The following is a 57,671-nucleotide window of genomic DNA, read 5'->3' as shown; positions in this document are numbered from 1 at the left end:
AAGGCCTGAAGAAAGCACGCATTTACTTTCTGCATGCCTTGAAAAACACCATGCTGCCGGTCATCACGGTCGGTGGTGTTCAGATCGGTACCATGGTCGCTTATACCATTCTGACGGAAACGGTTTTCCAGTGGCCTGGCATGGGCTTCCTGTTCCTGGAAGCGGTTAACCGTGTTGATACGCCGTTGATTGTCGCCTACCTGATTGTGGTCGGTGCGATCTTTGTCATCGTTAATACGCTGGTGGACCTGATCTACGGCCTGATTAACCCAACCGTCAAGCTGACAAGGAGCAGCCAATGAGTGATGCCATGATTGCCGGCCAAACGACAGCTGCACAGGTGTCGGCCCCATTGTCCAAGTGGCAGCGCTTTCGTCAGTCCACCTTCTGGTACAGCTTTACCCGTGACCGGGTGGCAATGGTCTGTGCCGCTATTTTTGTCCTGCTGGTGGCAGCGGCCCTGCTGGCGCCGGTGTTGGCACCGACCAACCCCTATGATATTTCCACCATCGATATTATGGATTCGGAAATTTCACCGCTCTGGGATGAAGCTGGTGATGAGCGTTTTCTTCTGGGTACTGATGCCCAGGGGCGAGACCTCTACAGTACGATTCTCTACGGTATGCGTATCTCCATAACCATCGGTCTGTGTGCAGTATTGCTGCAGGCGTTCTTGGGGGTGGTGATCGGTCTGACGGCAGGTTATGTCGGTGGACGGGTGGACAGCTTCCTGATGCGGGTTGCTGATATCCAGCTATCGTTTTCGACCATGATGGTCGCGATTATTGTGCTGGCCGTGTTCCAGGCTTCTTTCGGTACGGAACTGTACAGCAAGCTGGCCATGTTGATGTTGATTCTGGTGATAGGGATTGCCGAATGGCCACAGTATGCCCGTACCGTTAGGGCATCTGTACTCGCTGAAAAGAAAAAAGAGTACGTGGAAGCGGCGCGTGTTATGGGATTTGGTTCCGGACGCATTATGTTCCGCCATATTCTTCCTAATACTCTGTCGCCAATTCTGGTCATTTCCACGGTGCAGATTGCCAATGCGATTATCAGCGAAGCAGCGCTTTCGTTCCTGGGATTGGGGATGCCGGTATCTCAGCCATCTCTCGGTTCACTGATTTCCAGTGGGTTTGAGTACATTTTCTCCGGTTCCTGGTGGATTACCGTGATTCCCGGCCTGGTGTTGATCCTGCTGGTGATGGTCATCAACATTCTGGGGGACTGGCTACGGGATGTAATGAATCCGAAACTGTATAAAGGGTAATTGTTAAAAAGCCCGGTGTTCCAATCGACTCGGAACACCGGGCTTTTTCAGGTTTATTCGAAAAATCTGCTTGATGAGCGTTGGCTTTAATGACATCAGTTTTGTGATCGAAAGGCGGCCAGCCGTTCGCCCGGTAAGGGAGACTGGCTCAGCGATTTGTCGCTGCCCTGGTAAACCTGACCAAACCGGTTGTTAATGAAATCCTCAAAGTTGGTATCTTCCTGTCTGACCAGCCCTTTCTGGGGCAGACGGCCCTCGACCAGTAAATCCAGCATCGCACAGATGCTAGATGCCGTTGTCGTCTGGATCGCACTCCAGAAACGATCTCCGATCTTCTGGCCATAGAGTTTGCGGGTCCAGGTTTCCTGAACGAGGCGGTTATTAATCTCGCCGCTCACATTGACGAAAACGAGCACCACATCCTGCAGTGTGATGGGTAGGGCATCTTCCATAATTTCCTTGAGCAGATCCCGACGTTCTTTCAGGCGAAGGTCATTCAGCAATAACTTCATGGCATCCCGATGGCCGGGATAGCGAACGGTACGGTAATTGAGATTGCGGACTTTGCCGTGCAGGGTTTCGCAGAGGGTGCCGAGCCCGCCAGAGGTATTGAAGGCCTCGTAGTTAATGCCATCCAGGGAGAAGTGTTCCAGCTGTTCCAGGGGTTGCACTTCTTTCAGCTCGCCCTCGACAATGGCTTCGCAGGGTTGGCTGTACTCATTGAGCAGACCTTCAGTGGACCAGGTCAGGTTGTATTTGAGTCCGTTGGAGGGGTAGGTCGGCAAGGCGCCAACCCGCATATGGACATTGTCCAGGTGATCAAACATGCTGGCCAGGTGATGGGTAATGATCGAGATAAAACCCGGCGCAAGGCCGCATTGAGGAATGAAGGCAGTTTCTGCCTTTTCCGCCAGAGCCTTGACCAGGCGGGTGTTGGCAACATCTTCCGTCAGGTCAAGGTAGTGACAGCGATGTTTAAGGGCGGCTTCTGCGATAATGGCGCTGAGGTGGTAGGGGCCGGCAGAAATGACAGCGTATTTCCCTTTCAGCGCCTTGGATAAGGCGTCGTGGTCATAGACATCCAGTTGTAATGTACGGATGGCCGGATATTTGGGTAACTGGTCGAAGCCTGCCGTATGGCTGTCGGCGACAGTGACTTCATAACCACCCTGGCCCGCCAGGAGTTCGCTGATCATGGCGCCAATCTTCCCTGCGCCGACAAGAAGTATCTGTTTCATTACAGCATCCTACCTGTAGCTGGTGAACGGAAATCGTGAAATATAACCCTCAGTATAGGGAGGTTCTGGGGCCGGAATAGCTTATGGCTGGCAGGTTACAGGCGGATGGTTCTCTGTATGGATGATTTAGCCTGTCTATGTGCGTGATTGTTATAAGTAATTGTTTTATCGTAGCGGTTGGTTGCATACTGGCGCACAGAAAAGTGGCGGTTCCTGCCTGCGGGCTGGTCCCTGCCGTGATAACAGTTTTGAGGCATTCCATGAAACGGTTTACTATCTTCGGTCGTCCTGGTTGCGGTTACTGCGTCCGTGCCAAAGAGCTTTGTGAGCAGAAAGGGCTGCCTTTCAAGTATGTTGATATCTATGAAGAAGGTATCTCCAAGGAAGACCTTGAAAAAACCGTTGGCCGTCCGGTAGAAACGGTTCCCCAGATTTTCCACGGCCAGGATTACATCGGTGGCTTTACCGAACTGGACGCTTATGTGAAAGAACAGGGCCTCTGATCGGCGCTGTCAGGTAACAGACACTATTAGTGTGTCTGTTACCGATAGACAACCCATTGACACCCATTGTTTCTTTTTTTCGGGTGTCGATCTGTAACAATCGCCAGCTCAATAACATAATCCAGAAAAGCATGGCCACAGGTTCTTCTCTCGTCATCCGTGCCGGGTATGACGCACTTCAAAAAATTCAAAACGATGGTTTTTCCTTTCATGATGTCGATGTCATGGCGGGTGCTTCCGGCGGTCCCAAATGGTTTGTGCTGACGGGACTCGATAAAGCGATCATTTCGAATCTCCTGCCAACCCGGCAGTCCCCGCTTCATCTTTTGGGTACGTCTGCAGGATGCTGGCGGTTTTCCTGTTTTGCTCAGGCTGATCCGCTGTCTGCTCATCGACGTTTTGAACAGGGATACCTGCATCAGCGTTATTCCAAACAGGCGACGGCTGCGGAAATTACCGAAAAGTGTCGTGCGCTTATCAAAGATATGTTGGCAGACAACGGAGCCTGCGAGATTGTTGCGAACCCCACCGTTAAATTAAACCTGATTACGGCCCAGTGTCATGGACTGGCAGCTTGTGAACAAAAACACCTGCAGGCTGCAGGTCTGTTAATGAGTGCAGCAGGTAATGCCTTGTCCCGACGCCATTTGGGGCGTTTCTTTACACGGGTCTTGTTTCATCATCCGGACGAGCGCCCACCATTCTGGTCGCTGGATGATCTGCCGACACGGAATGTCCCGATCAGTACCGGGAATATTGAAGATGCCATCGTGGCTTCCGGCTCTATTCCGCTGGCTTTGTCAGGAGTGCGCGATATTCATGGTGCAGGCCCCGGCATGTACCGCGATGGCGGTGTCACGGATTACCATTTCGACCTGCCGTTTAACCAGGGCAATGGCTTGGTGTTTTATCCGCACTTTTATGACCGCGCGATACCGGGCTGGTTCGATAAATCACTGAAATGGCGCAAACCCTCCGCGGACAACTACCGGAATGTGGTTATGGTGGCGCCGTCACCGTCGTTTGTCAGTCAGTTGCCTTATGGCAAGATTCCTGACCGGAAAGATTTTGTCCGCATGGATGACCAGCAGCGCATCCGGTACTGGCAAATCGTGATTCGGGAAAGCCAGCGTTTGGGGGATGAGTTGCTTGAGCGACTGGAAAAGGGTGATCTTGCACAGCATGTGCAGCCATTCGCATGAGTGATTGGTTACAGGATACTGATCTCCCCGGGATTCAGCTGCAGTATCATCGCTGAGCCGTATTTTATACCAGGCAGAGGCCGGGTAATGATTTCCAGAATATCCGGTGACTGGAAATGGTCTGGCTTGGTTTCCGGATGCGGGTAGTAGACGTAGCCATCGGCCAGATGATCCATGTGAGTACCGACTTTGCATCGGAAAAAGGAGAAGTCTTCCATTGGCATGGCGTCACACCATTTAACACCGCGAAAACAACGATAGGGTGTGACAATCCGGTAGGTTGCAGGAGTAATAGAGAGATTCAGCGTGCCCCGGTAGAATCCTGAGAGATCAAGGCCGAGTGCCTCAAACAGCGGGAACTGCCAATTCAGGGAACCTTCTGGAAAGCGCGGGTCAGGGTGTTGCCCGGATGCTACACCATGGCCGGGTGTCACGGTTGCGGAGAGGGTTTGCCATTGCATGGAAGGTTTGCCTGTTAAGTCCTTGAATGCATACCTGTCACGGGGGGGAGAGAGTATGATTCGTGATTGTGTCCCGGCAGACGCTGCCCGTGTCTGCGCAATTTACAATCATTATATTGAAGAAAGTACCGCCACCTTTGAAGAGCAGGCGATCACTGAGAACGTCATGCTTGATCGAATTCTTTCCATACAGACACGGTTTCCCTGGCTGGTTATCGAAGACGCTGGTGTCGTCATGGGCTATGCCTATGCCAGTCCCTGGAAAGACCGTTCTGCGTACCGTTATACCTGTGAAACCAGTGTGTATCTTGCTAAAGAAGTGTCAGGCCGGGGGCTGGGTTCGCAGCTGTATGAGGCTTTGATCGAACGGTTGACGGCCATGTCCATGCATTCGGTCATCGGTATTGTGTCCCTGCCTAATGCGGCCAGTGTCCGGTTGCATGAGCGACACGGGTTTGTCCAGGTGGCGCACTTGCGTGAGGTTGGCGTCAAGTTCGGACGTAGGCTGGATGTAGGTTACTGGCAGCGCATTTTACCCGCGGTTGATCAGACGATGTAATTGTCTGTTCCCGTCGTACCGGGGATTAGTGATACAGATGGCATAATCAGCATGATTCTTTGCTGAAACGCAGCTTTTTCTTGCGGATGATAAAACCTTATGATCCCGTCATTTTACGATGATCAGGTAGGGTTTGTTTTGGCCGTTCTTCTGAGTGCATTGTTTCCCGTTTTTGCCCTGATGCTGTCGGGTGGTATTGCCGCACGTTTTTCATTGCTGCCATCCGGTAGCGATACGGCGCTGAATCGGTATGTTTACTTCTTCGCGGTACCGGCCTTGCTGGTCACGGGATTGGGTGAAGCGTCACTGGATCAGATTCTTCGCTGGGATTTCATGCTGGGGTATCTACTGGCGGCAATCGGCGTTTACATCGGTGTGTTTGTCATCGCTCACCGTCTGTTGAAGCGTTCACTGGCAGAAAGTGGGTTACAGTCGTATACCGCGTCTTTCGCCAATACCGGATATATTGGCATTCCCCTGTTGCTGGGGCTGTTCCCGAATTCTCCTGATGCCATTATTGCTGCGGTGATAACAACGGTATTGTCTAACGTCATGCTGGTGCTGGCCCTGATCAAGATTGAATTGCACTATGCCACCCAGGGTTACCGTATCCGCCAGTTGCTGGGGCGTATTATTGTCCGTGTTGTACTGAATCCTTTTATATTGGCGACGATCGTTGGTCTGTTGATCAGTTTGCTGCAGATTTCCCTACCTGCACCCATCAACCGTTTTCTGCATATGCTGGCGGATACCACCTGTCCTGTCGCCCTGTTTGCCATTGGTATGGTGCTGGCGGGGCGATCGTCGGAGCAGCCAGCGACTGTATCAGGTGGTTCGCGGGATGTGGTTAGCCTCATGGTCGTGAGTGGGGCCAAACTCTTGCTGCAGCCCCTGTTGACGCTGATCTGCCTTCGTTATCTCGGCGTCAGTGGTCAATGGTTACGCATGGGAACGCTGCTGGCGGCCTTGCCAACCGCAGCCAATGTGTACGTGATTGCTGAGCAATATGGTATCTACACCAAAGGTTCTGCAAGGGCCATTATGGTCGGCACGTTGCTGACACTTTTGACAGTACCTATGGTCCAAATGCTGCTAACTCGTATGGCCTGAGTGAGTCTCTCCCAGAACGGAGTGCAGACGTTCCTGCATAAAATCCATAAAAAGGCGCACGCGCTGCGGCAAGTGTTCACGACTGTGGTAAATCATGCTGAGCGTACGACACGCGCCTTCCCATTCCGGTAGCAGCGGTGTCAGGGGGACTTTGTCCTTATGCATGGCCACATAGGCATGGGGCAGGTTAACGATGCCGAGTCCTCGACCGGCTGCGATCACTGCGGTAAACATCTCGTTGACATTTATACGCGGCGATTTCTGAATGCGAATAAATTCTCCGCCGGGGTGAGTAAGGCGCCACTCCTTGAGTGGCCAGGTCATGATCAGGTCATGGTTGGCCAGCTGGTTGGGATGATCGGGCAGCTCCCGATCCCGGAGATAGTGATGACTGGCATACAGCCCGTAACGCAGCAGGCCGATGGGCCTGGCAATCAGGTCGGAGTCAGGCAGTTCTCCGCCGACAAAGGCGACATCAATCGACTGATCCAGAAAGGAAGGGAAATCATTGGTCAGGTCTATATCGAGACGGATCGCTGGCCATTCGACGCTGAAATCAGCAAAGTGCGGTGAAAGAAAACTACTGGCCAGATTGATAGGCGCTGTAATTCGCAACAGCCCTTCCGGTGTTTCCAGGGATTGCTGTAATTCCCGGTTGGCTTCTTCAATGGTATCAAGCCCGGTGGCACATCGGTGGAAATAGCGTTGACCGGTTTCCGTCAGCTGCAGGCGACGGGTAGAGCGTATTAACAAACGACAGCCAAGGCTTTTTTCCAACTGGCTGATTTTACGGCTGACAGTAGAGGCGGGAATCCCAAGGTAACGGGATGCTGAAGTGAAGCTACCTTCCCGGATAACCGTGACGAATACCTGTAACGCTTCCAGGTTAACTTCTGACATGGCAGGTAAAACGGATCCTTTCGATTGAACGGGCGCACCTTATCGTCAGGGAGCTGAAAAGGCAATTTGGTGTTCTCAGTAGTGAGGATGTTCCTTTGAATAATCACTCTTCTAGAAAATGATGAGTTGGTCGTTGTTAGGTTATTCCTGGAAGATCCAGAGAAACGGGTTTTCAGGCCGGCAACGAGGGACCGTCTGATGCAGTGATCAATGATCTCTGCCATTATGCCAAGGCTGGCGGTATGAACAATAAAAGCACCGTCACTGTCTTTTGACTTGCAGCGGAACATGACAATGCCAGAACAGCCCATTCTTATATTTGACCAGCAGGATCATATTGCCACTATCACGTTGAACAGGCCTGAGACGCGTCATGCTATTTCCGAGGCCGATATGGTGGAAGCGCTGGTGGCCGCGTGCCAGCGATTGAATGCTGACGACAGTATTCGTGTCGTGATCCTGACCGCTACAGGCAGTACCTTTTGTTCGGGAGGCAATATCAAGGATATGCGCGACAAGAAAGGCATGTTCGCTGGTGATGAGAAAGCATTGATGGAAAATTACCAGCAGGGCATTCAACGCATTCCCCTGGCGTTATCTCAGGTTGAAGTGCCGGTGATTGCCGCAGTCAATGGCGCGGCCGTCGGTGCGGGCTGTGACCTTGCCTGTATGTGCGATATCCGCATTGCATCAGACACCGCAATGTTTGCGGAAAGTTTCATCAAAATGGGGCTGATTCCGGGGGATGGCGGTGCCTGGTTCTTACCCCGTGTCATTGGTATCAGTCGTGCAACAGAGATGGCGTTGACCGGGCGATCCATTGATGCGGAAACGGCCTGTCGCTGGGGGCTGGTATCGGAAGTGGTAAGTGGGGATCAACTGATGTCTCGTGCCAATGCGATTGCACAGGAAATCGCTGCGAATCCTCCACAGGCCTTAAAAGCCACGAAACGACTCTTGAAGCAGGGGCAAACAATGGCATTGCCTGAACTGCTGGAAGCATCGGCCAGCATACAGGCAATGTTGCATGGCACGCGGGATCACAGCGAAGCGGTCAATGCCTTCCTTGAAAAACGGGAAGCCCGGTTTACCGGGCAATAATGCATCAGGGCGTTGCCGGGCTGGTCACACCGCATTGATGGGCATTTGCCATAAAGCCCGGCATACGAGCCGGTTTACCGGTGGAGATCGCGATGCAGGTGTAATCAATATCCGCGGTCACCAGTGTGGCGCCATCGCTGGTGCGGATAATCTGGAAATGGCGGCTGGCATGCAGGCGGTTAGCCTTCGTTAACCAGGTGCCAACTTTCATCAGACTGCCTGAGGTGGCGGCAGCGTGATAGTGAATATGGGTGTCAACGGTGGCCATGGCGCGATCCGCCTGTTGCCAGGTAATCCATGGGGCGCCGAGGTCGGTGATATGGAGCCAGGCGGCCTGTTCCATCCATTGCAGGTACACAGTGTTGTTCACGTGACCCAGTCGGTCAGTATGTTCGAATCCGGCCGACACCGTCATGATAAAGGGTGACGGCAAATCCCATGTCCATTGTGTCTTGCTCACGTGTACAACCCTGGCTTGTTATCAACGCTAACTGGCATGTTAGAGAGAGGTAACATTCTGTACAACCCCGGGGGGTGCGATTGCAGGTTGTGAGGGTATAATCGCACCCATTGTTTCATTGGTATTGATTGAGAGTTATGAGCCTGTCATTACGAGACCAGTTGCTGAAAGCCGGTGCGGTCAGCAAAAAGCAGCACCAGCAAGCCCGTACCCAGAAGAAAAAGGACCGCAAGGCCGGTAAGGAAGACGATTCTGCCGCCAACAAGGCCGCGGCCCAGAAGGCCCGTGAAGAGCAGGCGGCCCGTGATCGGGAACTGAACCGTCAGCGGGAAGAGGAGCGCACCCGCAAGGCGATCCAGGCACAGATCCGTCAGCTGGCGAGTGATCATCAGGTCGCGAAAGAAGAGGGTGAAACCGCTTACCGCTTCAATGATCGCGGTACGATCAAAAAGTGGTATATCTCTGACAAGCAACTGGATCGGATTGCCAATGGTCAGTTGGCAGTGATCGGCCTGGATGACCAGTATTACCTGGTGCCTTACCGTATTGCGGAAAAGATTGCAGAGCGTGACGAGGCGGCCATACTGGTGCTGAACACCCGCAAGGAAGTCGATGAAGATGATCCGTATGCGGATTACCAGATTCCGGATGACCTGATGTGGTAAGACGACGGTCTGAGATGAATAAAAAAACACCGGCAATTGCCGGTGTTTTTTTATTCGGGGCATGATTAAGCCAGCTATACCGTACTAGCTGTTCCATAAAGCATTCCAAGGTGACTGTGTCTTGGCTTTTCGTTTTCAGTGATTATGCAGCGAAATGGCTGTAATTTCTGAAACAGACGTTCTATGACATTCCACTCTTTGTCATATGCCCGTTCCACAAGCCTGCTTCGGCTTTGCGGAATAACGGGCTTCGCTCCCTTGTTTTTTATCTTCTGAGCTGAAACAGTTGAAACATAACCCTGTTCTGCCAAAAGCCGCTATCAACGTAAGGGCTTGATCGAACTCAGAAGCGCTTTCAGGCGTCAGGGTAAAACGAACAGGTTGTCCAACGCATCAACATTGGTATGGATTTTTGTGGTCAGTCCGTCACTGGACTTACTACCATCTTGCTTATACTGAGCCGATTCTTCAGGTTCGTGAAAAAGACTTCCATATTGTCGATGGTATAATCTTCAAGCATACGTCCAAGATTTGCTGGTTATGTAACACCAATCGTCGTTTGCATTTGGTAAGCAATCTTTCCCAGCTTTGTGCAGATCTTCAATAAATATCTAATATCGAATATAAAACGGAACGAACGTTTTAGAAAAAATTGCAAAAACCTCTTTAAAAAAAATGCTTATTTTTTGCCCTAGTGATTAAACAGGTTGAAGAGCATCATTGCATCAGGGTGCTAGCGTGGGGTGAGTACCCAAACACAAAGTGTACGAAAAAAAAAGACGTGCTTAGGCTTCGTTTGTCTGGATATTCGCTGCCAGGTGGAGGGAGTTTTTTGTGCTAGAGAGAATGCTTTTATGTGCAAATGGCGCGTGGATCTGCCTTGAAAAAGAGCGGGAAGATACGCTTACCAATGCACTGAGGTTCTCTTGTTCCACTCAGTCAATTGCCCTGGATGATGTTGGACAACCGCAGTTGTACGACTGGGCAGTTGGCTCCTCCTGCAAGGTTGTGATTGGCAGCGTGACCGGACATGGATTCCACATAAACATCATGGATGGCTATAGGTACTTCGTCCAAGATCATGCGGATGGTGATGACATATGCCTGCTTGGTTTTCGCCGGTGTGCTTATACCGTTCGATCTTTGTGTGGGTTAATAAACAAGGCTCTTAATGGGTTTCATCATGGTAAGCATGATGAAATGTAGAGGCTTACCATGGAATTTAAACAATCTCTCTTGCCAGCAGCGATATCTGCCATTATTGCTGCCAGCATTTACGCTCCTGTCACATTGGCGCTGGAAATCCCGCAGGGTGGTTATACTGTTGGCGCTGGCCAGGAAGTTACCCTGGATGAAGAAGATGCCTTCGCCTTCGGCGCTCTTGAAGGGGAAAACATTTCTGGCAATATTATTAACCAAGGAACCATTAACGGAAAAGACTGGTATGGCATTGATATTGAGGGCTTCATAGCTGGAGACATTATTAATAAAGAGAACGGAGTCATTAAAGGTGACGTCGCAATCGTTATAGAGGGCTCGGCAGGAAACATTATTAATGAAGGATTGATTAGTGGTGGTTGGATAGGAATTTTAGCAGATGATGTTGACGAAATTGTTAATTCATCTTCCGGTATAATTTCTGGAGGTGAGGTTGGCATTTCAATAGATGCGGCAGGTCTGATAAATAACAATGGTTCTATCAGTGGGGGGGAGTACGGTGTTGCAATTGATGGTGTTGGCCCTAATGACGAGACAGCGTCCATCGTTAACGGAGCTACTGGCACAATTTCGGGGGGCATTTCTGGTATCTTTGTTGATCTCAATTTTGGCACTATTCAAAATGACAATGTAATTACCGGTGGTGAGCATGGCATTCATATTGATGGTCATGCTGAACTGATTACCAACTCATCGACAGGCCTTATTGAAGGTGGGAAGAACGGTATTTTCATAGAAGATGGTTTCATGTCGGTGGTTGATGTCATTCAGAATGAAGGCACTATTAAAGGGGATCAAATAGGCATTAATGCTGATGGCGAGGTAGGAATCCTGTCAAATTTGGAAACAGGCGAAATTACAGGAGGTGATATTGGTATATCTGCAAATGATTCTATAGACATAATCAATAATTCTGGCTTGATTGCAGGTGGTTCCATTGGTGTAGAACTTAATGGGGACCTGAACGAACTTAATAACCTTGGGGTTATCACTGGAGGTGAAGTCGGAATAAATATTGGTGGCAGTGTTACAGCATTAAATAATGAGAATCTCATTCAAGGTGGCAGTAAAGGCCTTAGTGTCGAAGGATACGTGGGTCAGTTTCTCAATGAGGGTATTATTCGTGCCACTGCTGATGATGGAACGGCTGTCCATGTTAAAGGGGGCTATCTCGGATATTATGGAGAACCGGAAAGTGGCTTCATAAACACTGGTCTGATAGAAAGTCTTGGTAATAAGGGAATAGCCCTCCATATTGATGCAGATGAATATGGTGAGTACGGAGAGTTAGGTGACGTATTTCTGAATGAGGGCACTATACGAGGGGGCGATTTCGCCGTTAAATACGACAGTGATGTGGAAGATGTACTTGAGAATACCGGTCTGATTGACGGCAAGGTTTTTGGTGAAGCCCTCAGTCTTAATAATAGTGGCACATTCCGCACTGAGCAGGGATCATCTTTCGCAAGCTATCAGGGCAGTGGTGAAATTATTGCTGTTTTGAGCAATTCTACAGCAGCTGATCAGCCTGTTATCGATGTTGAGGGGAAGGCAACACTTGAGGCTGGCTCAGCGGTTTTGGTTGAAGGAAAGAAAAATGATTTCACAGCCACTATCCAGGGAAATGAATATATCATTCTCGAAGCGGGTGAACTGGATATCGTCGATGAAACCCTGAATATTGGAACTAATTCCTCTCTGCTTGAGGTGACGCTGGCTGGCACTGATAACAATCAGATCACTGTCGTGGTAAAAGCAAACAATGCCAGCGATATCATTGGTCAGGCCGGTGCAACAGCAGAAGAAAAAGCGTTTATTAACTCTTTCCAGCATGAAGTCATCGCCAATATGTCGGAGGATGATGCTGTTTACAAAATGTTTGAGGAAGCCCAGAAAGACGTTAATAATCTGAAAGATTTTGCAGGAGACCTTCAGCCGGACGCCTCCGGCTCTGACGCCGCGGCGGCAACTGCCACGCAATCAGTCACTTTCAGCAGCATAGCGTCACGCACTGACGCCCTTCGCTCCGGTGTTAGCTCAGGTGATATGTACCAGTCCGGTGGTGTCTGGACCCAACTGCTTCACAGCAAAGGGACTCAGGATGCGAGGGGGCAAAGCAATGGTTTTACCTCCCACATCACGGGTATCACTATTGGTGCAGACGCAGCGCTTGATGATTACTGGACGGTGGGCGCTGCCCTTACTGCTGCCGAGGGTACTACCAACATCAAGAATTCCAGTAACTCAACAGAAACCGACAGCATTATTGCGTCTCTCTATGGAAGCTGGCAGTCCAACGATTGGTTTGCGGATGTTATAGCCAGTGTTGGTCGTACAGGCAACGAGGGTGAAAGGCTCAATAAGCTTATTGAGTCCGACTACGATGCTGATCAATATGGCTTACGCCTGACCCTGGGCAGGGACGTTCTGTTTGGATTGGAGGATATCCTGATCCAGCCAACCGTTTCCTTCAATTATGGGCGGGTCGATATTGAAAGCTACGAGGAAAAAGGGTCAGCTGCAGCCCTTTCTGTGGAATCTCAGCGTTATGAAACCATTGAGCTTGGTGCGGGTGTGAAAGGTATCAAGTCTATTGATATGGACAGGGGTGTTTTAAACGCATCGGTGAGCCTGAACGGTTGGCATGACTTTGCAGCTGACCAGATACAGACCGAAAGTCGTTTTCTGATGGGGAGTACCATACTGACCACAACAGGTGAAAGCCCGGAGAAAACTACCTGGCAGGTTGGCATGGGTGTGGAGTATCTGGCTGATAATGACCTGACCTACTATGTCAGCTATGACCACACATGGAAGAGTAGCTTTAAGGCTGACACGATCAGTGCGAAAGTTCGTTATGACTTCTAAGAGCTGTCGCATTGCCTAAATCACCAGCGAGTAATAATTAACCATCTTTGATGGAATTATTACTCGCTGGTGATTTTGTTATTTTTCCCGTCAATATGACAAGCTATAAAGATCAATTAATGAACCTTGCTTTACCCGTCATGCGCTCCCACTGCTGATCCTGAAGCTGTGTCCGTGGCATAAGAAAAATGCCCCAAATGCTACACGATCACAGTTGGATGTTTTTGCGAACATCTGTTCAGGCTGCAGCCACTTTTTCCTGACGTAATTCATCAATGAATAAGCGGGTTTCTGCAATCACCACATGCCTGAGACCGATCAGGCCAATGAGGTTAGGCACAGCCATCAGACCATTCACGATATCCGCCAGTATCCAGATCATATCCAGTGTCAGGAAGGCACCGGCTCCCACAAGCAGGATATAGATCAGGCGGTAAATCCTGACACCACGAACACCAAACAGATAGGTAAAACATTTCTCACCGTAGTAGCTCCAGCCCAGGATAGTGGTGAACGCAAAGAACACCAGGCCGATGGTAACGACATACTGACCTGCAAAGGCTGACAGGCCGGTCGCAAAGGCTTCGCTGGTCATGGCGGCACCCGCCAGTTCCCCTTGCCAGGCACCCGTGATCACCAGGGTCAGTCCGGTCATGGTGCAGATCACCAAGGTGTCGAAAAAGGTGCCGGTCATGGCAACCATTCCCTGTTTCGCCGGTGAATGGGTTTTTGCGGCTGCGGCGGCAATCGGGGCGCTACCCAGACCGGCCTCATTGGAGAAAACCCCCCGGGCGATACCGGACTGGATGGCCAGCATGATCGTTGCACCCAGGAATCCCCCGGCGGCAGCCGTTGGTGTAAATGCACTGCGAATCACCAGTGCCACAGCATCCGGCAGGGCAGTGATATTGTTCCCCAATACCAGCAGGCAGGCGCCGATATAGAGCAGGGCCATGAACGGTACGATTCGGGTCGCAACGGCTGCAATGCTGGTGATACCACCCAGGATGACCATGGCGACCAGCAGCGTTAATACTGTCGCAGAGACACTGATTGGAATACCGAACGAAAGAGCCGCGGCATCGGTGATGGCATTTACCTGGGGGAAGGTGCCGATGCCGAAAAACGCCACAGCAATACCAAAGAACGCGAATAGTCGTGCCAGCCAACGCTGTCCGAGACCGTATTCCAGGTAATACATCGGGCCACCGGCCATCTGGCCTTTGGCATCGGTTCGGCGGTATTTTACGGCCAGCAGACATTCGGCGTATTTTGTCGCCATACCAAAGAAAGCTGCGAGCCACATCCAGAACAGGGCGCCTGGGCCACCGGTCTTGATGGCCGTGGCGACACCGACAATATTCCCGGTACCAATGGTCGCCGACAGCGCAGTGCATAGCGCGGCAAAGCTGGAAATATCGCCTTTCGCGCCAGTGTTATCGCGGGTGAACAGAAAGGCGAGCGCACGGTGCAGATAACGGATCTGCAACAGGCCCAGCCTGAAGGTGAAATAGACGCCGGTTCCCACCAGCAGAATGAGCAGGGGGGGGCCCCATACCCAGTCATCAATGGTTTCAAGCACCGGGTGTAACGCGTCGAGCATGGAAATCCTCCGTCAAAAACTGATACTGCAACGTTTTTTCAGAAGGAGAAGCAGGTTGTACTCCAGAAGGGCATAAGATTAGACGACACCACCAACCCTGGCGGTAAACGCATCGGTCCCGAAAACGGAATAAGCCTGTCCCCTGTCCTTTTGCCTGAGAGTTTCAAACGTTTTTCCAGCGATCTGAAAAAACATTTTTGCTCCTTCGGCGTCCGGTTTTGCACCGGATCTCTCCAGAGGCCCGTCCAGTAGCAGTCCACGTCATCCGGCGTACAGCAAGGGCTGTGCGACGGGGAGACACCTGAAAGATTCACTTCTTCGGTGGGTGATGGCTCTGAAAAACCGCTCACCGCTCTCCTGCTACCTTCATCCGGGTAAGGCTTCATGATGAAGCTGTGCCATTGTAACAATGGCCCCGGGAAATTACATCGGGAGGGACCATCAGGAATGTCCGTATTCCTGACAAGTCTGTCCGGGATTATGACCGCAGTTGCAGCTGGGCCATGGCATGACGGCAGCTTTCCTGCATGTTCCGTCCAAAGGCGATTTCACCCTTGCGTTTGCGGATGCCCGCCTTACGCAGTTTCAGGATGATGCGCGGTTCCAGGTTGTTCAGTACCAGGCCGATGTTGCGCTTCTGAAGATCGTTCAGGATATTTTCCATGGCGACGATGGCGGTCATGTCGACCATGTTGACGTCTCTCATATCCAGGATGACGACTCGGATATGGTCATCCATGCGCTGAATCATGCTGAGCGCGCGCTGTGCCGCACCGAAGAAGAGCGCGCCGTTGATATCGTAGATTTCGATTGGATCTGGCAGTGCAACTGTCTCTTCGTGAGCATGATGTTCAACGCGGTCGGCACGAGTCAGGTCACTGATCCGCTTGATCAGCAACAGACCAGCGAGCAGCATACCCACGGTGACTGCGATGACCATGTCAAAGGCTACGGTCAGACCAAAACAGGTCAACAGAACCGCGACATCCTGACGGGGGGCAACACGCACAACCCGGATAAAATGCGGCGCTTCACTCATGTTCCAGGCCACCATCATCAGCAGGGCAGCCAGTGATGCCATCGGCACGATGGAAAGCACAGGTGCCAACAGTAGGACAGACAGCAGCACAAAAATCGCATGCACCATGGCGGCGATGGGCGAAACAGAACCGCTGCGGATGCTGGTGGCCGTTCGGGCAATGGCGGCTGTAGCAGGAATCCCGCCAAAGAATGGCGCGACAATGTTACCGATACCCTGGCCAATCAGCTCGCTGTTGGGGTTGTGCCGGGTACGGGTCATGCCATCGGCTACCACGGCGCAGAGAAGTGATTCAATGGCGCCGAGCATAGCGATGGCAAACGCTGCAGTCATTAGATCCTTGATCAAGCCATAGGAAAGTCCCAAAGGTTGACCATCCGGTCCGGGCAGATTCCAGGGCAAGGCAAAATGGGGCAGCAGGGGAGGAATGCCCTGACCACTCATCCCTTCGATTGACCAGCTGAAGCGCGAGCCAATGGTAGCGATATCCGGATTTTGCACCAGCTGGGTGATGATCCACGCACACAGCGAACCCGCGATCAGTGCGGGGAGGTGCGGGGGAAGCTTGCGGCTGAACTTTCGCCAGAGCAGGAAGGTAGCCAGTGTCACGGAAGCCGTCAGGGTATCCCAGATATTGAGTGAGGGCATCGCCTGCACCAGGGCCTGTACTTTTGCGAGGTAAAACTCTGGCATTTCATGGATAGTCAGGCCAAAAAAGTCTTTCAGCTGCAATGTTGCGATGACCACAGCGATACCGGCCGTAAAACCCACGGTAACCGGGTAAGGGACATACTCAATCAACTTGCCGAGTTTCAGCAAACCCATGCACAGCAGGATCAAGCCCGCCATGATGGTTGCCACCATTAACCCGCCCAGGCCGTATTGCTGAGTAATCGGCAGCAGAATGACCACAAACGCTGCAGTTGGCCCCGTTATGTTGAATCGCGAGCCGCCGAACAGGGCGATCAGGAAACCCGCAATAATGGCCGTGTAAAGGCCGTTTTCCGGTGCAGCGCCACTGGCGATGGCGAGCGCCATCGAGAGCGGTACGGCGACAATGCCGACGGTTATGCCGGCAACACAATCCTTGCGCAAATCACGTGCGCGGTAGCCTTCTTGCAGGCTCTGTCTGATGGCAGTTGCGAACATCTCAGGAAACTTGATAGATAGGGTATATGAGAAAGGAGGGGATTATACGCTTTCTCATATAACGGAAAATAAGGATTTACAGGGAACCCATTGCCACTTCTACAGCGATTTTGCCATTACGCCATTGATGTGGAACTGACGCCCCATATCGTGAGTCTCAGCTACTAGACTTTCTGAATAAATACCCAAAGTAGTACATGGAGTGTTGTCATGGGGGGTAGTGAGAAAAAACTGACGATTTTGCCGCTAACGGTAATTGTGACCGGCAATATGATGGGATCAGGGATTTTTCTGCTGCCCTCGAGCCTCGCCGCACTGGGCTCAATCAGTCTGCTGGGCTGGCTGTTGACGGCGGGTGGCGCCATTATCATGGCCCTGGTGTTTGCCCGGTTGGGGTTCCTGATGCCCCGGGCAGGCGGTATGTATGCCTACACACGTGCCGGCATCGGCAATTTTGCCGGGTTCCAGGTGGTCTATGGCTACTGGTTTGCCATCTGGGGCGGTAATACGGCCATAGCATTAGCCGGTGTTGGTTATCTTGCTCATTTTTTCCCTGTTCTTACCCAACCGCTTGCGGCCTGTATAACAGCCGTCTGTGTTATCTGGTTGCTGACGATACTCAATACTCGTCAGATCCGTTTGATCGGCAACTTTCAGACCGTAACGACGACCTGCATGCTGATACCCGTGGCGGCAACAGCTCTGCTGGGCTGGTTCTGGTTTGATGGCAGTTTGCTGATGGCTGCAACCAATACTTCAGGGCATTCCATGCTGTCTACTATAACGGCGGCAGCTTCCCTCACGTTGTGGTCTTTCCTGGGGCTGGAATCGGCGTGTGTGATTGCCGGACGTGCCGAGAAGCCGGAGCGGGATGTACCGGTTGCTACCGTTGTCGGTACATTACTAGCAGCAGCGCTCTATATCCTCAGTACTACAGTATTGATGGGGATTGTACCGGCTGAAGAACTGGCGAAATCAACTGCGCCTTTTTCCCTGGTGGCATCCCATATCCTAGGGGACTGGGCGGGCGCTCTGGTGAGTGTACTGGCAATTATTGCGTGCTTTGGTTGTCTTAATGGCTGGATTCTAATGCAGGGGCAGATCGCTAAGGCAGCCGCTGACGATTACCTGTTTCCCCGGCTGTTTTCGCGGGTTAATCGTCACAATGCGCCCGTGCAGGGGTTGATTGTGACAGCCATTCTGATGTCTTTACTTCTGCTTCTGACCTTGTCACCGACACTGAACCGGCAATATGAAATTATTGCGCTAATGGCGGTTCTTCTGACGTTGGTCACCTATCTTTACACATTGCTTTCTGCGCTGGTTGTTATGGAACAAGAGGGGATGCAGGCAGCCTATGGACGCCGAACGACACTGTTAAGTTTTCTGGGTGTCGCCTATTGTTTCTGGGCGGTTATCGGCGCCGGGGAAACTGTGTTGTTTTATGGCGGGATCGCCCTGTTATCCAGCGCTGTCGTCTATGCAGCCATGCGACGCTGGCATATTCGTAAAGGGATCTCCATCACACCTGAGTAGTTCTCTCAGGTTGGCGTCAGTGACGACAGGGCGTATTATGCCGCTCTTTTGCTTTGTTACTGACCCATGATCGCTCAATCGCCTCAGCCGTTCTGGCATACCAAGACCCTGGAAGAAATGACCCTGTCCGAGTGGGAATCCCTCTGTGACGGTTGCGGTCGATGCTGCCTGAACAAGTTGATTGATCCGGAAACGGATGCAGTCTACACAACGGCGGTTGCCTGCAAGTTATTGGATACGAACACGTGTCGGTGCAAAGACTACGTAAATAGAAAACGACATGTGGCTGATTGCATTCGTTTTACGCCTGAGACGATCGGTGACTATGACTGGCTGCCGGACAGCTGTGCATACCGCCTGCTGGCAGAAGGCTATGACCTGCCGGAGTGGCATCCGCTGGTGACGGGAGATCCTGAGAGTGTCCATGACGCGGGCTTTTCAGTCCGGGGCATGGCGGTTTCCGAAGAGGAGGTTCCGAATCCGGATGACTGGCATGAATACATCATCCGGATTGTCGAGGAATAATCGTTAATCGGTTCGATTCAGGCGTGCATCATGGCGTTAGCGCCGTATTGCATGGCGGCGACATGCTGGATGTGTTGCCTGATGCCGCGATCCAGCGCCTTGTCGAGGTCTGTAATGCCGAAGTGGGCATTCTGGGCCTTGAGGCCAAAGTCTTTGCCCAGCTGGAAGGCGGCTGTTTCCGCCGCCCCGGACCAGTCGGTTGGGCAGGTGAAGTAGTCTGTCATACGAGCCATCAGGCTGGCGTTGTACAGGGTAAGGATATCTTCTACGCGGGCGTTCAGGTCTTTTGCAGGGAACAGCTCACTCACTACCATACAGCACACCTTTTCTTTTATTGTCTAAAACAGACGTTTGTACTGTGTCTGTCGTTCTTTTTGTATCAGTTACAGTACCTGTCTGTCTAGCGTGCTGTGCTTTTTATGACATCAGGAAATATCAAAAAAGCGAAGAATATAGGGTTTTTTGTACGGTACCGGGTGCGTTTGATGAGGGTTTCACTGGAAGGCACGCAATCAAATTTCAGCAGTAAAACATACACGAAAATTTAATTATTTACGGTCGGTTCAATAACATTAATCAGTGTTGATCATTTGTGGGTGTTTTCTTTCCGGCTTGTTGATTTATGTCCATATAATCAAACATGACAAAACCTATAGTAAAAAACAGGCTGGCTTATTGCCGGCCAGGGATTATTACAGGATAGATTCCAATAATGTTCCTGGGGGTTAACATGCTGACGTTTGCAGGCAATGAATCGACGTGTGCCGTCATTGATATTCATACGACGAGTCAGGATCACGCCGATGAACAATTAAACATCTTCTCTGCCATGGCGGCGGCGATTTCACAGGGCCAATGCCGCATCCGCGCAGATTTTGCAGCGACGCTGGAAGGCATTCGATTAACAGCCCATTTTGATTTTGACTGCTGTGCGGAGAAATGGATATTTCAAATGAAATGCCAGCTGAAGGGCATCCTATGTTAAAGCCACTGATGAATCATTTTAATGTTTTCATACTGGTTTGCTGGTGGGTTTATTGTATTTATTTTTTCAGTTGATCATGTGAAAAGCACCAGGCATTGCCTTGTAACCAGAGGTTAATGTAAGCGTTTCCCGTCAGGCCTGGAGGAACTTGCCGTGAATTCAGGCGTCTAAAATGCTACAGTCTACCGCGTTTGACCACACAGGGTTCCAACCCTGTAGTGAATGACTGTCTAGAATAGACAGGGTTTTCCCTGTATCACGTTTGCTTGCTGCTTCCTGTCGCCCACTGTCCTTTACTGTGCTTCAAAACAGCCGAGTTAACCTTCACATAAGCTAGGAGCCTTCAGCCCTATGTCCAATCCGGCGAATCAACAGCCGTCAAGACACACGATCAACCCTCCCGTTTTTTTTGGTGCTGCCTTCTTAATCTGCCTGCTGGTCGGGATGACGGCGGCGTTTCCTGGTCATGCCGACCGATGGTTTAACCATATTCAGGCCAGTATCGTCACCAATGCCAGTTGGTTCTACGTTGCCGCGGTCGCACTGATCCTGATTTGTGTCGCGTTTCTGGGATTGTCCCGTTATGGCGATATCAAGTTGGGGCCGGATCATGCCGAGCCGGACTTCAGTTTCGGTTCCTGGTTCGCCATGCTGTTTTCAGCTGGCATGGGGATCGGCCTGATGTTTTTCGGTGTGGCGGAACCGGTCATGCATTTTCTGTCGCCGCCTGTCGGTGAGCCAGGAACCGTGGAAGCGGCCCGTGAGGCCATGAGGCTGACCTTCTTCCACTGGGGGCTGCATGCCTGGGCGATTTATGCCATTGTCGCCCTGATTCTCGCGTTTTTCGGTTATCGCCATAAGTTGCCCCTGACGCTGCGTTCCGCGTTATATCCCATGATCGGGGATCGCATTTACGGTCCGATCGGGCATGCCATTGATATCTTTGCCATCCTGGGAACGGTGTTTGGTGTCGCCACCTCCCTGGGGTATGGCGTACTCCAGGTGAATTCCGGGTTGAATTACCTGTTTGATCTCCCCGTGAGCCGTGAAGTACAGGTGGTATTAATTATTGTCATCAGCGCATTGGCAACGCTTTCCGTGGCCACCGGGCTGGAAAAAGGCATACGACGACTGTCTGAATTTAACCTGATCCTGGCGCTGGTGTTGCTGGGGCTGGTGATTCTTGTGGGGCCGACGGTTCTGCTGTTGCAGATGTTTTTGCAAAATACCGGCGGCTATCTGTCCGAGATTGTCAGCAAGACCTTTAATTTGTACGCCTATGAGTCCTCGGACTGGATGGGCGGCTGGACCCTGTTGTACTGGGCCTGGTGGCTGTCCTGGTCACCGTTTGTCGGTATGTTCATTGCGCGTATTTCACGGGGTAGAACGATCCGTGAATTTGTGACCGGTGTGCTCTTTGTGCCAACCGGCTTTACCCTCCTTTGGATGACAGTATTTGGCAATACCGCCATTGATATGATCATGCATCAGGACAAGGTTGCCCTGGGTGAGGTGGTACAGCAGGATGTCTCTGTGGCGCTGTTCCAGTTCCTGGATTATTTCCCGATGGCTGATGTGCTCTCTTTTGTCGGGGTGCTGATGGTGGTGGTATTTTTTGTGACCTCGTCGGACTCAGGCGCCATGGTGATTGATATGCTCGCCTCAGGCGGCGAAAGCCATACACCGGTATGGCAGCGGGTGTTCTGGGCCAGCCTGGTGGGTATTGTGGCCATTGTCCTGTTGCTGGCAGGAGGGCTGGGGGCGTTGCAGACAGCCACTATCGCCAGCGCACTGCCTTTTGCCATGATTCTCTTGATGGCCACTTATGGCTTGCTGAAAGCGCTGGCCATTGATGCGACCAAGAAAGAGAGTCTGGTACAGGCAACCCTGACGCCCAAAGTCGGGAGAAACCCGATTCCATGGCAGCATCGATTGAATAACCTGGTGCATTTCCCTCGCCGGTTTGATGTCAGTCGTTTCCTGAAAGAAGTCGTTATGCCTGCGATGGAGTCAGTCTCGGCTGAACTGCAGAAGCAGGGCGTAGAAAGCAACATCGTGTTTGATGATAAAAAAAGCATGCCAAGCCTCAAGGTGTTTCATGGCGAGGAGCATGATTTCCTGTACCAGGTCTATCCCAGGGCCTACTTGCAGCCGAGCTTCATGATGGATGATGAAGATGATGAAGACCGGAAATACTTCCGGGCTGAGGTCTTCCTGCGGGAAGGCGGGCAGGACTACGACATCATGGGTTGGACCCGCGACCAGGTGATTGGTGACATTATCGACCAGTATGAGAAGCATATGTATTTCCTGCATATGGTTCGCTGACAGCGGTATTCCATTTCTCCCTGTGATATGAAAAAAGCCCGGTTGATGAACCAACCGGGCTTTTTACAGGTTTTGTCTGTTTTGTTGGAACCGAAACTTCAGTCTTGCAAAGACTGCCTGCCTTTTCCTTCAGGCACACAGGTGGGAGTGCCAAATAAAGGACAGGGCACGATGCGAGATTCCAGTCCGAAGACCTGGCGAACCAGCTCGCGGGTAATCACATCTTCAGGTGCGCCATGGGCGTATACTTTCCCTTTTTTGACCGCAACAATGTTATCCGCATACCGGCAGGCGAGGTTCAGATCGTGCAGAACCATGACAATGGTACGCCCGGAATGCCGGTTCAGGTCAAACAGCAGATCCAGAATCTCGATCTGGTGGCTCAGGTCGAGATAGGTGGTCGGTTCATCCAGCAGAATCACATCGGTGTTCTGGGCCAGTGTCATGGCAATCCACGCCCGTTGTCGCTGTCCGCCGGACAGGGAGTCAACCTGTCGTTCACTCAAGGCGGCCATTTGTGTGGCTTCAAGCGCCTGCTTTACACAACGTTCGTCTTCTTCTGACCATTGTTTCAACCAGTTCTGATGCGGATAGCGCCCCTGGCGAACCAGTTGCAACACGGTCATCCCTTCGGGGGCAACCGGCGATTGCGGCAGGATGGCCATTTTGCGGGCAATGTCACGGGTCGCGCTGCGCGTGATATCTTTGCCGTCCAGCAGGATAGTGCCCGAGATCGGTTTCAGCAGCCTCGCCATGGCGCGCAACAGTGTGGATTTTCCGCAGCCATTGGCGCCAATCAATGTGGTGATTTTTCCTTCAGGAATATCCAGGGTGAGATTGTCGATAATGACCTCACCGCCATAACCCAGTGACAGTTGCTGGTTTTGCAGAACGGCACACGTCATTTTTTACTGACCAATAGATAAATAAAGTAGGGCGCGCCAATCAGCGCGGTGAAGATGCCGACGGGAACTTCCATGGGGGCCAGAACCATTCGTCCGGCCAGGTCGCTGCCCAGTACCAGCAATGCGCCCACCAGTGCAGAGCCGGGCAGGTGGAGTTCCGGCATATTGCCCAAAAGTCGCCTGGCAATATGGGGCGCCATGAGTCCGACAAACCCGATACTGCCACAGAATGCCACGCCAGCCGTGGCCAGTGCGGTGCTGAGCATGATCAAACCAAACCGTTCACGATTAAGACGACTGCCAAGGCTCTTGGCCAGGTCATCGCCCAGGGTTTGTGCAGAAAGGCTGCGCATGGCCAGTACCAGTAATGGCAGCAGCAACAGGTACCAGGATGACAGAATCTGCACCTGTTGCCAGTTGGCCGCATTCAGACTGCCGCTTAGCCAGACCTGGGCCTGGGCGGTGTTCTGGATGGGGCTCTGGATCATGACAACGGTGCGCGCTGCCGCGAGCAGGGCGCCGAGGCCGATGCCAATCAAAATCATCCGTCGTGGTGCGACACCGCCTTTCCAGGCCATGGCATAGATGATCAGCACGGTTACCAGTCCGCCGGCGAAGACAAACGCCGGCAGCCAGATAATGGAGAATTGTCCGGCAAATGCCGTGAGGGCAAATACAGCCACGACACTGGCGCCGTCGGTGACGCCCAGCACATCCGGTGATGCCAGTGGGTTCCTTACCAGTCCCTGCAGGATCGCGCCTGCAATACCGAGGCCTGTGCCGACGAGGAGTGCCATCAGCACCCGTGGCATACGGAATTGCTGGATGACCAGTTGCTCGGTGGACGTGCCCTGTCCCAATAATGTCTGTACCACTCGCACGGGATGTATCGGCATGGAGCCTGCCGCCATGGCAAGAATGGCGAGCGTGGCGGTAGCCAGCAGTAACAGCCCGAGACGTGTCAGTCCCTGCCGGGGAACCAGGTGTGATACCCAGGCATTACGCAGTACAAGGTAGCCGGCGGTCATGTATTGAGGTTCCGTCGTGCATAAAGAATGAAAAACGGTGCGCCGATCAGCGCCATGGTGACGCCAACCGGTGCTTCACGGGGCCAGACGATGAAGCGCGCCAGGATATCAGCCACCAGTAACAGACCGGCGCCCAGCAAGATCGAGGCCGGTGTCGTCCAGCGAAAGTTGGTGCCGACCAGTCCACGGGCCAGGTGTGGCGCAACCAGCCCGACAAAGGCGATTGGCCCGGCCATCGCGACCGATGTGCCAGCGAGTAATACGATGACCAGGGACGCCATCAGCTTGACCCACAGGGTGCGTTGCCCCAGACCTTTTGCGACATCGTCTCCCAGCGCTTGGGCGTTCATGGCGGAAGACAGTGCCAATGCACCGAGCCATCCGGCCAGTTGCAGGGGAACCAAAGGCATGACCAGGTCAAGTCGACGGCCTTCCACGGAACCTGACAGCCAGAACAGAACTTCTTCCAGTGCCGATTCATTGAACACCAGCAACCCGGACGTCAATGAGGACAAAAAGGCGCTGATAGCAACACCCGCGAGGGTAAGGTTCAGCGGTGACAGGGAGCCGCCGGACATGCCCAGCCAGTAAACGACCAGCGCGGCCAGGGCGGCGCCAACCATGGCGAACAGGGTATAACCCTCCAGGCTGGTGATGCCGAACACGGCTGTAGCAATGACGATAGCCAGGGAGGCGCCGCTGTTGATCCCGAAAATCGCTGGCGATGCCAGCGGGTTACGGGTCAAACCCTGCATCAGGGAACCGGCAACCGCCAGGCTGCCGCCCACCATCAAGGCAATGATGACCCTGGGCAGGCGCATATCGATAACAACAATATGCTCACGACTTCCGTCGTAAGAAAGCAGGGCGTTGAGCACGTGCTTTCCCGTGATGTCGGTATAGCCCAGCACCATGCTGGATATGGCCAGGACAACGACACCGGCGAGCAGTCCCGCCACGGTCAGTCCCTGCGTCGTGGCAGGGAAGGCCGTTTTTCCTTTTCCCAACGTGATGGCGGTCATGTTCAGCCTTCAGCACCGACGGCGGGGGTTTTCAGGAGCAGTCCGTCGATATCATCCAGCACCCGGTGGGCCGAGAGAATGCCGTAGGCCTTGTTCCAGGTGTCATTGTTCACCTGGAACAGCTGGCCTTTCCCGCTGGCGCGAAGGGATTGCCATAGCGGGTTGTCCAGCCAGCTGCGGGCGTTCTGCTCCCCCTTGGCCGGGTCTTCCGACGCGAAGGTGAAATAGAACTGGATGTCAGCGTCCGCCTCGGGAATGCGCTCACGGGTCAGGGGTTCGGCAAAGCCCGTGGTGTCGTGCAGGGCGGGGCGGGCAAAGCCCAGTGACTTGATCAGGCCGGCGGCAAAGCTGTCGTTGTAATAGAAGCGGGCGCCGGTGACCTGGAAGCGGATCACCGCGGCTTCCTGTGACAGCCAGCCGGCGTCGTCCAAACGGGCCGCGAGTGACCGGATGTGCCGGTCAAGGTCGGCAAGCAGTTGCTGACCGTCGTCTTTCCGGTTGACCGCGTCGCTTGTCAGCAGCAGGTTTTCACGGAGCGCGCCATGGAAACGGTCGGCAAAGACCGTGGGCGCAATGGCGCTCAGCTGCGGATAAATGGCTTCCTGGCGGGATTTCAGGCCAAGGATCAGGTCTGGCTTCAGGCTGGCGACCATTTCCAGGTTGACCTGCTTTTCTTCCCCCACCACCGTGACGCCGTCCATGGATTCGCGGATGTGGGCAAACCATGTCTGCGCGGGATCAGCGGTATTGGAGCGCACCGCGCCCACCGGTTTGATACCCAGCGCCAGCAGGGTTTCCGTGGCCTCCGACGAGAGCACCACGATGCGTACCGGCGTTTCAGGCGCCAGGGTTTCACCCATGGCGTGTTGAACGGTGCGGGTGTTGTCTGAAACCGGGGGTTGTTGCTGCGTGTCGCTGTCCGTGCAGCCCGCCAGGGTCAGCCCGAGGCTGAGAATGGTCAGAAGTCGTGTGAAGGGTCGCATGACGCTCCTTGCCTGTAATGCGTAGCGGAAAGGAAAGAGACGGCCCGCCCTGCCGGAATGCAGGGCGGGAACGGCGATCAGAAGGTCGTGGTGAAGCCGACGTACCAGGTTCTTGGGTCTACGCTGTAGCCCCTTAACTCAACCTGCCCGGGAAGGCTTCTGTCGGTAATGTTGGTGATGCCTGCACGGAGCCGGAGCGAATCAGTCATCTGATAGTTTGCGCCCAGGTCAATGAGTGAATAGCCGTCAAGATCGACATTATCATCTTCACTGATTACCTGGTCACCAGTGTGGCTGGCGCGGACAAAGGTATTCAGCTTCGGGCTCGCCTGCCAGTTGAGTTTCACGGAAGCGTTCTGTCGAGGACGGTTTTCCAGAACTTTACCGGTGGTCTCGTCGCGGGCATCGGTGTAGGTGTAGTCACCGTGCAGCGACAGGGCGTCGGTCAGCGCCATGCGGCCACCCAGCTCAATGCCCTTGATCTTGGCTTTCTCGACGTTGGTGTAGGTGTAGACGTCGCGATCGTCCTCTTCACCAAGGTGATTGCCAAAGTCCCGTGCGATCAGGTTTTCCACGTCGTTCTGGAACACCGCCGCCTCGACTTCCCAGTTGTCCTGACGGTAATTGGCCGCCAGTTCATAGCTGGTGCTGGTCTCGGGTTCCAGATCCGGGTTGCCGATGATCCAGCAGCCGCCCTTGCAGCTGCTCAGGCGATATTCCTTGCTCAGCTGTCGCAGTGACGGCGCCTTGAAGGCTTCGCCCACGCCACCCTTGATGGTCAGGTTGTCCGTGAGGGTATGCACCAGGTAGGCCCGCGGGCTGTACTCGGTGCCGAAATTTTCATGGTGATCAATCCGGGTGCCGTAAGTCAGGGTCCAGTCGTCAGCCAGTTGCCATTCGTCCTGGGCGAACAGGGCTTTCTGGGTGACGTCGGCCTTGCCGGTTTCCAGGAAGTCACGGTCGTTCTCCAGTTCGTTTTTGCTCACTTCGCCGCCCAGGGTCAGGCGGTGGTCGCCCAGTTCGGTGGAAGCGCTGCCGTCAACGACTTGGGTTGTTTCCGTGGCGTAATCCCTGCGGTCAATGAGCACTGTCTGGTTTTGATCGTTCTTCTCTGTAGCTTGTTCGCCGATCTCGACTTCTTCACGGTAATAGCGCGCCTGTGACTCACCCCAGCTCCAGTCACCGCTGTGTGTCAGCGCAAAACTGTCACGCTTGACTTTCTGGTTGCTGGGTGTGAACCCCTTGGTGGATTCAATGAGGCCGTCACGCTTGTCATTGCTGTGGGTGATGTCAATGTCCAATGTCTGGTTGTCGTCGATCAGCCAGTTCAGGTTACCCGCAAGGTTCAGGGTGTCGCGCTCTTCCAGCGCGGTGACGGCGCTGCGGGAGCCGTCGTAAGGCTGCCACTTGTCCCTGTCACTTTTGTTAACAGACAGGTTCAGGTACAGCTTGTCCTCAATCAGTGCGCCGCCGGTGTTCAGGCCGATAATGGTTTCATCGCCGCCATCACTGCCTTCGGGTGTGGCGAAGTCGCTGCTCACGGTGGTGCGCCATTCATTGTCCGGCAGTTTGGTGATGATGTTGATCACGCCGCCCAGCGCTTCAGAACCATACAGCGCGGACATGGGGCCGCGGATGATCTCGATCCGTTCAATGTCGTCCTGGGGAATCGCGGACATGTCAAAGTCATTCCCGCGGACAATGGCGTTCGAGGAACTCATCTTCCGGCCATTGACCATGATCAGCGTGTAATCACTGCTCATGCCACGGATGCTGATGGTCTCCCGGCCAGCGCGTCCACCTTCCTTCCGGCTTTCGACACCGACGGCCTGCTTGACGATATCGTTGAGCGTCAGGGTTGGCTGAGACCTGATCTCATCGCTGGTAATGACCGACATTGACGCAGGCGCCGTGGCCAGGCTGTTTTCTGTCTTGGTGGCGGTGACGACGACCTGGTCAAAGACCAGCGGGCCACCGACCTGTTTCTTGTTGTCAGATTCTTCTTGAGCCATGACAGGCAGAGCGAAAGCAACAGCCATTGCCAAAAGGCATTGTGTGCCTGGGAAGTGCGACATTTGAGGGGATATCCTGAAAAGGTTTTCTAAATGAAAATTATTCGCATGTGCATTTTTGGGCAATTGCTGTTTGTACGTATGTGCAATAGGGGAAACCTGTGCTGGGCGATCGCTGGCATTGTGTTATCGAATGCGCGTAAAACCACATCTTTCAGGGCGGGGAGGATGTCAAGAGGATCACTCAAGAATACGGCTGAAAGCCGATAAATAAGCATAATCACTGTTGCTACCAGGTTTCAAAGGTCATGAAATTTGCTTCCTGCCACCTCTTCCTTTTACTGGCACTGAGCAGCCTTACCCTTTCAGCCGATACTGCCGGGGATTATCCTTCTCCCGGAGATTCCGCCCCTGAGCCATCCGCCACGCTTTCCCTGACGTCGGCAGAGGAGCAATACCTGCAACAGAAAAAGCGTATCCTCATGTGCGTTGACCCTGCCTGGCTACCCTTGGAACAGATCAGTGAAGCGGGCGAACACGAGGGTATTGTGGCCGACTACTTCGAACTGCTGAAAGCACGGACAGGCCTCAATATCGAGCTATACCCGACCAGGCAATGGGACGCCACGGTCGAGGCAGCGAAAAAACGGCAGTGCGATATCTTTTCAGCCGTGGCCGTTACCCCCAGCCGCCAGGAGTACATGCTGTTTACCCCGCCTTACCTGATGATGAAAATCGGCGTTTTCGCCAAGGCCGATAAAGCCATGGTGAAAAATATCGAAGCCAATCTTTCCAAAAAAGTGGGTATTGTTTCAGGCTATGCCACCGAAGAAATCATCATGAACCGCTACCCGGATGCAGTGCTGACAAAAGTCAAATCCCCACAGGATGGATTAATGAAACTGTCCAGCGGCGAAATTGACTATTTCATTGATTTTATCGTTTCTTCCCGTCACTACATCAAGATGATGTCACTCACGGACATCAAGCTGGCAGGTAAAACAAAGCTTCAACTGCGACTGGGCATCGCCAGCCGCAATGATGAGCCCCTGTTGGCTGATATCCTGGCCAAAGCCCAAAAGACTATCCGTCAACACGAGGTCGATGCCATCAGCCAAAACTGGCTGGATCACAAATCGCGCAAACCCTCGAATGACCTGCTGCTTCCCGGCCTTATTGGCATCACAGGCATCATTACCCTGCTGCTGATTGTATGGTTTCGCAGGGTAACCAGGCATGACCCGCAGGCTTCTGACTGAGTTGTGAACAATGTCCGGTGTAGGTATCACGACAAGAAGCCGGTCCTTTTCAACAAAGATAACGCCCCCATCAGGATCGCTAAATTCTGTAGCTGAAAATGACCTGGTCGCCCTGGTCTGTTGTTCTGTTGCCCTGAATGTTGTCTGAAACTTCAAGCTGTTCTGTTTGTGTGCGCAGTTGTTCCAATGCATGAACCCATAAATCCAGTCTCTCGTCGCATCCGGGCTTTTAACGCACGCCGGATAATCAGGGCGATACGTCATGGTATGGAATCCTGTTTCCGGGCAGGGGGCGTCACTGCTCGTTGTTGGCACCGGTTTAAAGAGAGTGTGACAAGGGGCTCTACAAAGAGTGGAATTTCGTAGAACTGCTGTTGCAGAAACTGAAGCAGTTTCGCCGCATAGCCAATCGCTACGGGAAGTCAGGACAGAACGACTTTGGAAGCTTCATTTAGCAGTCAGTGTGATATGGCTAGCGTAATTGTGAATACACCCCCTGATCTTCACACGTCTGGTATTTTTTCTCGAACGCGAACCAGGAGATTTTTTTGACCACGATTTGGCATAAAAAAGTACCGCCTGACAAGAAGGCTTATCAGGCGGTATAGGCTTTCTATACCAGATATATTTCCCTACTTATCAGGCTTGTTTTCCAGCTTTCAGGTCTGTTTCCCAACCTGATAAGCCTGTTTCCCAACTTGACAGGGTATCCGGCAGCTGTCCTTGTTACGCAGCAAAATTCGCAGCAACGAATTCCCAGTTCAGTAGCTTCCAGAAGGCCGCCAGGTAATCAGGGCGAACATTGCGGTAGTCGATGTAGTAAGCGTGTTCCCAGAGGTCGCAGGTCATCAGGGGGGTCTGGTCGGTGGTCAGCGGTGTGGCGGCATTGCTGGTGTTGACAATGGCAACAGTGCCGTCAGTGTTCTTGACCAGCCAGGTCCAGCTGGAGCCGAAGTTGTTGACCGCGCTCTCGGTGAACGTCTGCTGAAACGCTTCAAACGAACCGAATGCGGCGTTGATGGCGTCTGCCAGTTCACCTGTCGGCTCGCCTCCACCGTTGGGGCTCAGGCAGTGCCAGTAGAACGTGTGGTTCCAGATCTGGGCTGCATTGTTGAAAATGCCGCCTTCAGAGGTTTTGATGATGTCTTCCAGGCTCTTGTTTTCCAGCTCGGTGCCTTCAACCAGACCGTTCAGCTTGACCACGTAGGTGTTGTGATGCTTGCCGTAATGGTAGTCCAGGGTTTCTTTGGAAATATGGGGCTCCAGGGCGTCCCGGTCGTAAGGCAGGGCGGGCAGTTCGAATGCCATATTTGATATCTCCATTTCAGGGTTGGCTAAATACGGTCTGCACATCCAACCGATAACACGCCTCTTTCTGCGAAGAGTGAATGCTACGGGGCGATGTGAGCTTTTTAGCCTGCGGATGATAGCATTGGGCGACAGCCTTATCTACGGAGTTCGCGCAGGGTTATTCGGGCAGATGGCTGTCATTTTCGTCAGGCTGGGTAACCTTCTGGGTGGTTACCCGTACCCGGTATCTGTCATGCAACTACGCGTCCGCGATAGATGCGGGTTTTTGTTGTAATCGAATGGTCAGGCAGAGCAGAGTCCCGTTGGTTATTTGTTACAGTGGGTGCACCAGGAGTCACGGTGGAAACGTGTTTGTCCAGATCCTGTTCTGTAATAGTAAAACCGGCCAGTTGAAGGAATTGCAGCGCCGTTGTACGAGTGGTGCGATCCCGTGTTTGCTTCACCAGGCGGTGTATTTCATCGATCGTCTGATCGGAACTGAAACGGATGTTGATATCAAACTCTGCCTTGATACGGCGTCTCAGGACCTGGAGCAGGTCGATCATCTGCTTGGTGTATTGAACCGTCATGCGATACTCCCCCCTTGGCTTCAGTGTGCACTGTTATCTAAGCAATTTTGGTTCCAGCTTTAATGTGTGTGGGGCCAGGGGGAAGGCGAGTGCTGGTTTTTGCCATTTGATGATGCAACAGAACGGTGTGCTGCACTGATCAGGTGCGTGAAGCGCTGTATTGGGTCTCCAGTCGCTTTGCACTACAATGGCGGCCATTGTTGTATCAACACTCTTTCCCAACGATTTGTGAACACGGAATGACAATGCATTCAGATGACCGGGATGATCTCGATAATTTGCCGAGTCTCTCACTGTCTGCCGATGAGGTTACGGAACGCTCGTCGGCATCCCGCGCTGGTACAAAGAAAAAAACGGTACGTGAACCGGCAAAAGAGCCGTCCACTGGCTCTGCAGGCACTGGATTGTTTTTGATCCTGTTGGGATTGCTGCTGGCCGTGGGCGGGTTTGGTTATTTCCAGATTACGGCGCTACAGGATGAACTGCAGGCGACCCGCAGCCTGGTGGCGGCGGCAGAAAAGCAACTGACGGATGTCTCTGGCGCTGTTACAGAAACCGGGCAGACGATGAGCCAAAGCGATCAGCAGGTTAAGTCAGAGTTGAAGGATATCAATTTTGAAATCCGTAAACTCTGGGATCTGGCGAACAAGCGTAACCGCAAGGATATTGATGCCCTCGAGAAACAATTGGCCGACAACGCCGCGACCCTGAAAACGCTGAAAGCTGCTGCAGAAAAAAACAGGCAGTATTCAGGGATACTGGAAAAGACAGTATCCAGGCTGGAGCTTATGGAGCGTCAACTCAAGGGTATCAGTGCAGATCTGGTAGCCAATACTTCTGCATCACGGGAAGAACTGGGTATGCTGACGACATCGGTTGAAGGTTTACGGCAAGAGGCCGGTAAGGTGTTAACCGATGTTACGTCGCTGAAGACAGAAATGAAGCAGCAGGCGAGCCTGACAAAAGAAGCGTCACGCTCCATGGACAGTTATCGGCAGCAAATCAACAAGCGATTGTTGCAGCTTGAGAATGCGGTCAGGGAAGTACAGCAGGGAAGTAACGATGGTGGTTTGACGCCGACTTTGTAAACGTAAGTCGCTGCATGAAAAGCCATCGGTGGTGATGGCTTATCATGCATTTATCAGGAGTGAGACGCTGTTTCGTGCACCCCGGCACTTGGCGGTGGTAATGAACCAAAACTGTTCAGGTGTTCCAGTAGCTGCCGGCTTTCCAGCTCTTTCTCAAATCGCAGCTCCCTGGACTGATGGTTCCAGCTTTCCTTTGCCAAGGCGTGTGTTTTGCGCTTTGGGCCACACGCGCCACATTCCCTGCACTCGATTCGGTAGCTGAGCAGATAACCGGCTGAACCTATATGTATGCTGCCGCAAAACGGGCAGTTCTCCAGCTGGTATCTCATAGGCACCCCCTCTTCTATCCCTTGTGGTGGTTGTGCGTACTGCACACTACAACAAGTCACAGCGTTGGGTTTACTGCACGGCTTTGCTACTTCATTTTGATGAACGTATTTTTTAGTGGTTGGTTCAATATATTGGTGTTTTTGATTTTCTTTGCACAATATATTGTGTGCTTTGAACTAGTCTAGGTCGTTGCGAATAATTTGCAAGTTTTTGCTCTGCGCAGTTATGGTGCAAAACTATTGTTGATTCCCATCAGTTCGATTGCATCACTGTCAGGCGTGTTTCTGTTCATTTTGCTCACTGACGTGGAAATCACTTACCATATCGGCCTTATTAAATTGGCAGATTCAATAATGTCTTCCTTTCCAGGCTTTTGTGCGTTGCGGACCTTGTGCATGCTGGTGGTAAGTCTTTTCCTGTTAAATGGTTGCTCCAGTACAGGAGAAGGGGAGGTGACTGGCAATTTAATAGAAGCAAATAAGTCTAAACCGCTAAAGGCTGGTGAATGGCAAGTAGATAGTGATCCTAAAACGGTTTCACAGGTGCTTAAACACGGCAAAGGATTATTGTTGCCGGTGTTAAAAGTCACAGACCAAAACCTGCTGATACCGGACTATCGCACGACACTTACATTATATGAGCACCTTCAGAACAGGGCGGGAATGGATCTTGTGGGTGTCGGTAATACCATGAAGTTTTATTACCGGTTGGTTTCGGCGGTAGAGCATCGATGTCCGGAAGATGCGGTTGATCCCTTGCTGAGTTGCTCGCTCACGGCCTGGTTACCCCAATGGTTCAATGGTTGGCTGAATGGCGAAGGTGTTCACGACAACGCCATGATACTGGCATGGCTTGATGAGTTGGATGATGTGAATTATCTGATCGTGCCGGATCAGTCGCTCTTGTCTTCGTCGGCGTTGATGCATCTGAAATACTCTCCGAATTCTGATCCTGTGGTTGATCAGGAACCGTCTGTCCGATGGCGGGAAATTGCCGGTTATCTGGATCCTGCTTCATTAAGTCTTGTGATTCGCTACCAGCGTAATTGTGAAGATGACTGGTGTTGGAATTATCAGGGTTTGGCTAACTGTGTCATGCCAGTTCGTTCCGCACAGTCCAGGAAAGGGCGTCTTGATGCACGGGAGCAGGCCTGGCAGTCATTGTTATCAGGCTGCGCCTCTGTTACGCCTGTGACCGTTCTGCCGTAGAACTCACACAGTTTCCAGCCCGCGTCACAACACATACTCACGGTTGTTTACGGATTTTAACTCGACTTCGTTGATGGTATTACTTATCTTGTACCGGATTTCATGATCTTGCCGAGAAATGCCTGTAAAGTGGTCTCTATGAACCCGAATTATCTGGACTTTGAACAGCCAATCGCTGAGCTGGAAGCAAAAATCGAAGAACTGCGGCTGGTAGGGTCGGACAATGAGCTCAATATCAGTGCAGAAATTGCCACGCTCGAAGAAAAGTGCCGAACCCTGACTTCAGGCATTTTCAAGGATCTTTCCTCATGGCAGGTTGCCCAGTTGGCCCGCCATCCCCGTCGTCCCTACACGCTGGACTATATCAAGGCGGTTTTTGACGACTTTGATGAGTTACACGGTGATCGTCGTTTTGCGGATGACAAATCCATTATCGGCGGTATGGCGGAACTGGATGGTAAGCCGATCATGATTATCGGCCATCAGAAAGGGCGTGAAATCCCTGAAAAGGTTCGCCGTAATTTTGGTATGCCCAAGCCTGAAGGCTATCGGAAGGCTTGTCGGCTGATGGAAATGGCTGAGCGTTTTAAGCTGCCAATTCTGACCTTTATTGATACACCGGGCGCTTACCCGGGTATTAACGCCGAAGAGCGTGGTCAGAGTGAGGCGATTGCCTGGAATCTGGCGGTGATGTCACGCCTGAATACTCCAATCATCTCAACCGTGATTGGTGAAGGGGGATCCGGTGGCGCGCTGGCCATTGGTGTATGTGACCGGTTGCTGATGCTCCAGTATTCAACCTATTCCGTTATTTCACCGGAAGGATGTGCATCCATTCTCTGGAAAAAAGCGGATCATGCGGCTGAAGCCGCGGAAGCAATGGGTATTACAGCAAAACGCCTGCAGGAGCTGGGCTTTGTTGACCGAATTATTGAAGAGCCGTTAGGTGGTGCGCATCGTGATGTCGCCAAAGCGGCAGATTCTGTGAAACAGGCTCTAGTGCTAGAGCTGGAAGAGCTGTCTTCCATGTCTGTGGATGAGTTGGTAACCACCCGATATGAACGTCTGCAGCGTTATGGGGTCAAGTAAATAGCAGGATTTCAGTTTTACTGATCCGGTATTTGTCATTTGAGAAGCCGGCATGGCTACCACCATGCCGGTTTTTCGTTGTTGAGTCCGTGTTATGGATACCAATATGCATCTGACAGATGACGCTTTCTTAGAAAGGTTGCCTGAAATATACAGGGATAGGCGGCTGGTGGTTGGGCTCAGCGGTGGGCTGGATTCCACGGTTCTATTGCATCTGTGTGTAGCGCTAAGGGAACGGGGAATTATTCGCTCTCTGGAAGCGATTCATGTCAATCATGGATTGAGCCCCAATGCTGCTGAGTGGCAGGCGTTCTGCGAGACGATTTGTGATCAGTGCTCTGTGCCGTTAGTCTCTCGCCAGATTGTGGTAAAGCGTGGTACTGGGGATGGTTTGGAAGCATCGGCCAGGGCGGCACGCTATCAGCAGTATGAAGAAGTGCTTCGCCCGGGTGACTGTCTCCTGCAGGCCCATCACTTGAATGATCAGGCTGAGACTCTGCTTTACCGGGTGGTTAGAGGGTGTGGCGTGCACGGGGTTGCGGCAATTCCCAGGGAGCGTGCGATGGGGGAGGCAATGATTCTACGTCCATTGTTGGATGTATCTAGAGAAGCCATCCATGCCTATGCGCAAAAGCATCAGTTGGAATGGGTCGACGATGAATCGAATCTTGATACCTCCTATGACCGCAATTTTTTGCGGCATGATGTATTGCCAAAGCTGAACACGCGCTGGTCGGGTGCGCTGAAGAATCTGGGGCGTCTGGCAGAGGATGCCGCGGATGCAGCAGAATTGCTGGATCAGGTCGCAGAAGAGGATCTGCAACAGGTTTTGTCAGTTAATGGCATTCCCTACCATGCCGGCGTTCCAGTAATTGATATTGCTTGTCTAAAGCAACTGACTAACTATCGACAGCGTAATGTGCTTCGCTATTGGCTTCGATCCCAAGGTTATCCATTACCCGGCCGGGCGGTGATTCAATGTATTTTGGATGAGCTGATATCAGCAGCTCAGGATGCCTGTCCGGTTGTGAGCTGGGAAGGGTGTGAGGTCAGGCGACATGGTGGCGCAATAGTGGCCCTTAAGCCTTTGGATAATTTGCGGCCATTTTCCTGTCAGTTGGTGCTTTCTGCAAATTGTGATCTCGAGCTGCCTGGAAATGGTCGTATCTATGCTGAAAAGCAGGAGCAGTCATTGGTTTTATTTAGGTTCGATATCTCTGATCTTTGGCTCTGCTATCGTTCCGATATCATGGTTGCGCCATTCCGTCTGCCAGGTCGGACTGGTAGTAAATCACTGAAAAAGTGGCTCAATGAATTGGGTGTGCCTGCCTGGGTACGTGATCGCCTGCCGATCCTCCATCGATCCGGTGAGCTGGTAGCGATTCCTGGTCTGCTGGTCAATGCAGAGTATGCGGTCACGGGGAATGAGCCAGGTATTTCATACTGCTGGGAATCGCCTTTTGAAGGGCAATGGTGAATTTCCGTCGTTGTGGGCGGGCGGGATGTTTGGTATCCTGCAGTCCCATCTTTTTTCGTTAATACTTCCCATCCAGAAGGCAGATAAACTGCCTGCAAATTCAACAGGTTTTAAATGACACGCTACATATTTGTCACCGGTGGTGTCGTATCGTCGTTGGGGAAAGGCATTGCCTCTGCCTCGCTGGCGGCCATTCTTGAAGCCCGTGGCCTGAAAGTCACCATGCTCAAGCTGGACCCCTATATCAACGTTGACCCCGGTACCATGAGTCCTTTCCAGCACGGTGAAGTATTCGTCACCGAAGATGGGGCGGAAACGGACCTGGACCTGGGGCATTACGAGCGTTTCGTCAGAACGACCATGAGACAGGGGAATAATTTTACCTCCGGTCGTATCTACGAACACGTACTCAAGAAAGAGCGTCGTGGTGATTACCTGGGCGGTACGGTTCAGGTAATTCCTCATATTACCGACGAAATCAAGCGTCGTATTATCGCCGGTGCCGGCGATGCGGATGTGGCGCTGGTTGAGATCGGCGGTACCGTGGGTGATATCGAATCCCAGCCATTCCTGGAAGCGGTTCGTCAGTTAAAGGTAGAGATGGGTTCCCGTCGCGCCATGCTGATGCATCTGACGCTGGTTCCTTATATCAAGACTGCCGGTGAGCTCAAAACCAAACCGACCCAGCACTCTGTTAAAGAACTACGTTCCATCGGTCTGCAGCCGGATATTCTGATCTGCCGTTCCGAGCATCATATTGATGTCTCTTCACGCCGTAAGATTGCACTGTTTACCAACGTTGAAGAACGCGCAGTTATTTCCCTGCAGGATGCGGATTCTATTTACCGTATTCCCCGTATGCTGCACGAGCAGGGTCTGGATCAGCTGATCGTCGATAACTTCTCACTGGAATGCGGTGAAGCAGATCTGGGTGAATGGGATGATGTGCTGGATCGTGAACTGAATCCCACACGCGAAGTGACCGTGGCGATGGTTGGCAAGTACATGGAGCTGCTGGATGCCTACAAGTCGCTGATTGAGGCGATGAAGCATGCCGGTCTGAAAACCCGTACCAAGGTCAACCTGCGTTATATCGATTCTGAAGAGATTGAGCGTCAGGGCGTCGATGTTCTGGACGGTGTCGATGCCATCCTGGTTCCTGGTGGCTTTGGTAACCGTGGCGTGGAAGGTAAAATTGCCGCTATTCGTCACGCCCGTGAAAACAAGATTCCTTACCTGGGTATCTGCCTGGGTATGCAGCTGGCGGTGGTTGAATTTGTCCGTAACGTTGTCGGTATTGAAAACGCGGACAGCACCGAATTTGATGCTAACTGCGAGAATCCTGTCATTGGTCTGATCACTGAGTGGATGGACAGCGATGGTCAGGTTGAGCAGCGTAGTGAAACGTCAGACCTCGGTGGCACCATGCGCCTGGGTGCGCAGCAGTGTCGTCTGGTTGAAGGCACGCGGTCGTTCCAGGCCTATGGCAAGGATGTGATCAATGAGCGTCACCGTCACCGTTATGAAGTGAACGATCATTACGTGGATCGCATTGAAGCGGCTGGCATGAAGATCTCCGGGCGTTCTGTGGATCAGGCGCTGGTGGAGATGGTGGAGATTCAGGATCACCCCTGGTTTGTGGCCTGCCAGTTTCACCCGGAATTCACCTCTACGCCGCGTGATGGTCACGGCCTGTTCACGGCATTTGTTGAAGCGGCGCTGGCACACGGTGCTGGCCAGAAAGCCTGATTGGGGAACTGTCTCATGGATCAGAAAACGCTACGGGTTGCTGACATTGATGTCGCCAATGACCGGCCCTTTGTGCTCTTTGGTGGCATGAATGTGCTGGAATCCCGCGAGTTGGCGCTGGAAGTGGCTGGCCACTATGTGGATGTGACGCGCAAGTTGGGCATTCCCTATGTGTTCAAGGCGTCCTTTGACAAGGCAAACCGTTCTTCCATTGCCTCCTATCGTGGGCCGGGCATGGAGAAAGGGCTGGAGATCCTGCAGGAAATCAAGGACACCTACGGTGTGCCCGTGATTACCGATGTGCACGAGGTTCACCAGTGTGAGCCGGTGGCCAAGGTGGCCGATGTCATCCAGCTGCCAGCGTTTCTGGCGCGCCAGACTGATCTTGTTGCGGCCATGGCGGCGACGGGTGCGGTGGTGAATGTCAAGAAGCCCCAGTTTCTGAGCCCTTCACAGATGCGCAATATCGTGGACAAATTCCGCGAAGGTGGCTGTGAAAACGTCATGCTGTGCGAGCGTGGCAGCTGCTTTGGCTATGACAACCTGGTGGTCGATATGCTGGGTTTCCGTACCATGAAAGAAGTCAGTGGCGGCATGCCGGTGATTTTTGATGTCACCCATTCGCTGCAGTGCCGTGATCCGCTGGGTGAAGCGTCCGGTGGGCGACGCCATCAGGTCGCTGAGCTGGCCTGTGCCGGTATGGCGCTGGGCTTGGCGGGGCTTTTCCTGGAAGCCCATCCTGATCCTGACAACGCCCGTTGCGACGGTCCCAGTGCGTTGCGCCTGGATAAGCTGGAGCCTTTCCTTGGACGCATTAAGGCGGTTGATGAGCTGGTCAAAGGTTTCGCACCGCTGGATCTGAGTTAATCCATGATTCAGCTCTTGGGTAAGTATTGTTAAAATACGCCTGAGCGGAATATGGATAATGACAGGGTCGCAGAAGCGACCCTGTTTTTTTATGGCAGGAAAGAGACGATAGCTTAAGTACCCTGAAAGGGCGTCCGCTCTGTTAGCTGTTTTCAGCGCTGTTGACTGTTATGCTTTCCTGAGTCACCTGTTTTCCAGTTTTTTGCGTATGCGAATAGTAATGATCATGCTGGCGTTTCTCCTTGCACTCCTGCAATACCGATTGTGGGTGGGTGAAGGCAGTATTGCCCAGTTAATGGCTGTTAAAGAGCAGGTTGCCCTTCAAAAGCTTGAAAACCAGCGGCTTGCCGAGCGTAATCGCCTGCTGGCTGTCGATGTCGTTGCATTGCAGACAGGCCTGGAGGCTGTTGAAGAATACGCGCGTACGGAGCTGGGCATGATCAGGCATGATGAAGAATTCTTTCTCATGACGGATTGATTCTCAGAAAGCCCCTGTTTTTCTTACCTTGTTTCAGGATCATCTTGTGTGCAGGCTTCCTGCACACGTTCTGATTATATTGTGAAGGTTGTCATGACTGATTGGGATATGAATCTGCCCAGGGCCAGCGGCGAAGCCTGTGGTAGCGCGGCATTTAAAGTGCAGCCGGAAGATTTCCGTGTGGAAGAGGTGCTGCCGTTTGAACCCTGTGGTGAAGGTGAACACCTGTTTCTCTGGATTGAGAAAACGGGACAAAACACGCAGTGGGTTGCCCGGAGCCTGGCGCGTATCGCCGGTATTCCGGCTTCGTCTGTTGGCTATGCGGGGCTGAAAGATCGCCAGGGTGTCACCCGGCAGTGGTTCAGTCTTCAGTTGCCTGGTAAGGGGCGGGCGGATGACCTGGATTGGGCTTCCTGTGGTGAGGGTATTTCGGTTCTGAAAACAGAATGGCATAACCGCAAACTGCGTCAGGGCGCGCTGTCTGGTAACCACTTTGCCATACGGTTACGGGATGTTCAGGGCGAGTTGGCTGATATCGATAACCGCCTGCGTTCGATAAGTGACGGCGGTGTGCCCAATTATTTTGGTATGCAGCGGTTTGGTTTTGATGGCGGTAACCTGGATAAAGCGCTGGCATTTTTTGATAGAAAGCTGCGGCTGAAGCGTGATCAGAAAAGCATTGTATTGTCTGCAGCGCGTTCATGGTTGTTCAATCAATTGCTGGCGCAGCGTGTGCGTGAGCAGACATGGTCACGTTTGCTGGAGGGTGATGTGTTAACGTTTCGTGACAGCCACTCCCTGATTTTGCCAGAGCGTAGAGATGAAACCGTTGCAGAACGCTTTGCGTCAGGTGAGTTGCATGATACCGGTCCTCTCTGGGGGCGTGGCTCCCTGCTTTCTGAGGGCGAGGTGAATGCCTGGGAAGTGTCGCTGGCTGAGCGCTGGCCTGAACTGTGTCAGGGTCTTGAAAAAGCTGGCATGAACCAGGAGCGACGCGCTTTGCGGGTGACGCCAGAGAAAATGGAATGGCGCTGGGAGGAGGGTGATTTGCTGCTGTCTTTCTTCCTTCCCAAGGGCACGTATGCAACGGCTGTTCTGAATGAGTTGTTTGAAAATATTAGCTAAACGTCGTTTATGAGGAAGAACGTATTGTAAACTGGCGTACTCTAGTGACACTATTGCCTGCTAGGTGGAAGTAGGTCTGGGGGCTGAATGAATCTGGCTGGTATTGGTATGACATCGCAGCGAACCCGTGATCGCCTGATTCAGCGCCTGGTTGAACAGGGGATCAGGGATCAGCGTGTCCTTGATGTCATGCGTAAAACACCCAGGCACCTGTTTGTGGACGAAGCATTGTCACACAGGGCCTATGAGGATACGGCGCTGCCCATCGGTCGTAGCCAGACGCTTTCCCAACCTTATATCGTGGCCCGAATGACTGAGAGCCTGCTGCAAACGGGTAATGTCGGTAAAGTGCTTGAAGTGGGTACGGGGTCTGGTTACCAGACAGCGGTCATGGCCCAGCTGGCAGACAGGGTATATACGGTAGAGCGTATCCGTTCCCTGCAGGATCGCGCCAGGCAGAGATTGCGGAAGCTGAAGCTTTATAACGTCATGATGCGTCATGCGGACGGGTTTTCCGGCTGGCCCGAAGAGGGCGGGTTTGATGGTATCCTCGTTACAGCGGCGCCTGTTGAAATGCCGCAGGTACTGCTTGGGCAGTTAGCTGTTGGGGGGCGCATGGTCATCCCGGTTGGACCTGATGGGGATCAGTTGCTGGTGTGTGTGACCCGGACAGACAAGGGGTATACCGAGCAGATTCTTGAGGCAGTCAGGTTTGTACCGCTGCTGGCAGGGACTGTCGAATAACCGTTATTGAGATTATTGTTAAGTTGGTTGTGTGACGTGATGTTGCCGTTAGATGTGTTGATACTTTTCCTTAAAGGTGCGCTGATGGGCGCGGCCGATGTCGTGCCCGGGGTTTCCGGTGGTACGATTGCTTTTGTTACCGGTATCTATGATCGCCTGCTGAACAGTCTTAAAAAGCTGGGGCCGACTTCACTGAAGATGCTTTTCCGTGAGGGACTGGCAGCCTGCTGGCGTCATGTGGATGGCACATTTCTGGTTGCTGTGTTTGGTGGTGTTCTGTTCAGCGTCTTTACCATGGCGCGGTTGATTACCTACAGCCTGGCCGTCTGGCCAATCCAGGTCTGGTCTTTCTTCTTCGGGCTGATTGTCATTTCTGCCCTGTTAATATTGCGTAATGTCACTCACTGGTCACCGGGACGTTTTGTTGCGCTGGCTGCAGGCGTTGGTATGGCTGTTTTGATCGGGCATGCAACACCGGGAATCGCTGATCAACCCGCATGGTACTCCTTTCTATGGGCCGGTGCGCTGGCTATCTGCGCGATGATTCTGCCAGGTATTTCCGGCAGTTTTATTTTGTTATTGCTCGGCTTTTACGCACCGATTCTACAGGCGGTTACACAGTTTGATATTGGCATACTGGCTGTGTTTGCCGTGGGTTGCGTCGTAGGTCTTTTGTTGTTTTCGCACGTCCTTTCATGGTTGCTCAGCTATTATCGTCAGACGACGTTGGCTTTTCTTGTTGGGTTGATGCTGGGGGCAATAGAAAAAATCTGGCCCTGGAAGCAAACGCTCTCGTGGGAACTGGCAGATAATGGTGCTCAAATCCCCGTTCAGCAAGTGAATGTCATGCCCTGGCAGTATGAGCATTTAACGGGACAATCACCTGAACTAGCGGCGGCCGTTGCCCTGATGGTGATCGCTGTGATTGCTGTGTCGGTATTTGAGTGGTATGGACGTTCAAAAGTATCAACCAATTGAAGTGATTGGTTTGATTTTATTGACGATAAGTATTGTGTTTGTTGCGTTATGTTGTTTTTTATTGGGTAGTAAACACTTTACTACCCATGAATTAAAAGACCCAAAGTTGAATTTTTAGATAGATTGGTAATAACAATCCTTTTTTAAGATAAAAGGATAATAAATAGACAGCTTGGAATATGGTTAAAGGGTTTGGCTGGCGTATTAAACAAAACGAGATGACGTTACGAAAATATTTAAACGTTTGCTCAAAAAATATCACGCTGCTGATGTTGGCCTTCCTGGTTTCGGGCTGCTCGCATCAGCGTCTTGATATACCGGTCAGTAATCGGACTCGCCCTGAAACTGTCATGAGTGGCACCCATGTTGTTCAACCGGGTGAAACGCTTTTTTCCATCGCATGGCGTTATGGACAGGATTATAGAAGGTTAGCATCCGCTAACAGAATCGCTTCTCCCTACGTTATTTATCCGGGTCAACGGCTGACGCTTTCCGGTCGCGCTGCGACGACTTATTCCAAGCCAAAAGTTGTTGCAAAAGCGTCAAAACCGCAGCCCGCAAAAACGACTAAAACCAAGGTGTATAAAAAAGAGCCAGTCTCTCCGGTCAAAAAAACTACCGATAATGTCCGGGTTTCCAGCTGGCGCTGGCCAGCCAAAGGCAAGGTGATTTCACGCTTCTCAGCCCAGGGAAGGGTTAACAAGGGTATTGATATCGCTGGCAAGATCGGGGAACCTGTATTTGCGACGGCTGCAGGTGAAGTGGTTTATGCCGGCAGTGGTCTGACAGGTTACGGCAACCTGATCATTATCAAGCATAATGGCAGCTATCTGAGTGCTTACGCTCACAACAAGGCATTACTTGTCAGGGAAGGAAGCACAGTTAAAGCGGGTCAGAAGATAGCCGAAATAGGTTCTACAGGGACGAGTGAGCCTAAACTGCACTTTGAAATTCGGCGTAATGGTAAACCTGTAGATCCTCTTCTTTATCTGTCAAAACGCTGATGTACAGAAGTTGTGGTTTGGCAAAAAAATAGACGGACCTGATAGTTTAGGGTCGTCGATGCAGCCCTCTAGCTGTTCGACTGTGAGTGGGACCATCTCATTAACAGGATTGGCGCTTATGGCACTAAAAAGGGAAGAGGTAGAGCTGGATGAAGTGAGCGAAAGTGTAGTCCATGGAGAGGAGTTTGATTCAGGTTCGCTCGAAAGTGAAGTTGATTCCAGTTCGGAGTTACCGAATGAAGGAGCAGTGCAACGTACAGCAGCGGTAAGTGGTCAAAGTGGTCATCGGCAACGCGACGATGATGCATTTTACAAGTCGCTGGATGCTACACAGTTGTACCTCAACGAAATCGGCTTTTCGCCTTTGCTGACCCCGGAAGAAGAAGTGCACTTTGCCCGGTTGGCCAGGAAGGGTGTGGAAGCAGGTCGTAGACGGATGATTGAAAGTAATCTCCGGCTTGTCGTGAAAATCTCTCGTCGTTATGTTAATCGAGGCTTATCGCTGCTCGACCTGATTGAGGAAGGTAATCTCGGTCTCATCAGGGCGGTGGAGAAGTTTGATCCTGAGCGTGGCTTCCGGTTCTCCACCTACGCAACGTGGTGGATACGACAGACGATCGAACGGGCCATCATGAATCAGACCCGGACGATCCGGCTTCCGATTCATGTTGTCAAGGAACTGAATGTCTATCTTCGTGCAGCACGTGAGCTGACCCAGAAGCTGGATCATGATCCAACCCCCGAAGAAATCGCTAATCTGCTCGACAAGCCGGTTGATGATGTCAAGCGGATGCTGGGTTTGAATGAACGGGTGACGTCAGTAGATACGCCCCTGGGGCATGACTCTGATAAATCTGTTCTGGATACGATTTCGGACATCCGTGAAAACGATCCGGCAGTTCTGCTGCAGGATAGTGATCTCAACGACAGTATTGATAAATGGTTGAGTGAACTTTCCGAGAAGCAGCGTGAAGTGGTTGCCAGGCGATTCGGATTGCGGGGCTATGAAACCAGTACCTTGGAAGAAGTAGGCAAGGAAATTGGCCTGACCCGTGAGAGAGTGCGACAGATCCAGGTTGAGGCATTGAAGCGTTTGCGTTGTATTCTCGAAAAGCAGGGGCTTTCAAGCGAATCGTTGTTCAGTTAATGTATTTGCATTCATAGATACAAAAAAGCCATGGTTTACCATGGCTTTTTTAGTGTCGTGATTAACGTTCCAGGTGCTCCAGTTTGCCTTTTACGCCGTCCCACTCTTCGGCATCCGGCAGCGAATCTTTCTTTTCGGTGATATTGGGCCAGATTTCAGCCAGGTCCGCATTCAGTTCAATGAACTCCTGCTGATCTTCAGGGACTTCGTCTTCCGAGAAAATGGCGTTAGCGGGGCATTCCGGTTCACAGAGTGCGCAGTCAATACATTCGTCCGGGTGGATGACCAGGAAGTTCGGGCCTTCATAAAAGCAATCTACAGGGCAGACTTCGACGCAGTCTGTGTACTTGCACTTTATGCAGTTCTCACCCACTACAAAAGCCATAGCGGTTACTCCATCTTCATAGGCTGATTTGATTGTTATTCTAGCGCCGACCAGTTATCAACCCTGTCTGTTGGCTGTCACGGTACCGGGGTGATCCAGTCAATGGTTATTTCGGACGCTAGTCTAACAGTAAACTCTGGCCGGTTACAGGTAACCGGCACTCGTCGTTCCTTCGGATTAAGATGATTTTTTACTATCGATAGAACCGTCTGATCACTTAACCGTTTTTTTCAATCGATACAGTAAATCCAGCGCCTCGCGTGGTGATATATCATCAACGTCCAGCTGTTCAATGATGTCCACGGCCGGATGGGGTGCCTGAAGCGCAAACAGGTCCGTCTGAGGGGATGGGTTGGCTGCTTTTCGTGCGCGCTTGTGGGTAGCGGGTGGTTCAGGCTGCAGTTCTGCATCATTGGGTTTTTGCTCGAGCTGATGCAGTTTGTCCTTCGCTTGAAGGATCACGTTACGGGGAACGCCGGCGAGTTGCGCAACTTGAAGGCCGTAACTTTGGCTGGCAGGCCCTTCCTGGACGGCATGTAAAAATACGATCCGATCGTCGTGCTCTGTGGCATTCAGGTGAACATTGGCCACCCGTTGGCAGGATTCAGGCAGCTGGGTGATTTCAAAATAGTGTGTAGCGAACAGGGTGTAAGCCTGGATCTGGTCGGCCAGGTGATGCGCGCAGGCCCATGCCAGAGAGAGTCCATCGAAGGTGCTGGTGCCGCGACCGATCTCATCCATCAGTACCAGGCTGCGTTCTGTCGCATTATTGAGGATACTAGCAGTTTCTGTCATTTCCACCATGAAGGTTGAGCGACCGCCTGCCAGGTCGTCCGATGAGCCGATTCGTGTAAAAATTCTGTCGACAATGCTGATCTTTGCGTGGCTTGCCGGTACAAAGCTCCCGATATGGGCAAGCAGCACAATCAGCGCGGTTTGCCGCATATAGGTCGATTTACCGCCCATGTTTGGGCCAGTAATAATCAGCATGCGCCGGTCACGATGAAGGTCGAGACTGTTGGCTACGAACGGATTGTTCAATACCTGTTCGACAACAGGGTGTCGACCTTCTTCAATCATAATTCCTTCACCCTGTGTGAGTTCAGGGCAGGCGAGATTGAGGGTTTCTGCGCGTTCAGCGAAGCAGGTCAGGGCATCCAGTTCCGCAATGGCCTGAGCCGTATCCTGGAGTGGCAGCAGCTGTTCGGCCAGGATTTCAAGCAAGGCTTCGTACAGTGCCTTTTCCCTCGCCAACGCGCGGCTTTTGCTGGAGAGTGCTTTGTCTTCGAATGTCTTCAGTTCAGGGGTAATGAAACGTTCGGTGTTCTTCAACGTCTGGCGACGAATATAGTTAACCGGTGCGTCTTCCGCTTCACGGCGACTCAGTTCAATGAAATAACCGTGTACCCGGTTGTAACCCACTTTCAGTGACGAGAGGCCGGTTTCTTCTTTTTCCCGCTTTTCCATCTGCAGCAGGTAATCGCCGGCGTTTTCACTGATGGCGCGGAGTTCGTCGAGTTCTTCGTCATAGCCCTCTGCAATCACGCCGCCGTCACGGATGACAACCGGCGGATTTTCAATAACGGCCTTTTGCAGAATGGCAACCAGCTCCGGATGCTCACTGATTTGGGTAGCCAGCTGGTTTAGTCGGACATTATCAATTGCACTCAGCTGTGTCTGAAGGTCCGGTAAGCGTGAAAGTGCATCACGCAACCGGGCAAGATCACGAGGGCGTGCCGAGCGAATCGCAACACGGGCAAGTATGCGTTCAATGTCACCAATGCCTTTGAGTGTCGAATGAATAGGTTCGTACCGATAATCCGACAACAAGGCGAGAATAACTGACTGGCGTTCACGCAGCAGATCAATATTCTGGAGTGGCTGGTTAATCCAGCGGCAGAGAAGGCGACTTCCCATTGCCGTCGCGGTCTTATCCATCACCGACAACAGGGTATTGTCACGACCACCGTTAAGGTTGGTATCCAGCTCGAGGTTGCGACGGCTGGCCGCATCGAGCACCACGCAGTCTTCACGACGTTCAACCCGCAAGGTGCGAACATGGGGCAGGTCGGTACGCTGGGTATCTTTTGCGTATTGCAGCAGGCAGCCGGCGGCAGCAATGGCAACGGTCATATGGCTGCAGTCAAAGCCGGACAAATCTTTGGTTTTGAACTGGCGGGTCAGCAGGTCGTGCGCTGTTTCAAGATCGAAATCCCAGGGCGGGCGGCGCCGGAAACCATTGCGCTGTGCAATCAGGCTATCAAAAACCTGGTCTTCACTGGTCAGAAGTTCCGCCGGGCTAAGGCGCTGGAGTTCACCAAGGATGGCTTCCAGGCCTTTGACTTCCAGAACGTGGAACCGACCGCTGGTGATGTCCATGATGGCCAGCCCGTAAAGATCATCCTGCACATGCAGGGCGGCCAGCCAGTTATCACTCCGTTCTTCTAATAAAGCTTCATCGCTGACGGTGCCCGGTGTGATGATCCTGACAACTTTACGTTCAACCGGCCCCTTGCTGGTTGCGGGGTCACCAATCTGTTCGCAGATAGCAACCGATTCACCCAGCTTGACGAGCCGGGCGAGATAACCTTCCGCAGCATGAAAGGGGATGCCCGCCATCGGAATGGGCTGCCCGTTGGAGTGGCCCCTCGCCGTCAGGGTGATGTCGAGCAGTGACGCGGCTTTTTTTGCATCATCATGGAACAGCTCATAAAAGTCGCCCATGCGGTAAAAAACCAGCTGATCCCGGTGTTGCTGCTTGATGCGCATATATTGCTGCATCATGGGGGTTTGCTTGTTATCGCTGGCTTTTGCTGCTTGAGTCATGATGATCCGGATCAGGTCGTTCTTGTCAGGTCACCGGCGTGACCGGGTAAATGGAGAGATTGTACGGTATCTGGTGTCAGGAAATAAATTCGTGTAATTGTCGTAATCTTGTACTTTCTTATGAGCAGGTATCCACAAACTAGGTCTATGGTGCTCTCAGGGCAAGTAAGATGGTGTGACGTCGTTGCTCTTGACGTGAGGTTTGGTTTTCCAGAAGTTTTTTCCAGGCAGATTTTAGCGGGATCGGAAAACCGGTTGAGGTGTTTCGTTTATCGGGAAGGTTGATTGGGTTATGCTTGTCGCAGACCTCGGTCGAAAGTCCTGTTGGCCGTTTCCTCGTTAAGCATTATCCATTTGTTATTCACTGGTTATTTATGTCTAGCCTTACTTGTTTCAAAGCCTACGATATTCGTGGACGCCTGCCTGATGAACTCAATGAAACAATCGCTTACCGGATTGGCCGGGCCTATGGTGAATACCTAAAACCCAAAAAGGTTGTGATAGGTGGTGATGTCCGCCTGACCAGTGAATCGCTTAAACAGTCAGTGATTGATGGGTTGAGGGACGCTGGTGTGAATGTGCTTGACCTTGGTATGGCCGGTACGGAAGAGGTGTATTTTGCGACGTTTCATCTTGGTGTAGACGGTGGGATTGAAGTGACTGCCAGTCACAATCCCATGGACTATAACGGTTTGAAACTGGTCCGTGCGGGCGCTCAGCCTGTCAGTGGTGATACCGGTTTGCGCGAAATTGAGCAGTTAGCTGAACGTAATGACTTTTCACCCGTCATTGAGCGAGGCAGTTATGACAAAGTGGATACGCTCGACGACTACGTCATTCACATTATGGGTTATATTGATGTCGCAGCATTAAGACCCCTTAAATTAGTCGTGAATGCGGGTAACGGTGCTGCTGGGCATGTAGTGGATGCTATTGAGGCACATTTTCGTGCCAAGGATGTTCCGGTAGAGTTTGTCAAGATTCACCATCAGCCTGATGGCGCCTTTCCGCATGGTATACCGAACCCGTTATTGCCTGAGTGTCGTGCTGCGACAGCGGATGCTGTGATTGAGCATGGTGCAGATATGGGGATTGCCTGGGATGGCGATTTTGATCGATGCTTCCTGTTCGATGAAAAGGGTGCCTTTATTGAGGGTTACTATATTGTCGGGTTGCTGGGTGAGGCTTTCCTTGTACATAACCCCGGGGCCAAAATTATTCACGACCCCCGTCTGACCTGGAACACGATTGATCAGGTCACTTCAGCCGGTGGGGAGCCAGTGCTGTGCAAAACCGGCCATGCCTTTATCAAGGAGAGAATGCGTAAGGAAGATGCCGTCTACGGTGGAGAAATGAGCGCCCATCATTATTTCCGTGATTTTGCGTACTGTGATTCCGGAATGATCCCCTGGTTGCTGGTGGCAGAGTTGATGTCTCGAAAAGAACAGGCGCTCTCTGAACTGGTTGCTGAGCGTATCAAGGCGTTCCCGTCTTCTGGCGAAATTAACAGTCAGCTGGATGATCCGCAGGGGGCTATTGACAGGGTGCTTGCGGTTTATGAAGCCGATGCTGTTTCAGTGGATCATACAGACGGTATTTCTGTGGACATGGGGTTGTGGCGTTTTAATCTGCGTCTGTCCAATACAGAACCGGTTATCCGATTGAATGTTGAAAGTCGGGGTGATGTGGTTTTGATGCAGCGCCAGACGGATGAGTTGTTACGCTTGATTCGTGCCTGAGCGTTGTTCGTTCCAGTAACTAATCCCTTTCTATCTATGTAAACGCTTGGGATTGCTGATCGTGCGGTTTTGAAATAGCGAGATCATGAGAGGTTTTGTGCAAAACCTCTTTCAAGATAAGGTGGCGATTGTTAGCGATGTCTCTATTCAGCAATTCTGTTGTGTGCTTTGTTGAGGTTGCAGGTTGATCTGACGTTAGTCGACGATAACATTTTGGCAGGAGCGGTGGGTAGGATGCAGGTAGAGGTTCATGATCTTGCGCAGCAGCTGGGACAAGTATTACTGAAAAAGGGCTGGCGGGTCGCCACAGCGGAATCCTGCACGGGCGGCTGGGTGGCGGAAGCCATAACGTCGGTGGCTGGCAGCTCGGCCTGGTTCGGCTATGGTTATGTATCCTACGCCAACGAGGCCAAGCAGCAGATGCTGGGTGTGAAGGCTGAAACACTGGCTCAAAATGGTGCTGTTAGCGAGGCAGTGGTGACAGAAATGGCTTATGGCGCGCGCCGGAATGCTGGTGCAGAGCTGTCAGTCGCGATCAGCGGTATTGCCGGGCCGGAGGGCGGTAGTCCCGAAAAGCCAGTAGGTACCGTGTGGCTGGCATGGTCTCAGGAAGGTCAGCCTACGGAAGCTCGGGTGTGTCATTTTAGCGGTGATCGCTTTGAAATACGGCAGCAGGCAGTTGTGACAGCACTTTCAGGCCTCTTGCGATTAGCTGAACAGGATGCGGGTTAAACGGGCGGTCAGATTAAATTTTATTGTCGACTAGTCGAATATCAGATTGTGTGTTTTAATACTGTTTAAGTATACAGTTGTTTTAGCGTTGCGGGCTGGATGATGCCGTTGAAGGTGCCAGCCGGCAAAGGTCGGATTAATTGTGAGGGTGCGTCAGATGGATGACAACAAGAAAAAGGCGTTACAGGCGGCGCTTGGCCAGATTGAGCGACAGTTCGGCAAGGGCACCGTCATGCGCATGGGTGACCAGAAGCATGAACCGATTCCGGCAATTTCAACCGGTTCCCTGCAGCTGGATATTGCGCTGGGTATTGGTGGTCTGCCGAAAGGACGTGTTGTTGAAATCTATGGTCCCGAGTCATCAGGCAAGACAACCCTGACGCTGAGTGTCATCGCAGAAGCCCAGAAGCAGGGCGCAACCTGTGCCTTTGTGGATGCGGAGCATGCACTGGATCCTGAGTATGCCCGTCGCCTGGGTGTCAATGTTGACGACCTGTATGTGTCTCAGCCTGATACCGGTGAACAGGCGCTGGAAATCACCGATATGCTGGTACGTTCCGGTGCAGTAGATGTCGTGATTGTCGACTCTGTCGCGGCCCTGGTACCGAAAGCGGAAATTGAAGGCGAGATGGGTGATTCACACGTCGGTCTTCAGGCTCGTCTGATGAGCCAGGCGCTCCGTAAGCTGACCGGTTCCATTAAGCAGGCCAACTGTCTGGTGGTCTTCATCAACCAGATCCGGATGAAGATCGGTGTCATGTTCGGCAACCCGGAAACCACAACCGGTGGTAATGCTCTGAAATTCTACAGCAGTGTTCGGCTGGATATCCGTCGCACCGGTGCTGTGAAGCAGGGTGATGAAGTCATCGGTAACGAGACCCGTGTGAAAGTGGTCAAGAACAAGGTGTCGCCACCGTTCCGTCAGGCTGAATTCCAGATCCTGTATGGCAAGGGTATCTACCGTATGGGTGAAGTGATTGATCTGGGCGTTAAGCTGAAGCTGGTCGATAAGGCTGGCGCCTGGTACGCCTATAAAGGTGACAAGATTGGCCAGGGCAAGGCGAATGCCGCGCAGTATCTGCAGGATAACCCGGCGATTGCGGAAGAGATTGAGTCTGAAATTCGGCGCCAGCTGTTGACCTCTTCTGAGCCCCAGACCGAAGAGAAAGCTGAAAACGCAGCGGAAGAAAATGAAGAGCTGACACTGGCCTGAGTTTTCTGAGTTGGATTGAATGCTACGGCGTTTACCTCTAAAGGGGTAAGCGCCGTTTTTATATGGGATGGATTATGTCTTCTTCTGAAACAGAACTGCGGCGGGCGGCAATGGATTTGCTGGCGCGCCGCGAACATAGCCGGAAAGAACTCTGGCAGAAACTGCGCAGCCGGGCTGAAACGCCGGAAATGCTGGAAGTGGTATTGGGTGCCTTGGAGGCAGATCGGCTGTTATCCGATGAGCGCTTTGCGGAAAGTTTTGTACGTAGTCGTGTTTCTCGTGGTTTGGGGCCGGTGAGAATCAAGCAGGAACTGCTGCAAAAAGGCATTGCTGCTGAGCTGGTGTCAATACAGCTTGAGGCTTTTGAGGAAGACTGGAAGCAGCAGGCATGTGAGGTCAACGTGAAAAAATTTGGGGCCGCACCGGTAAAAGACCCAAAGGAAAAAGCAAAACGGGTTCGTTACCTGCAATACAGGGGCTTTCATATCGATACCATTATGGCTGTAGTCGATGGCCGTGAGAGTGATGAATAGTCGCTGGATTAAAAGATGGAGTTTGTGGGTTGATGGAGCGCTGTGAGACTTGCTTGTTGCCGCAGTTCATCTGTTTGTGTGCGGATAAACCGGTGGTCGCCAGCAAGGCCGTTTTCTGGTTGCTGATGCATGAAAATGAACAGGCTAAAGCGACCAACACAGGTTACCTGCTGGCCGGTAGTGTGGCTGGAGGCCACATCGCCACATGGAGTCGAGTGGAGCCGGATAAGGCATTATTAAGTTTGTTATCTGACTTGCGGTATTACCCGATTCTTGTTTTTCCCTCTGCCTATGCCCGTTATCACGCTTCTGATGCCGTGATGGTTAGTTCAGGCAGCATTCCACGGGATAAAGTGCCGGCATTTATTCTCATCGATGCCACCTGGCAGCAGGCGAGAAAAATGTATAACCACAGCCCTTATCTTCATGGTCTGCCCGTTTTGGATCTAGGTTCGGAATGTATATCCGAGTATCAGTTGCGCCGTGTTCGGCATGAAGCACATTTGTGTACGGTAGAAAGTGCTATCGAGGCGCTCCGCTGGTTGGGTGACACATCCGCCGCTGATCAGCTGCATACCTGTTTCTCCCTCTTTAACCAGAATTTTCATCGCCTGAAGCTGGCAGCCATCCCGGCACCATGATATTAAGTTGTGTTAACGCAAACAGTAATCAAAACAGTGGAAAGGGTGGCGTTATGACCTGTCAGGTTGCTTTTATTGGGCTTGGGGTGATGGGATATCCAATGGCCGGCCATCTGGCAGGCGCAGGCTATAAGGTGACTGTCTATAACCGGACGCCGCAGCGTCGGGAGCAGTGGCTCAGCGAGTATCAGGGGCATGGTGCAGAAACGCCTGCGGCCGCAGCTGCCGGTGCGGACTTTGTGTTTGCCTGTGTCGGCAATGATGATGATCTTCGACAAATCTGCCTGGGTGAGCAGGGCGCTTTTTCTGGTATGAAAAAAGGGGCAGTTTTTGTGGATCACACCACGGCCTCAGCCTCTGTCGCGCGTGAATTGGCCGGTATTGCTGCCGAAACCCGATTGGGTTTTCTAGACGCTCCGGTGTCTGGCGGTCAGGCGGGTGCTGAAAATGGTGCGCTGACCGTGATGGTGGGCGGTGATGCCGGAACGTTCGAGCAAGCGGCGCCTGTTATAGAAAGCTATGCCCGTTGTGTGAAACTGATGGGTGAAACCGGAGCCGGGCAGCTGGCCAAAATGGTTAACCAGATCTGTATTGGCGGTCTGGTTCAGGCGCTGTCTGAAGGTTTGCATTTTGCCCGTAAAGCCGGTCTTGATCCGGCGGCGGTGGTTGAGGTGATTTCCCAGGGCGCGGCCCAGTCCTGGCAGATGGAAAACCGTTACCAGACCATGCTTCAGGGAAAGTATGAACATGGTTTTGCCGTGGACTGGATGCGCAAGGACCTTTCCATTTGCCTGGAAGAAGCGCGCAGAAATGGCGCAAGCCTGCCGGTTACCGCCATGGTGGACCAGCAATATGCCCAGGTTCAGTCGATGGGGGGCGGGCGCTGGGATACCTCCAGCCTGTTTGCGTTATTGGAATCCGTGGCTGATCGTGGTAAGTAACGGGTTTACCTGCGTGTTTATACGGTTGGATTGATCGGTAGCGATCAAGCGATAATCGCAACCCATGTAATGGTCGGCAGAAGATTGTCTGTCGGCTCAATTCCCAGGTTATGTGCTCAGGCAATGGCTGTTGGAGGGTTCCACAAGTTCATTGCCTGTGGCTGTCCGCCTGTTGCTCGTCGTTATATAATGCGCGAATTTTGCGAATTTCCCGGTGTCAGAACAGTGAGAGTCCTGACATCTATCCATTTTGAGACTCCCTGACGGGAAGGTGATATGAAAAGTTCTGAATTACGGTCTGCTTTTCTGAATTATTTCAATAAGCAGGGACATGAAATTGTCGAAAGCAGTTCGCTGGTTCCCCATGATGACCCGACGTTGTTGTTTACCAACGCGGGTATGAACCAGTTCAAGGATGTGTTCCTGGGCCGGGAGCAGCGCTCTTATAACCGTGCCACCACGTCCCAGCGTTGTGTCCGTGCCGGTGGTAAGCACAATGATCTGGAAAACGTCGGTTACACCGCCCGTCACCACACCTTCTTTGAAATGCTGGGTAACTTCAGCTTTGGTGATTATTTCAAGCGTGATGCCATCAAGTTCGCCTGGGAGTTCCTGACCGTTGAGCTGGGTATTCCGGAAGAGAAGCTGTGGGTCACCGTCTACAAGGATGACCAGGAAGCGGAAGATATCTGGCTGAAAGAGATGAAAGTCAGCCCTGAGCGTTTCTCTCGCCTGGGTGAGAAGGATAACTTCTGGTCCATGGGCGATACCGGCCCCTGCGGACCGTGTAGTGAACTGTTCTATGATCATGGCCCAAATGTGGCCGGTGACCCGCCGGGCGGCCCGAACGATGATGGCGACCGCTACATCGAAATCTGGAACATGGTCTTTATGCAGTTTAACCGGACGGCTGATGGGGAAATGCATCCGCTGCCGAAGCCATCCATTGATACCGGTATGGGCCTGGAGCGTATCGCCGCTGTCATGCAGGGCGTACACAGCAACTATGAGATTGATCTGTTCCAGACCCTGCTGGCAGAAGCCGGCCGTCTGCTGAACTGCCCGGATACTACCACCGCATCACTGCGTGTCATTGCTGACCATATCCGTTCCTGCGCATTCCTGGTGGCTGATGGCATTCTGCCGTCCAACGATGGTCGGGGTTATACCCTGCGCCGTATTATCCGTCGCGCCTGCCGTCATGGACACAAGCTGGGTGCTCGCGAGCCGTTCTTTGCCCAGCTGGTGCCTGCGCTGATCGAAGCCATGGGCGATGCGGCGAATGTTGTGGCTGAGAACAAAGATCACGTGATGCGTGTTCTGCGTAAGGAAGAAGAACAGTTTGCCCGTACGCTGGATAAGGGTATGAAGATCCTTGAAGACGATCTGGCAAACATCGACGGCACCGAAATTCCCGGTAAAACCGTGTTTACCCTGTATGACACCTATGGTTTCCCGGTTGACCTGACCCACGATATCGCCCGTGAGCGTGGCCTGACTCTGGACATGGACGGCTATGAAGCCTGCATGGAAGAACAGCGCAATCTCGCACGTGCCGCCAGCCAGTTCGGGATGGATTATAACGATGTTCTGAAGATTGAAGGTGCGACCGAATTTACCGGTTATACCGCGCTGGAAGGTGAAGAAATCGTCAAGGCGCTGTTCCGTGACGGCCAGCCGGTTGAGTCCGTCGGTGTGGGTGAGAAAGCAGTTATCGTAATGGAGCGTACCCCATTCTACGCCGAGTCCGGCGGTCAGGTGGGTGATGTCGGTCTGCTGCGCACTGAAACCGGAACGTTCCGCGTGGATGATACTCGCAAGGAATCCGATAACCACCTGCATCACGGTGTGGTTGAAACCGGTGAGATCCGTGTGGGCGAACGCCTGGGTGCGATGGTCAATGCTGAAAAACGCATGGCGACAGCACGTAACCACTCTGCTACGCACTTGCTGCATGCCGCCCTGCGTGAAGTGCTGGGTGATCATGTTCAGCAGAAAGGCTCCCTGGTCAACAGTGAACGTCTGCGTTTTGACTTCTCACACTTTGAGCCGGTTTCAGCAGAGCAGCTGCGCCAGATTGAGCGGATCGTCAACGAGCAGGTTCGCTCTAACACGCCGGTTAAAACTGAACTGATGGATATGGATCAGGCTCGCGCTGCCGGTGCCATGGCGTTGTTTGGCGAGAAATACGGTGATGAAGTACGCGTCCTGAGCATGGGCACCAGCGGTTTTTCTGTGGAGCTGTGTGGTGGTACCCATGTTGAGCGTACCGGTGATATTGGCAGCCTGGTGGTTGTTGCAGAAACCGGTATTGCTGCCGGCGTTCGTCGGATTGAAGCATTGACCGGTAAAGCGGCGCAGTCCTGGTATGAAAACCAAGAGCAGCGTATCCAGTCTGTAGCAGGCTTGGTAAAAGGTAGTCGTGAATCCGTGGTCAGCAAAGTCCAGACGCTGGTGGACCGTAACCGTGAGCTGGAAAAAGAGATTCAGCGGCTGAAGCAGAAACTGGCGTCTGCCGCGGGCACTGATCTGGTAGCCGGTGCTGTTGAAGTGGCTGGTATCCGTGTGCTGGCAACCCGCCTTGACGGTGTTGATCCGAAATCCCTGCGGGATACTGTGGACCAGCTCAAGAACAAGCTGGAAAATGGCATCGTCATGCTGGCTGCTGTCGATGGTGACAAGGTGGCGCTGGCCGCTGGTGTGACCAAGGACCTGACTGACCGAGTGAAAGCCGGTGATCTGCTCAAAATGGTGGCAGAGCAGGTAGGCGGCAAGGGCGGTGGTCGTCCTGATTTTGCCCAGGGCGGTGGTTCCGATGTGCAGGCTTTGCCGGCGGCACTGGAATCCGTCAGCGGCTGGGTGGCAGATAAACTGGCCAGCTAGTCAGAATTGCTGACCCGTTCACAGGGTTAGTCTGAAACAAGGGCTGTTTCGATCCGTGGGGGATGTGGTACATTCCCCTCGGCTAATAAATAAAAGTACTTACGATATGGCGTTGTTAGTTCAGAAGTTCGGTGGCACGTCGGTCGGCACGGTCGAGCGAATTGAAGCCATTGCGGAAAAAGTACAGCGGTTCAGAGAGCAGGGACACGATATTGTTGTCGTGGTATCCGCCATGTCTGGCGAAACCAATCGTCTCGTCGAGTTGGCTCACCAGATGCACGACACGCCGACACCAAGGGAGCTGGATGTCATCCTTTCTACCGGGGAGCAGGTTACCATCGCGCTCCTGTCCATGGCGCTTAACCGGCGTAACTGCCCGGCCAGGTCATATACCGGCTGGCAGGTGGCTATCAAAACAGACAGTCAGCATAACAAAGCCCGTATAGAAAGCATTGATACCCAGGCGATTCGTGCGGATCTGGATGCTGGCAGGGTAGTCGTTGTTGCTGGCTTTCAGGGGTTGGACAAAGATGGCAATATCACCACGCTGGGGCGTGGCGGCTCCGATACCACGGCGGTAGCGCTGGCAGCAGCCCTTGAGGCGGATGAATGCCAGATCTATACCGATGTCGACGGTGTCTATACTACTGACCCCCGTGTTGTTGAAGGCGCCCGGCGTCTGGAT

General features: G+C 52.5%; 52 protein-coding genes and 1 riboswitch (2 of these 53 running past the window's edge). Of the genes, 35 read left to right on the top strand and 17 right to left on the bottom strand.

Annotation, left to right across the window (positions count from 1 at the left end; translation table 11 throughout):
- Positions 1-302, top strand: partial view of an ABC transporter permease gene (locus AC27K1_RS17290; RefSeq protein WP_487152046.1) — the final stretch only. 679 nt of this gene lie to the left of the window's left edge; only the last 302 of its 981 coding nucleotides appear in the window; the start codon falls outside the window, past its left edge; the stop codon is at positions 300-302.
- Complete coding sequence (locus tag AC27K1_RS17285; RefSeq protein ID WP_487152045.1) at positions 299-1,270, top strand: ABC transporter permease; 972 nt, start codon at positions 299-301, stop codon at positions 1,268-1,270. The genes AC27K1_RS17290 and AC27K1_RS17285 overlap by 4 nt, the downstream gene beginning before the upstream one ends.
- Before the next feature lie 95 nt (positions 1,271-1,365).
- Here AC27K1_RS17285 and AC27K1_RS17280 read toward each other — a convergent pair whose 3' ends face one another.
- A complete protein-coding gene (locus AC27K1_RS17280; RefSeq protein WP_487152044.1) occupies positions 1,366-2,508 on the bottom strand; it encodes a saccharopine dehydrogenase family protein in 1,143 nt (380 codons plus the stop codon).
- A 260-nt stretch (positions 2,509-2,768) separates the two neighbouring features.
- Between AC27K1_RS17280 and AC27K1_RS17275 the strand changes: the two genes are divergently transcribed.
- Together AC27K1_RS17275 and AC27K1_RS17270 are read left to right on the top strand one after the other, a co-directional pair.
- Positions 2,769-3,011 (top strand): GrxA family glutaredoxin, encoded by a 243-nt coding sequence (locus AC27K1_RS17275; protein WP_395178766.1) that lies wholly within the window; start codon positions 2,769-2,771, stop codon positions 3,009-3,011.
- 131 nt (positions 3,012-3,142) lie between these two features.
- Complete coding sequence (locus AC27K1_RS17270) at positions 3,143-4,213, top strand: patatin-like phospholipase domain-containing protein (RefSeq protein WP_487152043.1); 1,071 nt, start codon at positions 3,143-3,145, stop codon at positions 4,211-4,213.
- An 8-nt stretch (positions 4,214-4,221) separates the two neighbouring features.
- Here the strand turns inward: AC27K1_RS17270 and AC27K1_RS17265 are convergent, their stop codons facing one another.
- A complete protein-coding gene (locus tag AC27K1_RS17265; RefSeq protein WP_487152042.1) occupies positions 4,222-4,674 on the bottom strand; it encodes a hypothetical protein in 453 nt (150 codons plus the stop codon).
- 55 nt (positions 4,675-4,729) lie between these two features.
- Here AC27K1_RS17265 and AC27K1_RS17260 point away from each other — a divergent pair, with 55 nt between their 5' ends.
- Together AC27K1_RS17260 and AC27K1_RS17255 are read left to right on the top strand one after the other, a co-directional pair.
- Positions 4,730-5,233, top strand: a complete 504-nt coding sequence (locus tag AC27K1_RS17260; RefSeq protein ID WP_487152041.1) for a GNAT family N-acetyltransferase — start codon at positions 4,730-4,732, stop codon at positions 5,231-5,233.
- Positions 5,234-5,332: 99 nt separating this feature from the next.
- Positions 5,333-6,343, top strand: a complete 1,011-nt coding sequence (locus AC27K1_RS17255) for an AEC family transporter (protein WP_487152040.1) — start codon at positions 5,333-5,335, stop codon at positions 6,341-6,343.
- On the opposite strand, the gene AC27K1_RS17250 is transcribed toward AC27K1_RS17255, so the two are convergent.
- On the bottom strand, positions 6,326-7,243 hold the full coding sequence (locus tag AC27K1_RS17250; protein WP_487152039.1) for a LysR family transcriptional regulator: 918 nt from the start codon (positions 7,241-7,243) through the stop codon (positions 6,326-6,328). The two genes, AC27K1_RS17255 and AC27K1_RS17250, sit on opposite strands and share 18 nt — an antisense overlap.
- 294 nt (positions 7,244-7,537) lie before the next feature.
- On the opposite strand from AC27K1_RS17250, the gene AC27K1_RS17245 reads away from it, so the two are divergent.
- Positions 7,538-8,344, top strand: a complete 807-nt coding sequence (locus AC27K1_RS17245) for a crotonase/enoyl-CoA hydratase family protein (RefSeq protein ID WP_487152038.1) — start codon at positions 7,538-7,540, stop codon at positions 8,342-8,344.
- Positions 8,345-8,348: 4 nt separating this feature from the next.
- On the opposite strand, the gene AC27K1_RS17240 is transcribed toward AC27K1_RS17245, so the two are convergent.
- The gene (locus AC27K1_RS17240; RefSeq protein ID WP_487152037.1) at positions 8,349-8,804 is read right to left on the bottom strand and encodes an acyl-CoA thioesterase; all 456 of its coding nucleotides are present in this window, start codon (positions 8,802-8,804) and stop codon (positions 8,349-8,351) included.
- Positions 8,805-8,941: 137 nt separating this feature from the next.
- On the opposite strand from AC27K1_RS17240, the gene AC27K1_RS17235 reads away from it, so the two are divergent.
- The 3 genes from AC27K1_RS17235 (at position 8,942) to AC27K1_RS17225 (ending at position 13,555) form a co-directional block, all read left to right on the top strand.
- A complete protein-coding gene (locus tag AC27K1_RS17235) occupies positions 8,942-9,469 on the top strand; it encodes a DUF2058 domain-containing protein (RefSeq protein WP_487152036.1) in 528 nt (175 codons plus the stop codon).
- A gap of 834 nt (positions 9,470-10,303) precedes the next feature.
- Complete coding sequence (locus AC27K1_RS17230; RefSeq protein WP_487152035.1) at positions 10,304-10,675, top strand: T6SS phospholipase effector Tle1-like catalytic domain-containing protein; 372 nt, start codon at positions 10,304-10,306, stop codon at positions 10,673-10,675.
- 9 nt (positions 10,676-10,684) lie between these two features.
- Positions 10,685-13,555, top strand: a complete 2,871-nt coding sequence (locus tag AC27K1_RS17225) for an autotransporter family protein (protein WP_487152034.1) — start codon at positions 10,685-10,687, stop codon at positions 13,553-13,555.
- Positions 13,556-13,793: 238 nt separating this feature from the next.
- On the opposite strand, the gene AC27K1_RS17220 is transcribed toward AC27K1_RS17225, so the two are convergent.
- Together AC27K1_RS17220 and dauA are read right to left on the bottom strand one after the other, a co-directional pair.
- Positions 13,794-15,158: an alanine/glycine:cation symporter family protein gene (locus AC27K1_RS17220; RefSeq protein WP_487152033.1), complete on the bottom strand. Its 1,365-nt coding sequence runs from the start codon at positions 15,156-15,158 to the stop codon at positions 13,794-13,796.
- Positions 15,159-15,290: 132 nt separating this feature from the next.
- Positions 15,291-15,405, bottom strand: a riboswitch (glycine riboswitch).
- Between the two features lie 231 nt (positions 15,406-15,636).
- Positions 15,637-17,346: a C4-dicarboxylic acid transporter DauA gene (gene dauA, locus AC27K1_RS17215; protein WP_487152032.1), complete on the bottom strand. Its 1,710-nt coding sequence runs from the start codon at positions 17,344-17,346 to the stop codon at positions 15,637-15,639.
- Positions 17,347-17,556: 210 nt separating this feature from the next.
- On the opposite strand from dauA, the gene AC27K1_RS17210 reads away from it, so the two are divergent.
- Positions 17,557-18,882: an amino acid permease gene (locus AC27K1_RS17210; RefSeq protein WP_487152031.1), complete on the top strand. Its 1,326-nt coding sequence runs from the start codon at positions 17,557-17,559 to the stop codon at positions 18,880-18,882.
- A gap of 66 nt (positions 18,883-18,948) precedes the next feature.
- Entirely contained in the window at positions 18,949-19,407 is a 459-nt protein-coding gene (locus AC27K1_RS17205) for a YcgN family cysteine cluster protein (protein WP_487152030.1), read from the top strand.
- Positions 19,408-19,424: 17 nt separating this feature from the next.
- Here AC27K1_RS17205 and AC27K1_RS17200 read toward each other — a convergent pair whose 3' ends face one another.
- Positions 19,425-19,721, bottom strand: a complete 297-nt coding sequence (locus AC27K1_RS17200) for a hypothetical protein (RefSeq protein WP_487152029.1) — start codon at positions 19,719-19,721, stop codon at positions 19,425-19,427.
- Positions 19,722-20,137: 416 nt separating this feature from the next.
- Here AC27K1_RS17200 and AC27K1_RS17195 point away from each other — a divergent pair, with 416 nt between their 5' ends.
- Together AC27K1_RS17195 and AC27K1_RS17190 are read left to right on the top strand one after the other, a co-directional pair.
- Positions 20,138-20,392, top strand: coding sequence for a DUF406 family protein (locus AC27K1_RS17195; RefSeq protein ID WP_487152028.1), 255 nt, complete (start codon positions 20,138-20,140; stop codon positions 20,390-20,392).
- A 351-nt stretch (positions 20,393-20,743) separates the two neighbouring features.
- Positions 20,744-22,720: a BCCT family transporter gene (locus AC27K1_RS17190; RefSeq protein ID WP_487152027.1), complete on the top strand. Its 1,977-nt coding sequence runs from the start codon at positions 20,744-20,746 to the stop codon at positions 22,718-22,720.
- A gap of 98 nt (positions 22,721-22,818) precedes the next feature.
- Here the strand turns inward: AC27K1_RS17190 and AC27K1_RS17185 are convergent, their stop codons facing one another.
- The 5 genes from AC27K1_RS17185 to AC27K1_RS17165 all read right to left on the bottom strand — a co-directional run bounded on the left by AC27K1_RS17185 (position 22,819) and on the right by AC27K1_RS17165 (position 28,733).
- A complete protein-coding gene (locus AC27K1_RS17185; RefSeq protein ID WP_487152026.1) occupies positions 22,819-23,625 on the bottom strand; it encodes an ABC transporter ATP-binding protein in 807 nt (268 codons plus the stop codon).
- On the bottom strand, positions 23,622-24,653 hold the full coding sequence (locus AC27K1_RS17180; protein WP_487152025.1) for a FecCD family ABC transporter permease: 1,032 nt from the start codon (positions 24,651-24,653) through the stop codon (positions 23,622-23,624). Before AC27K1_RS17180 ends, AC27K1_RS17185 begins: the two co-directional genes overlap by 4 nt.
- Entirely contained in the window at positions 24,650-25,675 is a 1,026-nt protein-coding gene (locus AC27K1_RS17175) for a FecCD family ABC transporter permease (protein ID WP_487152024.1), read from the bottom strand. The genes AC27K1_RS17180 and AC27K1_RS17175 overlap by 4 nt, the downstream gene beginning before the upstream one ends.
- 2 nt (positions 25,676-25,677) lie before the next feature.
- Positions 25,678-26,658 carry an ABC transporter substrate-binding protein gene (locus AC27K1_RS17170; protein ID WP_487152023.1) on the bottom strand — a complete coding sequence of 327 codons (981 nt, stop codon included), beginning with the start codon at positions 26,656-26,658 and terminating at the stop codon, positions 25,678-25,680.
- A 77-nt stretch (positions 26,659-26,735) separates the two neighbouring features.
- A complete protein-coding gene (locus tag AC27K1_RS17165; protein WP_487152022.1) occupies positions 26,736-28,733 on the bottom strand; it encodes a TonB-dependent receptor domain-containing protein in 1,998 nt (665 codons plus the stop codon).
- A gap of 245 nt (positions 28,734-28,978) precedes the next feature.
- On the opposite strand from AC27K1_RS17165, the gene AC27K1_RS17160 reads away from it, so the two are divergent.
- Complete coding sequence (locus AC27K1_RS17160) at positions 28,979-29,929, top strand: transporter substrate-binding domain-containing protein (protein ID WP_487152021.1); 951 nt, start codon at positions 28,979-28,981, stop codon at positions 29,927-29,929.
- Between the two features lie 726 nt (positions 29,930-30,655).
- Here the strand turns inward: AC27K1_RS17160 and sodB are convergent.
- Together sodB and AC27K1_RS17150 are read right to left on the bottom strand one after the other, a co-directional pair.
- The gene (gene sodB, locus AC27K1_RS17155; protein WP_487152020.1) at positions 30,656-31,237 is read right to left on the bottom strand and encodes a superoxide dismutase [Fe]; all 582 of its coding nucleotides are present in this window, start codon (positions 31,235-31,237) and stop codon (positions 30,656-30,658) included.
- A gap of 233 nt (positions 31,238-31,470) precedes the next feature.
- Positions 31,471-31,809 carry a hypothetical protein gene (locus AC27K1_RS17150; protein WP_487152019.1) on the bottom strand — a complete coding sequence of 113 codons (339 nt, stop codon included), beginning with the start codon at positions 31,807-31,809 and terminating at the stop codon, positions 31,471-31,473.
- A gap of 245 nt (positions 31,810-32,054) precedes the next feature.
- Between AC27K1_RS17150 and AC27K1_RS17145 the strand changes: the two genes are divergently transcribed.
- A complete protein-coding gene (locus tag AC27K1_RS17145; RefSeq protein ID WP_487152018.1) occupies positions 32,055-32,897 on the top strand; it encodes a hypothetical protein in 843 nt (280 codons plus the stop codon).
- Positions 32,898-32,950: 53 nt separating this feature from the next.
- On the opposite strand, the gene AC27K1_RS17140 is transcribed toward AC27K1_RS17145, so the two are convergent.
- On the bottom strand, positions 32,951-33,226 hold the full coding sequence (locus AC27K1_RS17140) for a Lar family restriction alleviation protein (RefSeq protein ID WP_487152017.1): 276 nt from the start codon (positions 33,224-33,226) through the stop codon (positions 32,951-32,953).
- A gap of 453 nt (positions 33,227-33,679) precedes the next feature.
- On the opposite strand from AC27K1_RS17140, the gene AC27K1_RS17135 reads away from it, so the two are divergent.
- From AC27K1_RS17135 to rpoS, 11 genes are all read left to right on the top strand, one after another.
- On the top strand, positions 33,680-34,435 hold the full coding sequence (locus AC27K1_RS17135; protein WP_487152016.1) for a hypothetical protein: 756 nt from the start codon (positions 33,680-33,682) through the stop codon (positions 34,433-34,435).
- 138 nt (positions 34,436-34,573) lie between these two features.
- A complete protein-coding gene (locus AC27K1_RS17130) occupies positions 34,574-35,524 on the top strand; it encodes an acetyl-CoA carboxylase carboxyltransferase subunit alpha (protein WP_487152015.1) in 951 nt (316 codons plus the stop codon).
- 169 nt (positions 35,525-35,693) lie between these two features.
- Positions 35,694-37,001: a tRNA lysidine(34) synthetase TilS gene (gene tilS / locus AC27K1_RS17125; protein ID WP_487152014.1), complete on the top strand. Its 1,308-nt coding sequence runs from the start codon at positions 35,694-35,696 to the stop codon at positions 36,999-37,001.
- Between the two features lie 114 nt (positions 37,002-37,115).
- Complete coding sequence (gene pyrG / locus AC27K1_RS17120) at positions 37,116-38,750, top strand: CTP synthase (protein ID WP_487152013.1); 1,635 nt, start codon at positions 37,116-37,118, stop codon at positions 38,748-38,750.
- Positions 38,751-38,765: 15 nt separating this feature from the next.
- Positions 38,766-39,617 carry a 3-deoxy-8-phosphooctulonate synthase gene (gene kdsA, locus AC27K1_RS17115; protein WP_487152012.1) on the top strand — a complete coding sequence of 284 codons (852 nt, stop codon included), beginning with the start codon at positions 38,766-38,768 and terminating at the stop codon, positions 39,615-39,617.
- Positions 39,618-39,825: 208 nt separating this feature from the next.
- Positions 39,826-40,095: a septum formation initiator family protein gene (locus AC27K1_RS17110; RefSeq protein WP_487152011.1), complete on the top strand. Its 270-nt coding sequence runs from the start codon at positions 39,826-39,828 to the stop codon at positions 40,093-40,095.
- A gap of 93 nt (positions 40,096-40,188) precedes the next feature.
- Positions 40,189-41,220, top strand: coding sequence for a tRNA pseudouridine(13) synthase TruD (gene truD / locus AC27K1_RS17105; protein ID WP_487152010.1), 1,032 nt, complete (start codon positions 40,189-40,191; stop codon positions 41,218-41,220).
- Positions 41,221-41,307: 87 nt separating this feature from the next.
- A complete protein-coding gene (locus AC27K1_RS17100; RefSeq protein WP_487152009.1) occupies positions 41,308-41,964 on the top strand; it encodes a protein-L-isoaspartate(D-aspartate) O-methyltransferase in 657 nt (218 codons plus the stop codon).
- 84 nt (positions 41,965-42,048) lie between these two features.
- The gene (locus AC27K1_RS17095; protein WP_487152008.1) at positions 42,049-42,942 is read left to right on the top strand and encodes a DUF368 domain-containing protein; all 894 of its coding nucleotides are present in this window, start codon (positions 42,049-42,051) and stop codon (positions 42,940-42,942) included.
- Positions 42,943-43,121: 179 nt separating this feature from the next.
- Positions 43,122-43,946: a peptidoglycan DD-metalloendopeptidase family protein gene (locus AC27K1_RS17090; protein WP_487152007.1), complete on the top strand. Its 825-nt coding sequence runs from the start codon at positions 43,122-43,124 to the stop codon at positions 43,944-43,946.
- A gap of 118 nt (positions 43,947-44,064) precedes the next feature.
- Positions 44,065-45,093 carry an RNA polymerase sigma factor RpoS gene (gene rpoS / locus AC27K1_RS17085; RefSeq protein WP_487152006.1) on the top strand — a complete coding sequence of 343 codons (1,029 nt, stop codon included), beginning with the start codon at positions 44,065-44,067 and terminating at the stop codon, positions 45,091-45,093.
- A gap of 61 nt (positions 45,094-45,154) precedes the next feature.
- On the opposite strand, the gene fdxA is transcribed toward rpoS, so the two are convergent.
- Both fdxA and mutS read right to left on the bottom strand, forming a co-directional pair.
- Positions 45,155-45,478: a ferredoxin FdxA gene (gene fdxA, locus AC27K1_RS17080; protein WP_395183311.1), complete on the bottom strand. Its 324-nt coding sequence runs from the start codon at positions 45,476-45,478 to the stop codon at positions 45,155-45,157.
- 213 nt (positions 45,479-45,691) lie between these two features.
- Positions 45,692-48,304 (bottom strand): DNA mismatch repair protein MutS, encoded by a 2,613-nt coding sequence (mutS, locus tag AC27K1_RS17075; RefSeq protein ID WP_487152005.1) that lies wholly within the window; start codon positions 48,302-48,304, stop codon positions 45,692-45,694.
- 374 nt (positions 48,305-48,678) lie between these two features.
- On the opposite strand from mutS, the gene cpsG reads away from it, so the two are divergent.
- The 8 genes from cpsG to AC27K1_RS17035 form a co-directional block, all read left to right on the top strand.
- Positions 48,679-50,043 (top strand): phosphomannomutase CpsG, encoded by a 1,365-nt coding sequence (cpsG, locus tag AC27K1_RS17070; protein ID WP_487152004.1) that lies wholly within the window; start codon positions 48,679-48,681, stop codon positions 50,041-50,043.
- A 234-nt stretch (positions 50,044-50,277) separates the two neighbouring features.
- Entirely contained in the window at positions 50,278-50,775 is a 498-nt protein-coding gene (gene pncC, locus AC27K1_RS17065) for a nicotinamide-nucleotide amidase (RefSeq protein WP_487152003.1), read from the top strand.
- A 157-nt stretch (positions 50,776-50,932) separates the two neighbouring features.
- Positions 50,933-51,988, top strand: a complete 1,056-nt coding sequence (gene recA, locus AC27K1_RS17060) for a recombinase RecA (RefSeq protein ID WP_487152002.1) — start codon at positions 50,933-50,935, stop codon at positions 51,986-51,988.
- Between the two features lie 74 nt (positions 51,989-52,062).
- Entirely contained in the window at positions 52,063-52,521 is a 459-nt protein-coding gene (locus AC27K1_RS17055; RefSeq protein ID WP_487152001.1) for a regulatory protein RecX, read from the top strand.
- Between the two features lie 32 nt (positions 52,522-52,553).
- Positions 52,554-53,162: a tRNA-uridine aminocarboxypropyltransferase gene (locus AC27K1_RS17050; RefSeq protein ID WP_487152000.1), complete on the top strand. Its 609-nt coding sequence runs from the start codon at positions 52,554-52,556 to the stop codon at positions 53,160-53,162.
- 53 nt (positions 53,163-53,215) lie between these two features.
- Entirely contained in the window at positions 53,216-54,103 is an 888-nt protein-coding gene (locus AC27K1_RS17045; RefSeq protein WP_487151999.1) for an NAD(P)-dependent oxidoreductase, read from the top strand.
- A gap of 276 nt (positions 54,104-54,379) precedes the next feature.
- Positions 54,380-56,986 carry an alanine--tRNA ligase gene (alaS, locus tag AC27K1_RS17040; RefSeq protein ID WP_487151998.1) on the top strand — a complete coding sequence of 869 codons (2,607 nt, stop codon included), beginning with the start codon at positions 54,380-54,382 and terminating at the stop codon, positions 56,984-56,986.
- A 106-nt stretch (positions 56,987-57,092) separates the two neighbouring features.
- Positions 57,093-57,671: the beginning of an aspartate kinase gene (locus AC27K1_RS17035; protein ID WP_487151997.1), read on the top strand. 654 nt of this gene lie beyond the right edge of the window; only the first 579 of its 1,233 coding nucleotides appear in the window; its start codon is at positions 57,093-57,095; its stop codon lies beyond the right edge, outside the window.

The sequence above is a fragment of the Kistimonas ophiarachnellae genome (genome assembly GCF_057552235.1).
The sequence above is the reverse complement of the archived record's forward strand: the minus strand, read 5'-3'. Positions and strand labels throughout refer to the sequence as shown.

Excerpts from the sequence above, each read along its gene's own strand:
- AC27K1_RS17285 (WP_487152045.1), top strand. The coding sequence starts at position 299 with ATGAGTGATGCCATGATTGCCGGCCAAACGACAGCTGCACAGGTGTCG.
- AC27K1_RS17280 (WP_487152044.1), bottom strand. The coding sequence starts at position 2,508 with ATGAAACAGATACTTCTTGTCGGCGCAGGGAAGATTGGCGCCATGATC.
- AC27K1_RS17275 (WP_395178766.1), top strand. The coding sequence starts at position 2,769 with ATGAAACGGTTTACTATCTTCGGTCGTCCTGGTTGCGGTTACTGCGTC.
- AC27K1_RS17270 (WP_487152043.1), top strand. The coding sequence starts at position 3,143 with ATGGCCACAGGTTCTTCTCTCGTCATCCGTGCCGGGTATGACGCACTT.
- AC27K1_RS17265 (WP_487152042.1), bottom strand. The coding sequence starts at position 4,674 with ATGCAATGGCAAACCCTCTCCGCAACCGTGACACCCGGCCATGGTGTA.
- AC27K1_RS17260 (WP_487152041.1), top strand. The coding sequence starts at position 4,730 with ATGATTCGTGATTGTGTCCCGGCAGACGCTGCCCGTGTCTGCGCAATT.
- AC27K1_RS17255 (WP_487152040.1), top strand. The coding sequence starts at position 5,333 with ATGATCCCGTCATTTTACGATGATCAGGTAGGGTTTGTTTTGGCCGTT.
- AC27K1_RS17250 (WP_487152039.1), bottom strand. The coding sequence starts at position 7,243 with ATGTCAGAAGTTAACCTGGAAGCGTTACAGGTATTCGTCACGGTTATC.
- AC27K1_RS17245 (WP_487152038.1), top strand. The coding sequence starts at position 7,538 with ATGCCAGAACAGCCCATTCTTATATTTGACCAGCAGGATCATATTGCC.
- AC27K1_RS17235 (WP_487152036.1), top strand. The coding sequence starts at position 8,942 with ATGAGCCTGTCATTACGAGACCAGTTGCTGAAAGCCGGTGCGGTCAGC.
- AC27K1_RS17225 (WP_487152034.1), top strand. The coding sequence starts at position 10,685 with ATGGAATTTAAACAATCTCTCTTGCCAGCAGCGATATCTGCCATTATT.
- AC27K1_RS17220 (WP_487152033.1), bottom strand. The coding sequence starts at position 15,158 with ATGCTCGACGCGTTACACCCGGTGCTTGAAACCATTGATGACTGGGTA.
- dauA (WP_487152032.1), bottom strand. The coding sequence starts at position 17,346 with ATGTTCGCAACTGCCATCAGACAGAGCCTGCAAGAAGGCTACCGCGCA.
- AC27K1_RS17210 (WP_487152031.1), top strand. The coding sequence starts at position 17,557 with ATGGGGGGTAGTGAGAAAAAACTGACGATTTTGCCGCTAACGGTAATT.
- AC27K1_RS17205 (WP_487152030.1), top strand. The coding sequence starts at position 18,949 with ATGATCGCTCAATCGCCTCAGCCGTTCTGGCATACCAAGACCCTGGAA.
- AC27K1_RS17200 (WP_487152029.1), bottom strand. The coding sequence starts at position 19,721 with ATGGTAGTGAGTGAGCTGTTCCCTGCAAAAGACCTGAACGCCCGCGTA.
- AC27K1_RS17195 (WP_487152028.1), top strand. The coding sequence starts at position 20,138 with ATGCTGACGTTTGCAGGCAATGAATCGACGTGTGCCGTCATTGATATT.
- AC27K1_RS17190 (WP_487152027.1), top strand. The coding sequence starts at position 20,744 with ATGTCCAATCCGGCGAATCAACAGCCGTCAAGACACACGATCAACCCT.
- AC27K1_RS17185 (WP_487152026.1), bottom strand. The coding sequence starts at position 23,625 with ATGACGTGTGCCGTTCTGCAAAACCAGCAACTGTCACTGGGTTATGGC.
- AC27K1_RS17180 (WP_487152025.1), bottom strand. The coding sequence starts at position 24,653 with ATGACCGCCGGCTACCTTGTACTGCGTAATGCCTGGGTATCACACCTG.
- AC27K1_RS17175 (WP_487152024.1), bottom strand. The coding sequence starts at position 25,675 with ATGACCGCCATCACGTTGGGAAAAGGAAAAACGGCCTTCCCTGCCACG.
- AC27K1_RS17170 (WP_487152023.1), bottom strand. The coding sequence starts at position 26,658 with ATGCGACCCTTCACACGACTTCTGACCATTCTCAGCCTCGGGCTGACC.
- AC27K1_RS17165 (WP_487152022.1), bottom strand. The coding sequence starts at position 28,733 with ATGTCGCACTTCCCAGGCACACAATGCCTTTTGGCAATGGCTGTTGCT.
- AC27K1_RS17160 (WP_487152021.1), top strand. The coding sequence starts at position 28,979 with ATGAAATTTGCTTCCTGCCACCTCTTCCTTTTACTGGCACTGAGCAGC.
- sodB (WP_487152020.1), bottom strand. The coding sequence starts at position 31,237 with ATGGCATTCGAACTGCCCGCCCTGCCTTACGACCGGGACGCCCTGGAG.
- AC27K1_RS17150 (WP_487152019.1), bottom strand. The coding sequence starts at position 31,809 with ATGACGGTTCAATACACCAAGCAGATGATCGACCTGCTCCAGGTCCTG.
- AC27K1_RS17145 (WP_487152018.1), top strand. The coding sequence starts at position 32,055 with ATGCATTCAGATGACCGGGATGATCTCGATAATTTGCCGAGTCTCTCA.
- AC27K1_RS17140 (WP_487152017.1), bottom strand. The coding sequence starts at position 33,226 with ATGAGATACCAGCTGGAGAACTGCCCGTTTTGCGGCAGCATACATATA.
- AC27K1_RS17130 (WP_487152015.1), top strand. The coding sequence starts at position 34,574 with ATGAACCCGAATTATCTGGACTTTGAACAGCCAATCGCTGAGCTGGAA.
- pyrG (WP_487152013.1), top strand. The coding sequence starts at position 37,116 with ATGACACGCTACATATTTGTCACCGGTGGTGTCGTATCGTCGTTGGGG.
- kdsA (WP_487152012.1), top strand. The coding sequence starts at position 38,766 with ATGGATCAGAAAACGCTACGGGTTGCTGACATTGATGTCGCCAATGAC.
- AC27K1_RS17110 (WP_487152011.1), top strand. The coding sequence starts at position 39,826 with ATGCGAATAGTAATGATCATGCTGGCGTTTCTCCTTGCACTCCTGCAA.
- truD (WP_487152010.1), top strand. The coding sequence starts at position 40,189 with ATGACTGATTGGGATATGAATCTGCCCAGGGCCAGCGGCGAAGCCTGT.
- AC27K1_RS17100 (WP_487152009.1), top strand. The coding sequence starts at position 41,308 with ATGAATCTGGCTGGTATTGGTATGACATCGCAGCGAACCCGTGATCGC.
- AC27K1_RS17095 (WP_487152008.1), top strand. The coding sequence starts at position 42,049 with ATGGGCGCGGCCGATGTCGTGCCCGGGGTTTCCGGTGGTACGATTGCT.
- AC27K1_RS17090 (WP_487152007.1), top strand. The coding sequence starts at position 43,122 with ATGGTTAAAGGGTTTGGCTGGCGTATTAAACAAAACGAGATGACGTTA.
- rpoS (WP_487152006.1), top strand. The coding sequence starts at position 44,065 with ATGGCACTAAAAAGGGAAGAGGTAGAGCTGGATGAAGTGAGCGAAAGT.
- fdxA (WP_395183311.1), bottom strand. The coding sequence starts at position 45,478 with ATGGCTTTTGTAGTGGGTGAGAACTGCATAAAGTGCAAGTACACAGAC.
- mutS (WP_487152005.1), bottom strand. The coding sequence starts at position 48,304 with ATGACTCAAGCAGCAAAAGCCAGCGATAACAAGCAAACCCCCATGATG.
- cpsG (WP_487152004.1), top strand. The coding sequence starts at position 48,679 with ATGTCTAGCCTTACTTGTTTCAAAGCCTACGATATTCGTGGACGCCTG.
- pncC (WP_487152003.1), top strand. The coding sequence starts at position 50,278 with ATGCAGGTAGAGGTTCATGATCTTGCGCAGCAGCTGGGACAAGTATTA.
- recA (WP_487152002.1), top strand. The coding sequence starts at position 50,933 with ATGGATGACAACAAGAAAAAGGCGTTACAGGCGGCGCTTGGCCAGATT.
- AC27K1_RS17055 (WP_487152001.1), top strand. The coding sequence starts at position 52,063 with ATGTCTTCTTCTGAAACAGAACTGCGGCGGGCGGCAATGGATTTGCTG.
- AC27K1_RS17050 (WP_487152000.1), top strand. The coding sequence starts at position 52,554 with ATGGAGCGCTGTGAGACTTGCTTGTTGCCGCAGTTCATCTGTTTGTGT.
- AC27K1_RS17045 (WP_487151999.1), top strand. The coding sequence starts at position 53,216 with ATGACCTGTCAGGTTGCTTTTATTGGGCTTGGGGTGATGGGATATCCA.
- alaS (WP_487151998.1), top strand. The coding sequence starts at position 54,380 with ATGAAAAGTTCTGAATTACGGTCTGCTTTTCTGAATTATTTCAATAAG.